Origin of the sequence: Brevibacillus sp. B_LB10_24 (assembly GCF_046036945.1) — a bacterium.
Classification (GTDB): Bacteria; Bacillota; Bacilli; order Brevibacillales; family Brevibacillaceae; genus Brevibacillus_C.
Genome location: NZ_JBJQOQ010000004.1, coordinates 1 through 56,895 on the forward strand (window position 1 = coordinate 1; position 56,895 = coordinate 56,895).

The window sequence follows — 56,895 nt, forward strand, 5'->3', positions numbered from 1 at the left end:
GAAACAAGAAGCCCCCGCCTCTTCAGGCGGTGGGAGCATTCACTCAAAGTCCTTGGAGCATTGAATCGTCCCTAGAATCGTATCGACAAGGGCGGAGAGTTGGTACGACATGGTCACGGCTCCGGGATCGATATGGCCCACGCCCTTGTTTGCCTGATAACAGGCACGGCCGCGAACCGCCTCCATCTCTCTGGTGCTCTGGGCTCCGGCGATGGCGGCCTGCTTGACCGCCTGAAGCGTCTCTGTCTCATCCAGCCCTTTTTCCATGCATGCTTGATACGCTTCAACGGCGGGATAGAGGGCATCGATCATTGTTTTATACCCGGGTTTTGCTTTGCCCCGTTCCATCATCGAATGAACCATCGCATCCAGCGACTGGAAAAGCTCTTGTGAATTGATGTCCTGTTTCCCTTCGATCTTTTTGGCGGCGGCCAGGTAGGCACCTCCGTAAAGGATGCCAGAGCTGCCTCCGATCGTCGACATCATCAGCATGCCAATCCGCTTGAAGCAGTCGCTTATCGGCAGTTGTTCCAGCTCTTCCGCCGATGAAACCAGTTTTTCAAAGCCTTTGCTAATGTTGGTCCAATGATCTCCGTCTCCTGTGGCGGCATCCAGTTTTGTGATGTAGTCGCCATGTTCGTCTATCATTTTTGCGGCATTTTTTAAATATTGCATGTAATCTTTCGAACTGATGCGAAAGCCCATAGAATCTCTCCTCCTCATATTTTTAGCGCCGGCGTATCGCATGGATAGTCAAGCAATTCTTTCAATTCATCGTCAAGCTTCAGCAATGTAACAGAGCTTCCAGCCATTTCAAAGGACGTCATGTAATTTCCGACAAATGATTTGTATATAGAAATGTTTTTGTCCTGTAATTGTTTCTCAACTTCGTTGTAGAGGATGTACAACTCCATCAGCGGTGTGCCGCCAAGCCCATTGACCATGACGGCCACTTCACTGCCGGTGTAATCCAGATCGTTGAGAATGTCATCCGTGAGCCGTTTCGCCAGTTCGGCCGCCGAAAGCATCTTAACCCTATGGACGCCGGGCTCGCCATGGATTCCCATCCCGATCTCCATCTCGTCGTCTGCAAGGGTCCGCTCCGTCCTTTCGACTCCAGGCAGGGTACAATGGGTCATCGCCATCCCCATCGAACGAACATTCTGAATGGCCTTTTCAGCCACAGCTTTCACTTCTGACAAGGAGGCTCCCTGATCCGCTTTAGCTCCGGCCACTTTGTTGACGAAGACGGTTCCGGCGATTCCGCGTCTGCCTGTTGAGAAGGTGCTGTCCGGTACGGCCACGTCATCCTTTACCACCACCAGCTCCACTTTAATTCCTTCCATCTCCGCCAACTCCCCGGCCATTTGAAAATTCATATTGTCCCCGGAGTAATTCATAATGACCATCAGTACACCGTTTCCAGAGTCTGCTTGCTGGATTGCCTCCAGGATCCGGTCGGGGCTTGGGGATGCAAATACATTCCCCGTCACGGATGCGTCCAGCATGCCTTTCCCCACGTAGCCCGCATGCGCAGGTTCATGACCCGCACCGCCCCCGGAGATGACCCCCACTTTGGCCGACTTATGTTTTCTGAAGATCACTTCGAATCCCTCGGAATAGGATACATTCGGATTTGCCTTTGCCAGGCCAATCAACATATCCGTCACAACGTGATGCGGGTTATTGATGATTTTTTTCATCGCTTTTATCGTTCCTTTCTTTCTGCAGGGATGAACGAAACTATCGCTTAAAAGTATACTCGATAAACTAATTTTTCATGTTAACAAAAATGTCAGACGACTCTCTGAAAAAACTGATACTAAGAACCATTGTTGATTTAATAGAGCAACCGTAAAATTCAAATAAGTAAGCGTTTACGAAACTGGCAGAGAAAATTTACCAATCAACAAAAATTGAATGAGTTGGTAAATGGGATGCTGAAAAGGAGGACGGAAAAAGTATGGAAAGTGTACTGCAGAAAAGTTCAACGCGAGCTTCTCTTCAGAAAATGGGAGGGTTTTTGAGTTCCATGGTCATGCCCAACATAGGGGCTTTTATCGCCTGGGGGCTGCTGGCCGCCTTGTTTATCCCTACTGGCTGGGTTCCCAATGAATATCTGAATCAAATGGTAGGCCCGACTATCAAATACCTGCTGCCATTATTAATTGGTTATACCGGCGGATATAACGTGTACGGGAGGCGCGGCGGCGTGATCGGGGCTGTCGCTACGATGGGCGTTGTGATCGGTGCCGATATCACTATGCTGATTGGCGGCATGGTGATGGGGCCGCTGGCGGCGATCATCTTGAAGAAAGTCGACCTGTTGTTTAAAGGCAAGGTAAAACCCGGATTGGAAATGCTGGTAGACAATTTCTCCTTGGGAATTGTCGGCGCTGTGATTATGATCCTGGGATTTATGGCGATCGAACCCGTTTTTTCGGTCATTCTCAGCTTCATCTCCACCGGAGTAGAGTGGGTGACGGCAAGAAACCTGATTCCTCTAACGAGTATTCTCGTCCAACCGGCACAGGTCCTGTTTTTAAATAATGCGGTCAACCACGGGATTATGATTCCTTTGGGCCTGGAGCAGGCAGCCGCAGCGGGGAAGTCGATTCTGTTTTTGGTTGAGGGAAACAGCGGTCCGTGGGTTGGTTTGCTGCTGGCATTCTGCTTCTTTGGCAAAGGGGTCGCAAAAAAGGCTGCGCCCGCCGCTTCCGGGATTTTATTCTTGGGCGGAATCGGCGAGGTCGCTTTCCCTTATGCCCTGATGAAACCCGTTACCATCCTGGGACCGATCATCGGCAATGGAATCGCACTCCTGATCATGCAATTGTTAAACGGGGGTACGGTGGCAGCAGTCTCGCCGGGAAGCTTTCTCGCACTATTGATGATGACGCCAAAAGGGACCTTCCTCGTAAACATCACAGCGTATTTCGCCGCTGTAGCCGCTTCCTTCCTAGTTGTTTCCTTCTTGTTGAAGTTGGACAAGTCGGAAGAAAATGAAGAGTTGGCCGCGACAGTAACAAATGTAGACATGAGCAGGTTTGCGGGTGACAAGACGGCAGAACATGCAAAAGCAGCCGCCCCTGCAGCCATTTCGGCGGGAAAATCGATCCACAAAGTCATCATCGCTTGCGATGCCGGGATGGGCTCCAGTGCGATGGGAGTATCCATTCTAAAAACAAAAGCAAGAAAGGCCATGCTCGATATTGAAATCAGCAACGTCTCCGTAGACCATATCCCGGACGATGCGGATTTGATTATCACCAATGCCATCCTGGAAGAGCGCGCACGGGCAAAGGCGCCGAACAGCAAGGTTCCCATTCTCACCATCAAGAACTTTCTGGACAGCAATGAGTATGAAAAGATTATCCACATTCTAAAAAACACGTAAACGAGCAGGTGAGCAAATGTTTATTTCCTCCCGCACACGTTCCATCATCTATTTGCTGAAAAGGACAAATGGCACCATTTCGGTTAAGGATCTTGCCAACAAGCTGAATTTGACAGAAAGGACGATCTATAGAGAACTAACCGACTTGACGAAGGTTCTGGAGCACTATCAGATTCGATTGGAAACAGTTCCTGGAAAAGGGATGCGATTGTGCGGTGAAAAAGAGGCAATCGATTCGCTCGATCTCTATTTGAACGAATACCAGGTCGATTGCGGGTTTAACAGCCCTAAGGTCCGGAAAGACATGGTGCTGATTCACCTGCTGCATCAAAACGATTATATTAAGGTTCAAGGATTGGCAAGCGATCTTAGGGTGTCGATCCAAACCATCAGAAATGATTTGCATCACATTGAGGAAATGGCGGCGAATCACAACGTCACCTTAAAAAAGAAAAAGAGCGAAGGGATTTTCCTTGAGGGAAATGCCATATTAAAAAGCCACTACCTGACGAGCATTATTTTAGAAAATGTAGAAGTAGATACGTTTTTTCATTGGCTTACACACGACAATCACAGCCGGCACGACTTTATTTTGCTTTTGGAGAAGTATCATTACAAAGGTGTTTTGAGGACGATTTACCATATGGCACGGGAAATCATCATGGCTGAAAAGATACAAATGACAGATACAAACTTGATGGAATTTGTATTTTTGCTTTCCCGGATGACTTTATCCCATGCTGCCGAGAAGGATTACGACGATTTTAACGTGTGTATTCACCACAATCCTTGCAACCATGAAGTAGCAGGGAAACTTGAAAGATCGCTGCAGCAGCTGTTTCAAATCGAGTTGAGTAATGGCGAAAGGATGTATCTGTATTGGCTGATCAGCATTACCTTTCGCAAAGAGTCTCAGCAAAGCGTGATCGATGCCTCGAAAATCACCTTTATGCAGAGAGTCAGACAGTTCATTGCAGATGTGGAAGCGGGTACAGGCATTGAATTTGGCAGCGACAGATCCTTGCTTGAGGGGTTGGCCGTTCACATCGACCGCTCCATCTCAAAGGTTCGCAACGGAATATTCGCCGCCAATCCGATGATCAACGAAATCGCAACGAATTACCAAAGTTTGTATCACGTCATCAAAACAAGCGTGAAGAAAACATTTTCTGAAGCTCATTTTCCCGATTCTGAGATTGGCTATTTGACCTTGCACTTTATCGTCTCGATGGAGAAGCATACGGCCAAGGCGCTGCATGTATTGGTCGTCTGTTCGAGCGGGATGGGTTCCTCAAAGATGCTGGCCAGCCGATTGGAGCGGGAGTTTCCTGAGATATTGATCAAGGATGTCATTCCGCTGATGAAACTGCACGAAGAAGATCTCGGCCAGTATGATCTCGTTGTTTCGACCATCCCGTTATATCTTCCTGAGCATCAATACATCATGGTGTCGCCGTTGTTGAATGTGAAAGAAGTTGAAATGTTAAGAGAGAGGATCGCAAACCTAAAAGAGGGGAAAAGCCGCGGGGTCAAGAGGGAGAAGCTGGCTGCTACCAAAAGGCACGAGGACGCGATTTTGACGCTGCAGCAAATCAATCTGGTCACCTATTGGGGAATCAAGCTCATCGAAAACTTTGAAGTCGTTCCGATTACAGGCGAAAAAAGGGTCATCGATGTCATTGACTACATTCAGGAGCATTTATTTCAGAAAAAGGTGCTTCGCTCATCAAACGATATTTCAGAGTTTATCGCATCGCGGCAGAAAAATGAGGTGTTAGTCCTTCCCGATTCCCGTTTGGCCTATTCCGAGTTTTATCTCAATCATTTGGATGAGCCGCTTTTGTCTGTGTATCGGCTTGTAGCGGACCATACCTACACGTTTGGTCCGGAAGAAGCTGCAGGCATCGTATCCATGATCGTCATGATCTACCCTGCCCACAGCAACGGGTTATTGATCGATTTTTTGAGCGAGATAACGATGATGGCAATTGAAGATGTTGAGATCGTCCATTCCTTTGAAATAGAAAATGAGCATGCACTGAAAAGGATCCTGGGCCAAAGAATCAAGCAATACCTGGTTCAGAAACTGTAAGAAAGAGGTTATTTTTGTGAAAAGTGTCTTTGATGAAAACAATATCCGACTCAATGCAGCATTTGCGAACAAGGAGGAAGCCATCGAAGCAGCGGGAAGGATCCTGGTGGATAACGGGTACGTTGCCGAAGAATATATATCCGACATGCTGAAAAGGGAAGAAATCGTCACGACTTACATGGGCAATCACGTTTCGATTCCTCATGGCGTCAGCGATTCGGAGAGCAGGATAATGCATTCGGGAATTTCTTTCATCCAAGTGCCGGAGGGGGTTCGCTTTGACGAAGAGAATATCGCCTATCTCATCATCGGGATCGCCGGCAAGCAAAATGAACATCTGGAGATTCTGAGCAACATCGCCATTGTCTGCTCGGAGCTGTCCAATATCGAAAAGCTGAAAAACGCTGCGACCAAACAGGAAATCATGGGGTTATTTACGGGGGTATTGCGATGAAAAAAGCGGTTCACTTTGGAGCGGGGAGTATCGGCAGAGGCTTTATCGGCGACTTGCTTCACGATTCCGGGTATGAAATCACGTTTATCGAGGTCTCTCCTGTGCTGCTTGAGCAAATCAATCAAACGCACAGCTATGATCTCTATCTGATCGACCGCAACTACGAGAAAAAGGTGATTGATAACGTCAGCGCTGTCTCTCCGGTCGTGGATGAAGAGAAGGCTATCCAGGCAATCGTGGAAGGGAGTATCCTGACGACATCGGTCTGGGCGGACAACCTGCAGCATATCGCCCCGACCATTGCGAAAGGACTGAAAAGGCGGCTACGGGCAAACGGACAGAAGATTAACGTATTGGCTTGTGAGAACGCTTTGTTTGCCACAGACATGCTGAAACATGATCTGTTGCACTGCGGCGTCGACATTGCGGAAGAAGAATTGGAGCGAATCGCTTGTTTTCCCAATACAGCCGTCGACCGCATGGTTTTTGATGTAACGGTCGACGGAAAAAGAGCGGTGGAAATCGGCAGTGAACACGAACTGGTTATCGAAAAAAACAAGCTGGCCGATCCCGCGGAAGAACCGATTCAGGGAGCGGTTTACACCGACAATCTGCAAAAGTTCCTTGAAAGGAAGCTGTACATCACCAATTGCAGCCATGCGATCGCCGCTTATTTAGGCTATCTGAAAGGCTATGCGTACTTACAGGAAGCATTGGCCGACGAAGACATCCATCGGCAGGTACTGGCGGCGATCGGTGAATCGGCAGAGATGCTTTCGCTAAAATACGGTTTTTCACGGGAAGAGCTGCAGGATTACATCCGCTTTGTTATCGGCCGTTTCATGACGCCGGGAGTCAAAGATCCGATAACCCGTGTTGCCCGGTCGCCTGTTCGCAAGCTGGATCCGAGCGATCGCCTGGCAGGCCCGGCGACCGCATGCGAAAAGTTGGGGGTGGAAAACAAGTACTTGTGCAGAGGAATCGCCGCCGCCCTTCTGTTTGAAAATCCAGAAGACAGACAAGCCGTAGAAATGCAAACATATATCGAAAACCGCGGGATTGAACAGGCTATTCAACATTATACGAAGATAGGTCCAGACGCAAAGAGCTACGCTCAGATTATTACCAGCTACAACGAGTTATCAAGCAGCAAACAAAAATAAGCCCAATATTTACGGAGGAGAGACGGCAGATGAAATTGCAATTGGCATTAGACGAAAAAACCTTAGTGGATTCACTGTTATTGGCAGAGAGGGTAAGAGAATCGATCGACATTATTGAAATTGGCACGCCATTGGTGATGCGTGAAGGGATGAGAGCAGTCCGCGAGTTTAAAAGATATTTTCCGGAAAAAGAAATCTTGGCGGATTTGAAAATTATGGACGGCGGATTCTTCGAAGCTGAATTGGCCTTTGAAGCGGGAGCAGATTACGCGACCGTACTGGGAGTGACAGACATTTTAACCGCTCGGGCAAGCATTGAAGCAGCCGAAAAATACGGCAAGCAAATGGTGGTGGATATGATCTGCGTACAAGATCTGCCGACAAAAATTCGCGAAATGGAAGAAATCAAGGCACACTATGTCGCGGTCCATACCGGCGCCGATCAACAAGCTGCGGGAAGACAGCCGATCGATGATTTAAAAGTGATGAGGGAGCACGTGACAACAGCCAAAATCTCTGTGGCAGGCGGAATCAACAGCAGCACAGTGGATCGGTACATCGCCTATCAGCCGGATGTGATCATCGTCGGAACGGGAATCACCCGGGCGAAAGATCCCGTGGCGGAGGCCAAAGCCATTAAAGCCGCCATCGTAAAAGGAGGCAAATAAGATGAGTCAATCCGCTCACTTGCTGGCGATCATCAAAGAACTGGAAGAGGATGCGAAACATATCGAGCAGGAACAGCTTGATAAGCTTACAGAGGCGATACTCCGTGCGAAACGAATTTTTGTAGCTGGTGCGGGCCGATCGGGATTTGTCGCCAGAGCCTTTTCCAATCGCTTGATGCACCTGGGTTTTACCGTCTATTTTGTGGGAGAGCCGACGACCCCATCGATTCAGCAAGACGACTTGTTGATCATCGGCTCCGGCTCGGGCGAAACCAAAAGTCTCGTAACCATGGCCCAGACAGCAAGCCGCATCGGGACGAAGATCGCAACCATAACGATTTTTCCGGAAAATACGATTGGGCGGCTGGCAAAAGTGATCGTGACAATTCCCGGGGTAACGGCTAAGTCAGATGCCCAATCGAACAAAAAGGAGTCTGTCCAGCCGTTAGGCTCGTCTTTTGAACAGCTCACCTGGCTGGTATATGACAGCATCATCATGGAACTGCAAAAAAAGACGGGACAAACCAATGAGCAAATGTTTGCAAGACATGCCAATTTAGAATAAGATCGGACTTAGATAGGGGTTCACCACTGGAGAAGAGAAGGGGTGAACCCTTTTCGCCAAGGAGGGAGAGAAAAAGATGATAAAAGCTGTTATTTTTGATTTTGACGGGCTTATCTTTGACACCGAAACCTTCGTTCTGCAAGCATTTGAAGAAATGTACGACGAGTATCAGGTAAATTTCCCTAAAGAGGCGTGGAATCAATCGATTGGAACTTCGCTCGCATTTGACCCGTACGAAGCATTGCTGCTCCGCCAGCCAACCGCCAGCAAGGAAGAATTGAAAGCAGAATATGAGAGAAGATATCAATCGATCCGAGAAGGCAAATTGCCGCGAGAAGGGGTAATAGAATACTTGCAAAGAGCGAAGCAATTAAACTTGAAAATTGCAATAGCATCAAGCTCCCCCAGAAGCTGGATCGATGAGCATGTCAGTATATTGGCGATTTCCCAGTATTTCGATTTTATTTGCACCGCAGACGATGTAGAGCAGATAAAACCCGATCCAGAGCTGTACCAGAAGGTGCTGCACTACTTTGATATACAGCCCCATGAAGCAATCGTATTCGAAGATTCTCCCAACGGCTCTTTAGCTGCCATCAGAGCTGGCATTCCTTGTGTCATAGTTCCCAATGAAACAACCAGGCTGCTTGTCTTTGATGAACGAATCACCCTGAGAATAAACTCCAAACGGGATATGACTTTAGATGAAGTGATCGAGAAAATATCCGCACTCCGGTAGACATCGAAACTTCTCACATCCAGGGGACTGCAGTTGCTTGCCGCATCGCATGCGGAACAGAATACAAGCTGCAGCTCCCCTGATGTACCTGCCGATCAAGCCCTAGCCGGCCTTGACGAGCAAATGCTTGATCTCCTGAAAGCTGACGAATTTTTTGTTGGCTTCATCCCAAAGGCGAAATCGAATCGCTTGCAGGCTGGAGATGATCGTAATCGTGGTTACGCTCTGAAAAGCGGGTATGTTGTCGTGAGCCTTTTGCAAATAGTAATTGGGTACTTTAGGACTTAAATGGTGCACGTGGTGAAAGCCGATATTCCCGGTCAACCATTGCAGGACTTTGGGCAGCTTGTAATAGGAGCTTCCATCTACGGCCGCTTTGACAAAATCCCAGTCCTGTTCTTTTTCGAAATAGCTGTCTTCAAACTGGTGCTGCACGTAAAAGAGCCATATGCCGGCAGCTCCCGAAAGGTAAAAAATAGGGACCTGAATCAACAGGAAGGCTTGCCATCCGATTGCCCAGCAGAGCAATCCCGACACGGCAGCAATGCCTATATTCGTAAGATAGGTGTTGAGACGTTCCGGCAGCTTGGCATCTTTCCTGTTAAAGCGATTCTCGATCAGCATATTGTAGAAGGGACCGAACACGAACATAATCAACGGGTTTCGGTACAGGCGGTAAGCCGTCCGCTTCCATACCGATGCAGACAGGTATTCTTCCACTGTGAGAATCCAGATATCCCCAATGCCGCGTTTGTTTAAATTGCTGCTGGTCGCGTGATGGATCGAATGGCTATGCCGCCATTTGTCGTAAGGGTGAAACGTCAAGATGCCTGTGATTGTGCCTAAAATCTCATTTGCCCGGCGATTTCTAAAGAAAGAATAGTGGCAACAATCGTGAAAGAGTATGAAAATCCGAATGACAAATCCGGCAGCGAGAATGGCTATACCCAGCGTCAGCCAATACGAGATCGCAAGGCTTTGATAGGCGAGATACCAAAGGAGAAAAAAGGGGATCATCGTGTTGCAGATCTGTCGAATACTTCTCCATGCATTTGATTGTTCGAACGCGGCGATGTGCTGTTTCAATTTGCGTGCTCTTTCGTTTTTCATATTTTCCCCTTTAATCAAGTATTTTCCTTTTCGGCGTGTACCGAACCGGCAAAGGCCGTTTTACCTGGACGCTTACTGTTCCTTGACAGTGATATTGCCTGAGGTTGTGCGAATTTTAACAACCTCCTGTGTTTTCCCTTTTGAATCCGGCGCCTTAATATTGCCAGACGAAGCACGCAGATCATAAAGACCGGCAAAACCTTTGGCTACCGTCATCGTCACGTTGCCGGAGCTTGCGTTTATGTCCGTGTTCGCCGCTGTTTTCTGCGTGATTTTGACGTTTCCTGAGGTGGCATTCACGATGGAATTGCCGGAAAGCTCGTCAACGGTGACAGAACCTGATTTCGAAGTAACTTGGAGAGATCCTGTGATTCCGCTTCCCTGGATATTTCCCGAAGTACATTCCATGGAAATATTCTGGGCCTCGATATCATGAAAGCGAATGTTTCCTGACGATGCTCCCATCTGAATATTTCGCCCTTTCACATCGCTGTAGCTCGCATTTCCTGATTGGAGACGGAAATGGACACTGTCCAGCATTTCTTGTTCTGGAAGAGCAACGGTCACATGCAATGTTCGTTCGGAATGATCAAACGAGGGGAATCCCCATTCATTCGTGTTTAAGTCCAGGCTTAGAGTATGGGCAGATATCTCTGCCGATTCGATCTTCTGTGCAACGTCCTTATGGGCTGTGCCATTTACGTGTACATATCCCGGCTGGTTGCTTTGGCTCTCTATAAATTCAACGTTCAAATTCGTTGAACCGCCTTGAACCTCCAATCTCTCCAATTCATTAGGCTCTATCTCCCACTGCTTATCTACGGAGACCGTTCCTTTTCCTGAGCTTGTATAAGCGAATTTGTAATACGCCATACCCAATAAACCTGCGATTACGAATCCGATTACGATCATTGTCATGGTTTTTACCATGCCGTTTTCTCCCTTCATCACGCGGCGTCTAGTATTTCCCTTTGGTGGAAGCGTGAAGCTGTGCCTTTTTAAAATGGTAGTAATACATACTGAGCGGCCACCACAGGATCAGGAAGATAGGGTAGATTGCCCAAATGGTACCCGGTGAAGAGACTAGATTGACTGTGATAAAAAAGAGAATCGTCAGGATACTGGCAGAGATCGATAATCCGAAATAGTTTCTTTTCTGTGCATAGTACAAAGCGAGTGGCCACCACAGGACTGCATAGGCCGGATAGATCGCCCACGGATACGGCGGAGAGATGTAAATGTTCAAGATGGAGTAGTAGACAATCGTGCAAAGACTGGCGATGCATGCAAAAGGCAGCGTTTTTGCTTTTTTCCCGGAAAGTACGGAAGCAGGCCACCAGACTAGCGGGAAAATCGCATAAAGAAACCAGGGATGGCCGGGTGAATACAGACAGTTGATCACAAAGAGAAACATGATAATCAAGAGACTGCATAAGACGGAATGGAGCTTGTGTTTTCTTTGCTTGATAAAAATCCAGCTCATCACCAAGAGCAACAGGGTAAAACCAGGGTAAAGAAACCAGATGAAATCCGGGCTCGTCAGGAAGTTCGCAACCACTAGAAAGATGATGCTCATCAGACAGCCAGCCAAGATAAACCCGATCGTATATTTATCCATCAGTACGCCCCCTTACCTAGTGCGCAGCCAATGAAAAAACATCGACAACGGCCACCATAGAACCCCGAAAGTGGGATAAACAAACCAAATGACGTCAGGAGTATAGTAGAAATTGATGAAGGCAACCAGGGCGATAATGAGTATACTCCCCCAGATGGAGAAACCGAGATTGATTTTCGCCATATCTTTTTTGATCGGCTGTCCAACACCCAGTTCTTTTTTGATCTCCTCGATGTCCCCGAATTCTACGATTGCTTTATTGACCGCATCTTCCTCCGCTTTGCCCTGCTGCATCAGATCGAATACTTTCTCTTCCAGGTTTTCGATGATCTCCTGTTTGATGACTTGTTTCTTTTCGCTTTCCGGAACATCCTTGAACAATGCGTCTACATGTTGTTTGATTCGCAATTTATAATCCCTCCATAAACAGATCGATGATTTCCTTGGTTTCCTGCCACTCTCGAACCGTTTCTTTCAGATAAGCCTTGCCTAACGTCGTTATTCGATAATATTTTCTTCTGCCCCCGTGGGAAATATCTCCGTAGTAGGAATCGATCAGCTCTCTGCTCTCTAATCGTTGAAATACAGCGTACAAGGTAGCTTCCTTGATGTGGAATCGGTCTTTTGTTCGCAGACTGATTTCTTTGGAGATTTCGTAACCGTACCGGTCTTTTTCCAGGATCAAGCGAAGAATGATTGGGTCCAAATGTCCACGGATAATATCGCTTCGAATGGTAATGAACCTCCTTGCATCATGTACTCTGTCTCATGGAGTAATCTTAACCTGAATTGCTCTATCTGTCAAAGTAATTTTTAAAAATGGGTTTTTTCATTGGAAAGCCGCAACTTAACTGGGGTTTTCAAGAATAGTTTGGATTGAATTATTCTATTTGATAGAGTAATTTTAAAGAAGATTACTCTTTGTGTCAAAGTAAATTGCCTTTGATTCTGTTCGATCACGGATTTATTCCTGAATGCAAGCCTGCAGTTTGGCAGAAGGTTATGGAATAAATTTGATTGACAATTTTTTTCCCTCGTGACAAAATAAACTCCGTTCATTAAACGTTCATTTAGGTGAGATGATACACGTTCATCTTTGCCTTGCAAGGGAGGGTGACAATTGACCCAGGATCAACCGATAGACCGCCGTCAAATGCTGAAGGATGCAGCGATTTATCTTGTCGGGAAGAATGGGTACGACCGGACGACCATCAAGGAAATCGCCAGGCATTGCGACGTCACTGTGGGGGTGATTTACCATTACTTCGAGAGTAAAAAAGATTTATTCTGCGAAGCTCTCAAGGACTACTGTTCCAGTTGGGAGGAGATTGTCCCGAACGTAAGACAGTTGCCGATCGAAGAAGGACTGGTGTTGATCGCGACCAGATTTATCGATAATTGGCGGAATAATCAAGCCTTTATAAAGATTTTTGCTACGGAAAGTTTTCAGAACGAGGACGCGCATGCTCTGTTTTCCGATTTGTTGGCAGACGCCAGGGAAAAGCTGAGCAGGTACTTTGAATGCAAAATAGCGGAAAAAGAGATTGCTCCTGCCGATAAGCAGATCATGATGAACATGTTTGTAAGTCACTTTTTTACTGCATTGCTCTTCAAAGAACGGTTGCACATTCCCATATTGCCGGAAGTTGACGACGGATTTATCAGGGCGAGCGTCCGAATGTTGTTATCAGGTTGGAGACAGGGGGATTTGGAGTGAAACAGGAAAATCGGGAGAAAACCTGGGGGAGACCAGCTTTGCTTCTCGTCGGCGTTTGTGCCGCGGTTTCGTTGGCGGGATGCTCAAGTCTGCCGGCCAGTTCTGCGCCAGGGGTGCAGTCGGTGGTGGTCGAAACGATCGGACACAACAGCTTAAAGAAGGCAAAAATGGCGGTAGGCCGAGTCATGGGCGATACAGAATCGGCTGTCATGACAAAAATTCAAGGGCGGGTCGTTCGCGTATCGAAGGACATAGGTCAGGAGGTAAAGGCGGGAGAACCGCTCATTTATTTGGATGACAAGGATTATCAGGTGGCGCTTGAGCAGGCGAATGCCGGTTTGCGCGGTGCCGAGGCAAGGCTGGCTGACGCACAGCGCGGGACCAGATCTCAGCAGCAGCAGCAATTGGATGAGAGGATTCGCGCGGCAAATGCTGCACTGGAGAATGCAAAACATACCTTGGAGCGAACCCAATCGCTTTTTGAATCGGGGGCCGTTTCCCAGTCCCAATTGGACGCTGATTCCCTGGCCTATACCCAAGCGCAAAGCACTTATCAACAGGTACTGCAGGAGAAGAGTCTGGCGAACGAGGGCGCTACCCGAGAGTCGATTGCCAACCTGCAGGCGGCCGTCGCCGAAGCGAGGGCAAGGGTGAACTCAGCGCAGCTTGCTGTTAGCAATACGGTTATCACAAGCCCTCTCTCCGGAAAAGTGGCTACAAAAAATATCCAAGACGGCGAGACTGCCTCTCCTGGAGTACCGCTGTTGACGATCGTCAGCGGCCAGCCAGTGGTGGAAGCCTCCATTCCGGAAGATCAGATCAACAGCTTGAAGGAAGGGCAAACCGTTACAGTTCGGATCGAGCAGGTATCTTCGCAGCCGTTCGAAGCGAAGGTTCTGGCCATATCGCCAATCGCCAATCCCGCAAGCAAGGAATACCCGGTGAAACTGAGCCTGCCTGGTGACCCCAATCAATGGAAATCAGGCATGTATGCAGAGGTCACCCTCCCCGAGCCGGAGGAATCGCCCATAACTGTCCCAAGAGATGCCATTGTCAAACGAGGGTCTGAGAGGCTGGTCATGGTCACGGACGGATCAAAGGCGTTCGCTCACGTGGTGATTACCGGCGCATCAGACGGAACCAGCGTGGAGATTTTAGACGGGGTAAAAGACGGGGAAAAACTGATCGTTGTCGGGCAAGATCAGCTAAATGACGGTGATCCGGTTCAAGTACTTTGGGAGAAGGAGAACGGCAAATGAAGAAAAAAATCGGCTTGCTCATCCTTGCCCTGCTCATCCTTGGCGGAGGCGCATTCGGCACCAGGCAATACCTCTACGCGATGAGCCACGTCACCACGGACGATGCCAAAATCGATGGCCGACTGGTCAAAGTGAGTCCGGAAATTGCCGGACGCGTCACCGAGGTTCGCATAAAAGAGGGGGATGCCGTAGAAGCAGGGGAGACATTGGCCCGGCTGGACGAGAAAAATGCGTCGCTGCAAAATCGGGATTCCGCTCTGGTGAAAGCCCCCGTCACCGGTGTAGTCATTAAGGAATTCGTCTCCGTAGGCGAAAACGTTTCTCCGGGACAGCGGGTATTTTTACTGGCCAATTTGGATGATTTGTACGTGTCAGCCCGGATCGAGGAGACGAAAATCGAGCGTATCCACGTAGGAGACCCGGTCTCGTTTACGATCGACGCTTTTTCCGGCAAGCAGCTTCAAGGGGTGGTAGAACAGATCGGGCTTGCGGCAGACAGCACCTTTTCGCTGCTTCCCACTTCCAACGCTTCCGGCAATTTTATTAAAGTGACGCAGCGCATTCCTGTAAAAATCAAAATCCTGGATTCGAATGGATTAAAGCTCTTGCCCGGCATGAACACAGTAGTGGATATCACGACAAGGGGATGACGCTATGAAGGCCAAGCGGCTGATATTCTCGCTCGTCGCTGTCTACTTGACGGGAAGTGTGCTGATTTCAGGATATTATTGGTACAATTATCAGTATTATGTAAAAACCAATGACGCTCGCGCCAAGGTAGATTTGTCGTTGGTGACAGCGCCGGTAACAGGCAAGGTCTATTCCCTCGATGTCCGCGAAAATCAGGAAGTGAAAGCAAATGAAATACTGGGATTCATGCAGGCTTTGAACTCCTCCGCTTCCTCTGAAACCCGCATTCCTCTGATCGCTCCAGCGAGCGGACGTGTCATGCGGATTGGGGCAGCAGAAGGAGAAATCGTCACGAACGGCCAAAATCTGGTTGCGATAGCCGATCTGCAAACGGCTTATGTAGAAGCGAGGCTGACGGAAACGGAAGCGACGCGGGTGCGTGTCGGTCAAACGGTAGACGTCCGCTTGGACACTGAGAGCGGCCATACCTATCCCGGGGTTGTCTCGCTGGTCGAGGGCGTTACGGAGAAAGCGGTCTGGCCGATTGTATCGCTCGTGCCAGCACGGCAGCAGCCACGGGAAGAGGAACTGGTACCGGTGCGAATCCAGGTCAAGGATGCCCGCTTGATCCCGGGGACGAATGCGTCGATCAAAATTAGAGTAAGGGGGGACTCCGATGCCCTCTTCTGAGGAAAGAAAAATTCCCGGGGTATTTACCACTACCTTAATTATCGTGTTGGGAACATTCATGGCGCTTTTGGATACCTCCATCTTAAACGTGGCACTGCCAAAATTAATGGTGTTGTTCAGCGTCGACACCAAGCAGATTGAATGGGTGTTGACCGCCTATATGCTGATATCGGGTGCGATTATCCCGATCACCACCTACTTTGGAGAAAGATTCGGCTACAGGACGATTTACGTGTGGTCGATGGCAAGTTTTACCCTGGGTTCGCTTTTGTGCGGTCTGGCCTGGAGCAACCCCAGCCTGGTCGCGTTTCGCGTCATCCAGGGGATTGGCGGAGGGTTGATCATGCCCGTCGGCATGGCGCTGATGTTCCGCTTTGTGCCAAAAGAGAAGATGGGGGCAGCGATGGGAATTTTCGGCCTTTCCATGGCGGTGGCTCCGTCGATCGGCCCTACCCTGGGCGGGTTGATCGTCGAGTCGTTCAGTTGGCGCTGGCTGTTTATGATCAATGTGCCCATCGGGATCATCAGCGTCCTGTTAAGCCATTTTGTACTGCCCGATACACCGCGGCGGAAGATGGGACGATTTGATGTTTGGGGGCTTTTGCTTGGGTCGGGCAGTGCGTTTTTATATCTGCTGGCTCTGGCGGAAGGGCAGAGCTGGGGATGGTCCTCCTACCCGATCGTGATGCTGTTTTTTACCGCGACATTTATGCTGATCCTGTTGATCGTGGTGGAGTTGAATCATCCGGAGCCGCTGTTGGATATGCGATTGTTTCGGAACAGGGATTTTACCTTCGGCGTCCTCATGAGCTGCGGCATGTTCATCGCGATGATCGTCGCTGTGGTAATCTTGCCGATCTACCTGCAGTCACTGCGCGGGTACTCCGCCATTCAAACCGGGTTGATCCTGATGCCGCAGGCGCTGGCGATGGGGTTTACCATGGCGATCTCTGGAAGGCTTTTCGACAAGATCGGTGCTCGCCCGTTAATTCTGACGGGAGTTCCGCTGATCCTGTTCAGCACCTATCAGCTTCATACGCTGTCCATCGATACGCCGGACAGCTTGATCAGCATGTATATGATCCTGCGGGGCTTAGGCATGGGGCTGACGTTTATGTCTGTCAACACCGCCGCGGTCAGCACGATACCTCCGATGAAGATGGGGGCGGCTTCGGCGATGAGCACGCTGGTTCGCAACGTAGCGGGTTCGATCGGCATCGCGCTCACTACCGTCTTGTTGGAGACCAGGCAGTTTCTTCACTTGCATCGCATGGCAGAGGATCTCGATATGTTTTCCCCCGGCTGGGCAACGATGCAGCAGTCGGCAACAGGAGTGCTGGCTGCGGCCGGAGATACCAGCGCATCATCCGCGATGACGCTCAGTATGATGAATTCGCAGGTATTGGCACAAGCGGCAGCCTGGTCGTTCGGCGACGTCTTTTTAATCTTTTCCGTCTTCATTCTGGCGGTGGGGCCGATGGGGCTGCTGTTTAAGAAAAAGGAGAAACGCGAAGGCGACCAACCTGTTTTTGCCGAATAAACACACGAAATAGCACCCGCTTTTGGCTTCGAGCAGAAGCGGGTGCTTTTATTTTTGTGGAATATCTTGCCAAATGCGGAGGTTTCGCTTACAATCGTGCCAAAACGGTTGCGGTAAAAGTCCGTAACGCCACGCACAAAATAGGAGGTAAGGTATGTCGTCCCCCTTCTTATCCTATACGATCAACGGGGAACCCTTTCACTTGTTCTCTGTCTCTCATCTAATCGCCTTGGCCGCAATGTTTGGCGCCGCGATCCTCCTGTATGTGTTCCGAGGAAAAATCCGGAAGAGATCGGTTGAACCATGGATCCGTTATCTGCTTGCGGGCGTACTGCTCTTCACGGAAGTCGCCTTTCAGCTATGGCACGTCCTGACAGGCAGTTGGTTATCGGCAGAGACGCTGCCCCTGCAGCTATGCAGCGTATCCTTGCTGCTATCTGTAGTGATGCTATGCACGAATAGCTATCGGCTTTATGAGATCACGTATTTTGCCGGGCTGGGCGGAGCCGGGCAGGCGATGATCACGCCTGAATTGTTTTACCCTTTTCCCCATTTTCGCTTTTTTCATTTTTTTGTTGCCCATGCCTGTATTATCCTGGCATGTCTTTACATGACATGGGTAATGCAGTACCGTCCAAGCGTCCGCTCTCTGTGGAAGACGATGGGCTTTCTCAACTTGCTGCTCGTCATCGCCTTAACCGTCAACCGCGTGACAGGAGGCAATTACTTGTTTGTCTCGCACAAGCCAAGCAACCCCAGCTTGCTCGACTTTCTCGGCCCGTATCCGTGGTACATCCTCTCGCTCGAAGCGGTCGCCATACTTTTGTTCCATGTTCTGTACTTGCCGTTTACTTTGCATAAATCAACGGAGTCTTCCGTTTCTTTACACGAAAACCGCTAGTGAGGCTAATGTGAAAATCATGGTTTTTTTGCTTGACATTACGTTGCAGAGCATTAAAATAAGTATAAATCCAATTAAACCGACCAACATAGTATGAATTGATTGGGAAGCTTTGCCGCGGTACGATTTAACTTTTGCGTATATGATTGAACATTCGTAAAACGGAGGAGAGAGTCATGAGTTTTCAATTCGATCACCTGGTTCATTTCGTAAATGATCCCAAGGAGGCTGTCCAGCTTTTCAGGCAGCAAGGAGTCCACGCCGTTGATGGCGGCGTCCATGAAAACAGGGGTACATACAACGGACTAAGCTATTTTGACTTAAGCTATATCGAATTTTTGGGCGCTTACGATAAGAAGTTGATCGAGGAGAGGCCCAATCTGGCGTACAGTTTAATTGAGACGGTTGTGAACGACGCTTATACGGAAGGATTCGCCCGGATTGCCATTCGGACAACGCAAATCGAGCAGGCTGCCGAGTACTTTGCCCGGCAGGGGCTGACAGTGAACGGGCCGGTTCCTCTCAGCCGCCGAAGACCGGATGGAAGTGTCGTGAGCTGGCGGTTGCTGTACATCGGCCATCCCGATCAGGAATTGCCGCTTCCCTTTATCATTCAATGGGATGAGAGCGATGAGGAGAGAAGAAGCGATCTGGCAGACAGAGGAGTCATCGCCCCGCATCCGGCTGGTGATCTTTCCTTATCCTTCGTCGCTTTTGCGGTAAAAGACGCGGAGAGCACGGCGGCCCATTGGGCGAAGTGGCTTGGGTTGAAACCGGGCGAAGCCTATGTGGATGAGTCTCTGCAGGCGAGGTGTCGATCGCTCTTGCTTCCTGGCGGAAACCTCGTGTTTGCAAGTCCCATCGGCAGTGGCGGAGCTGTATCCGACGTGCTTGCAGCACGCGGGGAACGGGCTTTTTTGGCGGGAATCGCAGGGAGCTCTGCCAAGGGAGATCAAAAGGTGCTGGGAGGCATCTATCGGTTCCTTGATTAGACAAGGGAAACATTTTTTTGCACATAATTCACACTATTTCGATATGAATAATGTATAATTAAGGAGTGGACAGTACATGAACAAATACACAGTCTTCGGACGTTGGACGGCGATTTGCCTGGCGCTAATGCTGGTGCTGGCGGGATGCGGCTCCGCGGGAAAACAGGCCGGCGGTTCGGCGGATACGAAAACGAGCGGTTCAACAGACCAGCAAACAGGCAGTGCAGACAAGAGCGGGAAGGTCATTCGGATCGGCTACCAGAAAGGGAATACGCTAAACATATTAAAAGAGAGCGGATTGCTGGAGAAAAGCCTGAAAGAACAGGGCTACCAGGTGGAATGGAAGGTATTTGCATCAGGGGGTCCGCTGCTTGAGGCACTGTTCTCCGGCAGTATCGACTACGGACATGCGGCGGATGGCCCAGGTATCTTCGCACAAGCAAGCAACAAGCCGCTGGTTTACGTCGGGGCGGACTTGCCCAACCCGGAAGGAGTAGGGGTCATGGTCCTCAAAGACTCCGGGTTGGGCAGCATCGCCGATCTGAAAGGCAAGAAAATCGCGGCGCTAAAAGGCGGCAATCACCACTATCTGGCGGTGCTGGCATTGGAAAAAGCGGGGTTGACCGCTGACGATGTCGAGTGGGTGTACGTGAAAGACGCCTCCCAAGGACGTGCGGTGTTTGAAACGAAGCAGGTAGACGCGCTCGCTTCCTGGGACCCGTTCTTTGCCGGAGTGGAAACCGACCTGCAGACGGTAAACCTGACGGAAGGCATTGACTATCAGTACCCCAACCGGACCTTTTACTTCGCCAATGTGAAGTTTGCCGAGGAACATCCGGAATTGGTGAAAGCCATTTTAGAAGCAACCCAAAAATCGGATGAATGGGCAAACGAAAATAAACCGGAAGTGATCAAGCTGCTCTCAGAGATGCTGGGCATCGATCAAAAGGTGATGACAAGAGCGATTGAACGCCGCCAGTACGGTGTGGAGAAAATCACTCCGGAAGTGATTCAAGCCCAACAGGTGCAGGCAGATGTCTTTTACCGCATCGGACTGATCCCGAAACAGGTGAATGTAGCGGAGATCATGCCGGTAGATGCGAAGTGGGCACCAGAATTGAACAAGTGACGGCAGGGGGAGAGGCGTAATGAAAACAAAAGTTGTGCAACAGGCATTGCCTTGGCTGCTTCCCCTTCTGCTCTTGGCAGGTTGGCAAGTCTGTTCTTCAATCGGACTCATTTCTACGCAGTTGTTTCCATCGCCGGCGACCGTACTGTTTTCGGCCTGGAATCTGATTCTGACGGGGGAGCTGGCGTATCATATTGAAGCGAGTCTAAGCCGGGCGTTTATTGGCGGGGTGATTGGCGGGGGCATCGGATTTATTCTGGGAATGCTGAACGGGTTGTCCAGAACGTCCTTTCGATTGACGGATACGACCGTTCAGATGATTCGCACCATTCCTCATCTCGCGCTCGTACCGCTCGTCATCATCTGGCTGGGCATTGATGAAGGCTCGAAGATTTTTCTGGTGGCCCTGGGTGTGATGTTTCCCGTTTACATCAATACCTTGCACGGCATTCGCACGGTGGATGCCGGCTATATCGAAATGGGGCGCATGTACGGGTTGAAGGGATATCAGTTGTTTAAGGAGATCCTGCTGCCGGGAGCGCTGCCATCGATCTTCGTGGGGATCCGCTATGCGCTGGGCGTCATGTGGCTGACGCTGATCATCGCGGAAACGATCGCCACAAATGAAGGGATCGGCTATTTGGCGACGAATGCGCGCGAATTCATGCAGACCGACATCATCATTATCAGCATCATTTTGTATGCCTTGCTTGGCAAACTGGCAGATTTGCTGGCGCATTGGGGAGAGCGCCGGGCACTCCGCTGGCATCCCAGCTATAACATTCAAAACTGAGGAGGAAGCAGGATGAGCGGCAGCGCACTGGAGAGCAGAAAAGAAGAAACGGGTAAATCCCGGGGGGTTCATATTCACGTAAACCATGTCGTCAAAACATTTGGCGAAAAAGAGGTATTGAAAGGCGTTGACTTGGCGATCGAGCCGGGGGAATTTGTCGCCATCGTAGGGAAGAGCGGGAGCGGGAAAAGTACGCTGCTGCGCCTGATCGCGGGACTGGATGAGCTAACCGGCGGACAATTGCTGTTTAACGGCGTGCCGGTAAAGGAATCACAGTCCAAGGCGACCATGATGTACCAAGATTCGCGGCTGCTGCCGTGGAAGAAGGTAATTGAAAATGTCGGCTTGGGTCTGAAGGGCAATTGGCGGGAAAAGGCAGAACAAGTATTGGAAGCGGTCGGCCTGCTGTCGTTTCAAAAAGAATGGCCCTCGACACTTTCAGGCGGGCAGAAGCAGCGCGTAGCACTCGCTCGAGCGCTGGTTCACGAGCCTTCACTGCTGCTGTTGGACGAACCGCTGAGCGCGCTGGACGCTTTAACGCGTCTGGAGATGCAAAATCTCATCGAAAAGATATGGCTCGACCTGGGCTTTACGGCTTTGCTTGTCACCCACGACGTCCGGGAGGCGGTGCGATTGGCAGACCGGATCATCTTAATCGAGAATGGACAGATTGCGCTGGACATTCCCAATCACGCGAAGCGGCCGCGGCAGTTCTCGGATATTTCGCTCGCCCTGCTGGAGAAAAACGTTGTGGAGCGGATCATTGGGGCTCCAGAGAGAGATTAGGACAAACCAAACGGGAGCCAAGGAGATCAATCCTTGGCTCCCGTTTGGTGTTTAGGTAAGTAAATTTCGAAAAGTTAATATTGACGAAATAGATTCATTTCTTGTAAACTTCTAGTTAATCATCTTGTATGGTACATGGTACATAAGTATGGTACATGGTACAAGATGGCAGAATCTGGATGGGGTGTTGTTATGGAGAAGTCGTTTCCTACGGAGTTGTCCATTGAGAGTATTCATACACAGGTGACCAACGCACTGCGGAAGTCGATTGTATCCGGGTATTTTCGTCCCGGGGAGAAGCTCTCGGAGACTTCGTTGGCGCAGTTGTTTGGCGTCAGCAGAACGCCGGTGCGCGAGGCGCTTAAGCAATTGCAACGGGAAGGGCTTGTCGAGGTCATCCCACGTGTCGGTACTTGTGTCACCAAACCTACGGAAAAAGAAATCAACGAGTTGTTTACAGTAAAGGAGGTGTTGGAGGGGTTGGCGGCCGCCTTATTGGCCCGACGCGGAGAAGTGCCGGAACTGGCCGAGCTGGCGGAAGCGACAAAAGATCTGGAAGACGCCGTGCAAAAGGAAAGTATCGATCTCTACGTGGACGCAAACGACCGTTTTCACAGCGCCATTATGAGGGGCTCCGACAATAAAAAGCTGCAGGATTTGTTTCAAATGTCCAGCAATCAGCTGCCGTACAGCCGGTACGTGTACCTGACGCTTTCACAGCCGCAGCGGCTGCAAAAATCCCTGGAGGAACACCGCCAGATTTTTCTGGCGATCAAATCCGGCGAGGATCAAAAGGCGGAGAGATTCATGCGGGAGCACGTCAGGGCAAGCGCCAGCAAGTTGCGGGAAGGGCTTGCCAAGAAGCTGATTGAGATGGGCTTTGCTGATAGAAGTGACAGGAATGTTCAAACATTTTTAAGAGAGCGATCGGAAAGGTGAGTGAATCAAAAATGAAGTTTGGATTGTTTGCCAACCTGGCGGGCCCTGGCCGTCACGAAGAATTCCATGAAGCGATCGACGAAGCAAGGGAGCAGGCGATCTTTTGCGATGCAGCCGGTTTTGATTCGATCTGGTACACGGAGCATCACTTCGGCCACGAAGGATACGAATTAATCCCCAACCCGATTTTGATGGGGGCGGATATCGCCGCGAGGACGAAACGGATTCGCATCGGACAGGCCGCCAACATCATCACGTTCTGGCACCCGCTGCGCCTCGCGGAAGACATCGCCCTCCTGGATCAGTTGAGTGGAGGACGGGTGGAAGTGGGCGTCGGACGCGGCCTCTACGGTCGTGAAGCGATGAACTTGAACCAGTTGGCCGACCCCAAGGATCAGGAGCAAAACAGAGCGCTGTTCGAAGAGACTTTTTCCATACTGAAGAAAGCGCTATCAGAACGGTTCTTCTCCCATCAGGGACGTTTCTACCAGTTCCCGGCTCCGGGCCTGAAGTGGAATCATCCGCTTAGTCCGCAAACGGAAGAGTACATGGATATGGAAAAAGGCGAGATCACCAAGATGTCGATCATGCCGCCGCCATACCAACGTCCGCTGCCGCCGCTCTGGCAGGTGATCGATACGCCCCGTTCGATCAAATGGGCCGCGCAGAATAGCGTAAAGGGAATTTTCTGGATGCCGACAGTCAAAGAACTGAAGGGGCGGTTCGAGCTGTACCGGCAAACCGCCGAAGAGGCCAGGGGTGTACCGGTTCAACTGGGTGAGGATCTTGCTCTTGTCCGCGACTGCTATATCGCCGAGACGATGGAAGAGGCCCGCCGTGACGCAGAGGAAGCCATCCTCCATACCTACCGCTGGATATGCCACTGGCGCGGTCTGGGCAATCTGCTCGATCCAGGCGAAGAGCTTCAACCGGGAACAGAGCTGAGCTTCGACTTCCTGCACCCGCGCAACCTCTTGGTCGGGACGCCGGACTACGTGGCAGAAAAGATTTTGGAATTGAAGGAAGAGTTGAATCTCCAAAACCTGTTGCTGTGGATGAATCACGGAAGCTTGCACCACAAAAAGATCATGCGCAGCCTGAAACTATTCTCCGAAGAAGTTATGCCGCGAATCAACAAATAATCGAACAAACGAATTGAGTACAGGGAGGATACGACATGTTGGACATTAGAAAGGTGTACACCGCTTACGAGGAACTGCGCAGCGAAGGAGGCCGCGAGGTGAATCCGCCGATTGCGATGGCAGCCGTGGCAGCGGTGATCACGAACCCCTGGGCAGGCAGAGGTTACGTGGAGAACCTGAAGCCGGAAATCGACGAGATCGCACCGAAACTGGGCGACCTGCTGGTTGAGTACCTGTATAAGCTGGTGGGTTCGGCAGACGAAGTCGAAGCATACGGAAAAGCAGCGAACGTCGGACTGAACGGGGAGTTGGAGCACGCCAACGCTCTGATCCATACATTGAAGTTCGGAAACAAGTTCCGGGATGCCGTCCAAGGGACAAGCATTCTGCCCTTTTCCAGCAGGCGTGCCGGAGCAGGGAGCATCGTAACGATCCCGATGGTTCACAAAACGGACGAATCCATGCGTTCCCACTACCTGACATTTGAATTCAACATTGGGGATGCGCCCCGTGAAGACGAAATGATTGTAGCCATCGGCGCTTCGACGGGAGGGCGACCGTTCCCGCGGATCGGCAACCGTCATCAGGATATGAAGGAAATGGGGCTTGTGTAGCATGCCGTTTGCCGGTGAAGGAAACAAGCTCACGTATTACGAGGAAGCAGGCAGCGGGTTTCCCCTTGTGCTGATTCACGGCGTCGGACTTGACCATACCATGTGGGGGCGGCAGGTGGACGAGCTGTCCCGGCACTACCGGGTGATCCGCTACGACATGCTGGGACACGGGCGATCGGCCAAGCCCGCAGGACCGTACTCACTGGCCCAGTTCGCAGATCAGCTGCAGATGTTGATCGACCGTCTGGACATCGCCAAAGCCCATGTTCTTGGCTTTTCGATGGGCGGACTCGTGGCTGAAGCCTTTGCGCTGAAGGAGCCGAACAAGCTGTCCGCGCTGGTCATCGCCAACTCGGTTGCCAAGCGGACGCCCGAGCAGCGAAAGGGAGTGCACTCCCGCGTGGAAGCAGTGAGGGTAAAAGGGCATACGGCCACGATCGACGCGGCCCTGGAACGCTGGTTTACACCGGCGTTTTGCAAAGATCACGCGGACGTAGTCGAAGCGGTCAGAAGACGCCTTGAGGAAAATGATCCGGCCGCATATCTGGCCGCGTACACGGTCTTTGCCAATGCAGATGAGGAACTGTTCGATGAACTGCCGCAGATCCCATGTCCGACTTTGATCGTCACCGGTGAAAAAGACAGCGGATCAACGCCGGATATGGCGAGGCTGCTGGGCGGGCAAATCAAGGATTCCCGCGTGGAAATCCTGACGGGCGCGAAACACATGATGCCTGTGGAACGGGCAGCCGAGTTTAACCGCATTCTGCTTTCGTTTTTGAAAAAACACGGATGACAAACAGGAGGCAGTATGGAAAACCAATTGAAACGATACCAAATGTACATCGGTGGTCAATGGGTAGACTCCGCTTCCGGTGAAACCTTTACCAGCTTCAATCCGGCTACCGGCGAGCCGTGGTGCACGGTTCCCAAAGGTACGGCAGAGGATGTGGACCGGGCTGTCCGGGCAGCCGGCAAAGCGTTTGAAGATTCTGCCTGGGCCAAGATGACCTACACCCAGCGCGGCAAGCTGCTGCGCCGCCTCGGCGATCTGATAGCCGAGCGGGCAGAGGAGCTGGCCGTGTACGAAACCTTGGACAACGGAAAACTCCTCCGCGAAATGCGCGGTCAGTTAAAGTACTTGCCGGAGTATTACCACTACTTTGCAGGATTGGCGGACAAGATTCACGGTGAAACGCTGCCCATTGACAAGCCGGACTTGTTCGTGTTCTCCACGCGGGAACCATTGGGCGTGGTCGCTGCGATCACGCCGTGGAACTCTCCGCTCTATTTGACGACGCTCAAACTGGCTCCGGCGCTTGCCGCCGGCAATACGATTGTGATCAAGCCTTCCGAGGTGACCTCCGCTTCCCTTTTGGAGCTGATGCGGCTGGTCGAGGAAGCCGGATTCCCGCCCGGTGTCGTCAACGTGGTGACCGGTTTTGGCGATCCGGTGGGAAGCGCGCTTACCTCTCATCCATGGGTGAATCGCATTGCCTTTACCGGTGGACCGGAGTCTGCCCGCCATGTGGTGCGGGGCTCTGCAGAGAATTTCGCCCGAGTCTCACTGGAGCTTGGCGGCAAGTCCCCTAACATCGTGTTCGAAGATGCCGATCCGTACAATGCCGCGATGGGGATCGTCGCCGGAATATTTGGGGCGGCGGGACAAAGCTGTGTCGCCGGTTCTCGGGCGTTTATCCACGCGGATGTGTACGACAAGGTGATGGAGCTGTTGGTTGGCAGAGCTTCGGGCATCAAGATCGGCGACCCCCTGGCCAGCGAAACGGAGATGGGGCCATTGGCCATTCCCGGGCAGCTGCAGCGCGTGGAAGAATATGTCCAGGCCGGATTGGATGAAGGCGCCAGGCTCGTGTTTGGCGGCAGACGCCCTGAAGGGCTGGGAAAAGGCTGGTACTATACCCCGACGATCTTTGAAGATGCAAGCAACCAAATGAAAATTGCCCAAGAAGAAATTTTTGGACCGGTCCTGACTGTTATCCCGTTTCGCAGTGAAGAAGAGGTGGTCAAGCTGGCCAATGAGAGCAAGTACGGGCTTGCGGCAGGGATATGGACCAGCCATGTAGGAAAAGCACATCGGGTAGCCAAAGCCATCCGGGCCGGCATCGTCTGGATCAACACATACCGCAGCATTTCGCCGATCGCGCCGATCGGAGGGGTGAAGTTCAGCGGTTACGGCAGGGAAGGCGGCTGGGAAGCCATCTACGAATACACACAAAGCAAGGTGGTTTGGGTCAATACCTCCACCGAACCGATGCCCGATCCGTTCATCATGAGATAGCAAAAATGTCTTACTAATCAGAAACAGGGGGGATTCTTATGGAAAAAAACAAAAAAATCGGCTTCTTGGCCAAGTTAGGGGCCGTTTCATTGGCGATGGCTTTGATCGCGGGATGCGGAAATTCCGGCAGTACCGGCAGTACCGGCAGTTCCTCTGCAGAGGGTGGAAAGACGTCCGCACAAAGCGGCGGGGGATCGGTTACCTTTGTCAGTTGGGGCGGGACGACCCAGGATGCCCAAATGAAGTACTGGGGCAAGCCTTTTGAAGAAAAGACGGGAATCAAGGTCGTGCAGGACGGTCCGACGGATTACGGCAAATTCAAGGCGATGGTTGAAAGCGGCGATGTCAAATGGGACGTCGTAGACGTGGAAGGCGACTTCGCGTATCAGGCAGCCAAGGACGGCCTGTTGGAACCGCTCGATTTCTCGGTGATTAACAAAGGCGACCTCGACCCCGACTTCGTGTTTGATTACGGCGTAGGGAGCTTTGCCTACTCGTTTGTAAACGCCTACAATACCAACAAAATCAAGGAAAAGCCGCAGGGGTGGAAGGATTTCTTCGATCAGACAGCATTCCCCGGCGATCGTACGGTCTACAAGTGGCCGACCGTCGGCGTGCTTGAAATGGCGCTGCTCGCAGACGGCGTTGAACCGTCCAAGCTGTATCCGCTCGATCTCGACCGAGCGTTCCGCAAGCTGGATGAGCTGAAGCCGTCCATCAAGTGGTGGCAAACGGGGGCGCAGTCCCAACAGCTGATGGCCAATGGCGAGGCAAGCATGGGTTATGTATGGAACGGTCGGATGTATTCGCTGATAAACGACGGGGCACCTGTCGAGATCGATTGGACGCAAAACATTCGGACTGGTGATTACCTGGTTGTTCCCAAAGGAGCCAAAAACAAGGAAGCAGCCATGAAGTTTATCGCCCAAGCAGTTAGTGTCGAAGCACAGGCGGGATTTGCCAATGAAACATCCTACGAACCGATTAACGTGAAATCGATGGGTCTGATCGACAGCAAGCTCTTCCCGTACCTGCCCTCTCAGCACAAAGAGACGCAAGTGCTCCTGGACGTGGCTTACTGGGCGGAAAACAAAGACAAAGTGATCCAACAGTGGAACGCCTGGCTGTTGAAGTGAACAAACCATCGTGGGAACATCGTCGGCGGCGCTCGTCATACGGATGGCAGCGCCAGGCCGCCCTCAGCAGAAAGTGTCTCGGTACCTAAGACCTGAGGAGGACTGCAATGAGTATGCAAACAGTAAGCAGGAAGCGGATTCGCCTGGGAGCAACGCGTTCAAACAAGGTGCTGCTCATCATTCCGGCTGTCGGATTGCTTGCCTTATTCTTTATCTATCCGATTGTCACCATCCTGTTGCGAAGTTTTAGCGACCCGAAGTGGGGTCTGCAGAATTACGCCGCATTCTTTCGTGAATCGGCGTACCTCGGCGCACTGGCCAACACGTTTAAAATTGCCGTTACCGTCACAGTCATCACGCTGGTGCTGGGTTATCTGGTCGCCTACGCGATGACGACGGTAGGGCCGAAAATGAAAAAGTTCATCCTTATCGCCGTGTTAATACCGTTTTGGACCAGTTTGCTGGTGCGAACCTACGCCTGGATGGTTCTGCTGCAGAGCGAAGGCATCATCAATCGTTCCCTCCTGTATCTCGGCATTATCCACGAGCCGCTGCAATTGATTCACAATTTTACGGGCGTCATTATCGGAATGGTATACACCATGCTGCCGTTTATGATTTTGCCGATCTATGCGACGATGACCAGCATTGATCAGGGCTTGATGCGAGCGGGAGCGAATTTGGGAGCGCCGCCGGCTGTCGTGTTCACGCGGATTTTCATGCCGCTGACGCTTCCCGGAGTAGGAGCCGGCTCGATCATGGTCTTTGTCATGACGATCGGTTATTACATTACACCGGCACTGCTTGGCGGTTCCAAGGATACCATGATCGGTCAGTTCATTGCAGAGCAAATCCAATCTCTCCTGAACTGGGGCATGGGCGCAACCGCGGCCGTGGTACTGGTCACAGCGACGATGATTTTCTTTGTCTTCTATCTAAAAATCACCAGTTTGGAGAGGAGAGCTTCATGAAAAAGGGAGAAATCGCGTTGACCACGATCCAAGCAAATGCCAATGAGCGTCCCCGGACTCGCCGCTCCGTGAGTCGGGTAAAAGCGGGCCGCATCTTGCTCTACTTCGCTGTCGGTCTCATCGTGCTGTTTCTGCTGCTGCCGATCGTCATCATTCCCTTGCTGTCCTTCGGCTCCTCGCCGTGGCTTCAGTTCCCGCCTCCGTCGTGGACGCTCAAATGGTATGGGGAACTGTTCAACTCTCCGGACTGGTGGGGACCGATTATGAACAGTGTGAAGGTTGGCATTTCCGTCGTCGTCCTTTCACAGCTGATCGGCGTTCCCGTCAGTTACGCATTGGTGAGAGGAAAATTTCCGGGAAGGGACTTTTTAAACGGTCTATTGCTGATGCCGATGATCATGCCCTACATCATCTATGCGATTGCGGTATACAGCTTGTTTCTCAAGCTTGGAATGAACGGAACGCTGATTGGACTGATCATTACTCATACCGTCCTGGCCCTGCCCTACGTCGTGATCAATGTCTCCAATGCATTTCGGGCGATGAGTCCGGCTGTGGAATACGCGGCGGCCAGCTGCGGTGCGGGGCCGTGGCAGACGTTTCGCTATGTGGTGCTGCCGCTCATTCGGCCCGGGGTGACTTCGGGTGCCGTATTCGCGTTTGCGATCTCATGGGATGAAGTGATAACGTCGATGTTCGTGACAGACCCGCAAACGATAACGCTCCCCGTCAAGATCTGGACGACCCTGCGGCTGGATCTGTCACCTGTAATCGCCGCACTCTCTACCATTATGATCGCACTCTCTACCATCATGCTGGTAGTCACAACGTCCAAGGGCTCCGCAGACGTGTTCGGCAGTCCTTCCGGCAAACGGGAGTAGAAAGGAGAAGCGCATGATGACAAGACAACAAACGGAAGAAAATTACTTGCATATCGCAAATCTTCGCAAGGAGTATAAAGACTTCCTGGCAGTGGACGACGTTTCACTGAAGATAAACCGAGGGGAATTCATGACGCTGCTGGGTTCCAGCGGGTCGGGCAAATCGACGACATTGCTGGCGATTGCCGGATTTTTGGAGCCGACGTCAGGCGATATCTTGCAATCCGGGCAAACCATTCTCGACAAACCGCCCCATCAGCGGAATATCGGGATGGTGTTCCAACAGTATTCGCTGTTTCCGCACATGTCCATCGCCGACAACATCGCATTTCCCCTGAAGATGCGCAAGCTGGAGAAAAGCGAAATCCAGCGCAGGGTCAGCGACATGCTGAAGCTGATCGAGCTGGACGGGTTCGGACAGCGCAGGCCGCAGGAGTTGTCCGGCGGTCAACAGCAGCGGGTGGCTCTGGCGCGGGCACTGGTGTTTCAGCCCAATATCCTGTTGATGGACGAGCCGCTTGCCGCACTGGACAAGAAGCTGCGGGAAACGATGCAGCTGGAGATACGGCGCCTGCACAGCCAACTGGGATTGACGATCATTTACGTCACCCACGATCAGGAGGAGGCGCTGAAGATGAGCGATCGGATCGCCATCTTCAACAAAGGACGGATCGAACAATTGGGCACGCCGCTCGATCTGTACGATCATCCCCGCACTCGTTTCGTCGCGGAATTCCTCGGCGATTCCAACTTGTTTCCGGGCAGGGTGGCGGATCGGTCCGACCAGCAGACAGTGGTCACGGATGCGAGCGGCCAGACTTTGCTCGCATCGGCGAAACGAGACTGTACAAAAGGTGACGAGGTAGTCCTGATGGTCCGGCCGGAAAAGGTAGATATTGAGACGAACAGAGACAAGCTGACCTCCCCCAACTTCGTGGAGGCAAAAGTCATAGAGACCGTTTTCCTCGGCGACAATTACAAGTACAAGCTGACATCGCCGGCCAACCAAACCATTACGGTAAAAAAGCAGATCCACATGGTCGGAGAGCGGATGCTGTCCGTTGGCGACCAGGTATACGTCACCTGGGATCCGGAAAACGCAATTGTTTTGGCCTCCTAGCTGGACAACCTGCAACGGCCGAAGGAACAGCATCAAACAAATCGAGGTGAAAACAGATGAAGTTGTTGGGAATTTCCGGTACAATCGCCGGTTCCAAAACGGGGATTGTGGTACAAAAAGTATTGGAAGAGGTAAGGGCCAACTTCCCTGAGGCAGAGGTGGAGTACCTGGACCTAAAGCAGTACGACGTGCAGTTTTGCGACGGCCGCGACCCGTCCAAGTACGAGGGAGATACAAAGCGGGTCATTGACATTGTATCCTCGGCTGATTTTTACCTGATCGGCACCCCGGTCTTCCAGGGATCGCTCAGTGGAGCGCTGAAAAACTTGTTCGACTTGGTGCCGGTCTCCGCATTCCGCCACAAGGTGATGGGATTCATCGCGACAGGAGGCACCTATCAGCACTACCTGGTGATTGAAAACCAACTGAAGCCGATTGCGGGATACTTCCGCGCCTTCGTCGCACCGGGATCCGTGTACGCCCACAACGATCACTTCCAGAACAATCAGATTGTCGATGAGGATGTACTGGAGCGGATTCGGGGACTGGCCCGCGAATTGGTGATGATGCAAAAAGGATTGAAGCAGGGCTAGTCGAAAGATCTGGATGCTGGGTATGGAGGGTTGTGCATGAAAACCGTGGAGATCCGTCGCAATATACTTGGCACGATCAAGGGAACCGTCACCAGGGGACGACAGGTTGCCAGGAAACTGGGATTTCCCACAGCCAATCTCCAGGTGGAAGCGATCGAGGGCGAGTTTCGGCTGGGGGTGTACGGAGTCACGGCCCGGTATCAAGGCAATCAATACGAAGGGGTCATGAACGCCGGCATCCGTCCCACCTTCACAGAGCTGCAGCCCGTTGTGCACTATGAAGTACACTTGTTGAACTTTGACCAATCGATTTACGGTGCCAGGCTGGAAGTGGATGTTTGCTTCTTTGTGCGCGATGAGATGAAATTTCCCCGCGTAGACCAGTTGACGCGGCAAATCGCAAAAGATGTGCAAAACGTACAGAAGCGCTTTGAACTGCTGAACTCGGCAGAGGTCGAAGTGCATTTGACGGATTTTGCCTTTGGCAAACTGTGTGAAGATGTCTACGGCATCAACCGGGGCGTCTACAACACGATTGAGACATCGCTTTACGCCAGAGGGTTGACGCATATCATGAAGCGGAGGAAGGCCGTCCTCTCATTTCTCGAATACCTGACATTCCAGAAGGGCGTAAAAAGGACGTCGCAGATCAAATTTGGGAATGGCGGGTTGACAGCCAATTTACAGGAGTTTTGCCAGTCCCATCTAGGAGAATGGTAGACCATGGGATAAAGCATTCGCTGGAGGAGGGAGGAAGATGGCGTACTATGCGGCCGTCCTGCACATGCTTGACCCGGTAAAAAATCAGGAGGTCCGCTCCCGGCACATCGAGTATCTGGAGCAGCTGCAGCGAGCGGGGAAAGTATGGGGAAGAGGACCGTTTGCCGACGGTTCGGGCGGTTTGGTAGTGTATATTGCCGACAGTTGGGAAGAAGCGCAGCAGTTGGCAAAAAGCGATCCGCATGTGCGGGAAGGATCCCGGCGGCTTGAGCTGCGTGAGTGGCAGGCGATTTTTTAATAGGAAAGCTCCTTGTCTCAGAAGGGATAAGGAGCTTTTGCTATTTTTAGCAGACGTGTCATTTTAGACTTTTTTTAGAATTGGTTTAGAGGCAGTTTAGGGCTGCGGGCTACGATGAATAACAGAAAGCTTTCCGGCAGGTGAAGGCTTTCCGATTCAATCCATAACGTGTAACGGAGGGATTCACGATGAAAAAGAAGTGGTTGGCGATGGGGACTGGCATCGGGGTCGGGGCCGTCATGCTGCTGGCCAGCGGCTTTACCGCGGCTGCGGGAAGCTCGGGGTATGACGTCTACAAAGCCGCCTTGAAAAACAACCTGGCCGTATCCAGCATCACCGGCAATCTGCATGTCACCGTCACTGACAACGACGCGGAATTGCTGCAGGTCCAATCCAACGTCAAGGCGGATTTTAACCGGCATGACGCGAGTGCAGCCATCCAGGCGGACAGCAGCGCTGGCGGCACGAAGGCTGTACATGTCTACCGGCAGGAAGACAAGACGATTGTCAAACCATCAGACAGCGACGTGTACCGGGTGATGGAGCCGGCAGGGGGAAAATGGCAAAACCATAGCGGAAAACCGGCGCTGACAGGCGATGCGGAAAACGTAATCGACGCCTTGGTCGGACATCTGCGGGACCAAGTCACCTTGGAAGACGGCGCGAACGGCGGCAAACTCGTCTCCCTTCATCTGAGCGGTGAACAAGTGCCGGTTGCTGTCAACGCATTAGGCTCCTTCATCATCAAAAAAGCGTCCAGCATGGAACACGGCAACGGCCAGTGGGACGGCGAGCACGGTCAAAACCCAGCTCCGTCCATCGATTTAAAGCCGAACCTTCCGAAGCTGACAGATGAGATCAGCGTGCAGGAGATTGACCTCGACGCCGCCATCAATCGAGACAATTACATCGAGCATGAGACGGCGAAGATTGTGATCGTCGGTAAAGATGAAGCCGGGAAAAAACATGAAGTCGCCGTTAACCTGGCCGTCGACTTGACCGATCTGAACCGGACTGTTCCAGACCATGTCGACTTAAGCGGCAAGGAAGTCGAAACCGTTCCGGTCGACTCGATGAGGCATCGCAGCTGGCACTAACCTATCACGGGCGGATAGTATTCGGAGATGCTGCTGTCCGCCCGGCCATATCACAGGGGAGGGAGCGGTGAGATGGAAGCCGTACTGCAAGTGCGAGAGCTGACGAAACAGTATAAAAACGGCCGGGGCGTTAAGCAGGTCAGCTTCGACGTCCGCAGAGGGGAGATTTTTGGTTTATTCGGTCCGAACGGGGCGGGAAAGACGACCGTACTGAAGATTATCACAGGACTGTGCGCTGCGGATGAAGGAAGTGTCACACTGTTTGGCTGCAGGATCGACGAGCATTTCGAAAAAGCGATGAAACGCGTAGGCTGCATCATCGAAACAGCAGAAGCCTACGAATATCTGAGTGCCTGCGACAATCTAAAGCTGGCGGCCCGATTTTACCCGGAGCTGCCAAAAACCAGGATCGAGGAAGCGCTGGAATGGGTAGGGTTACGTCCGTACCGGCATGAGAAGGTGGGCAGGTATTCACTCGGCATGAAGCAGAGGCTGGCGCTGGCCAGGGCCCTGTTGATCGAACCGGAGCTGGTCATTTTAGATGAACCGACCAACGGCCTGGACATAGAGGGGATGGTCGACGTGCGAAATCTAATCCTTCGCCTATCCCGGGAACAGGGCACGACATTTCTCATCTCCAGCCACATGATCCATGAAATGGAACAGATCTGCACTCGGATCGGCATCCTGTACGAAGGTAAACTGATCCGACAGGGAGAGGTCCCAAAGGTATTGGACGGACAGCCGACGCTGGAGCAGGCTTACATGTCGGCCATTCAAACCGCCAAGGAGACGGGTGCTCATGCATAGCTTATACGCAAACGTGCTGAACGAGACGCATAAACTATTTCGCCAAAAAAGGACGAAGCTGGCACTGCTGCTGACCGTGCTGGCGCCGGTGTTGTCGGCCGTACTGCTTGACAGCTTTCACAGCAATACGGGGATTTTCTTCGGCCGGGATTTTACGCTGCTGATGCTCGGATTATTTTCAACCGTGTTTTTGCCGCTGTTCTTGTTTATGACAGCAGCCGATTCATTCGCCGGTGAAGTGGCCGCGCGTACGCTGAAGAACGTCCTGGTGCAGCCGATTGCCAGATCTAAAATATTCGCATCGAAAGTGATCGCGATCACGGTATTTACGGCTGCCCTGCTCGCTATCGTCTGGCTGGTTTCCTTACTGGCAGGCCTCGTTTTTGTCGGCGGGATTACTTGGCGCGGATTGGCGGACAGCTTGACGGCTTATCCGGCTGCCTTTGTCTCCATGACAGCGGTCGGAATGGCGGCGGTATTCGTCGCGCAGTGGTTCCGCAGCGGCGTCGGCGCGTTTGCTCTATGTGTGTTCCTTTATATCGCGGCAAAGCTGCTGCCTTTTATTTTCCCGCAAATGGCGGCGTGGTCTATCTTCTCTTACACGGATTGGCACATGCTGTGGATCGGGAACGCTGCATCGTTTGGCAGGCTGTTCAATGCCTTCGTATTCCTGCTGTCAAGTTGTATAATTACCTATACGGCAGGCTGGTACCTGTTCGAGAAAAAGCAAATCTAACGAAACGGGAGATAGGTCTATGTCCATCAGGACGAAATTGCTGCTTTCCTACATCGGCATGATTTTGATTCCATTGGTGTTGTTCGGAATGTCCGTTTTGCTCTTGATCGCTGTTTTTTTCCAGGACATCCAGGGTGCAGCCGGGGTTTCCCCGGGCGAAGAGGGGAGGAAGTGGACTCCCGCTTTGATTCGGGATACGTTTGCCAAGCGGGACGATCTGTTATACGGATTCAAATTCGTCGCGCAGTACGATCCTGGCCGGCTGACAGATCGCGACTTTTTAAGCGGCATAGACGACCAGCTGATGAGTATGAAGGCAGGGATGATTGTTGTGAGGCAGGACGGGATCTTGTACGTATCCCCGTTATTGGACGACACCGCCGACTTGCTCGGCAAACTGCGCCATGTAGAGACGGGCCCCGGCCGCTTCGGTTCGCACCTGACGGGCAACGGCCGGTTTTTTGCCGTCGAGAAGCAGGAATTCACTTTTCCGGACCATACTCCCGGTACGCTGTACATGTTGTGGGACACAAGTGAGATGGCCCAGTTTTTTCGCAGGTTCTTCCCCTTGGTGATCCTCTCATTGCTGATCGTGCTGGGGCTGACCAATGGACTGATGACGTTCTTGGTTTCCCGCAGCATCATTAAGCCCCTGTTCGTGCTGAAACGCGCGGCAGAGCAGATCAAGGACGGCAATCTCGATCACGAGGTGAAGCTGAAGCGAACAGATGAGATCGGCGAGCTGAGTCAGGCCTTTGAAGAGATGAGGTGCCGGCTGCGGGACTCGATTCGCCTGCAATTGCAGTATGAGGAAAATCGCAAAGAGCTGTTGTCGAACATCTCGCACGACCTGAAAACGCCGATTACCGCAATCAAAGGATGTGTCGAGGGCATGAGCGACGGTGTAGCTAATACGCCGGAAAAGCGGGAGAAATACATCGAGATGATTGCGAAAAAGGCGGAGGAGATGGACCGCCAAATCGATGAGCTGTTCTTATTTTCCAAGCTCGACTTAAAGAGCCTGCCGTTTCACTTTGAGCGGCTGGACATTACGGCTTATCTTCGCGACTGCGCCTGGGAGCTGCGCCACGATCCGCAAAAGCAGGGCGTTGCAATCTCGTTTGAGTACGGTGGCAATCGACCGGTATACGTCATCGCCGACCGCGAGAAGCTTGATCGGGTCATCAGCAACATCATCGAGAACAGCATGAAATACATGAAGAAAGAAGAAAAAGAAATTCACATTGCATTGTTCCCGAAGGAGACGGAAGTGATCGTCAGTATTCGGGACAACGGACCGGGTATCGAAAGCGCGGCGCTGCCGTACATTTTTGACCGGTTTTATCGGGCGGAACAATCGCGAAACAAGAGCACGGGCGGCAGCGGGCTCGGCCTGGCGATCGTAAAGCAAATCGTCGAGGAACACGGCGGCAGAGTCTGGGCGGAAAGCGCGGCAGGAAAAGGAACAGTGATTTCTTTTACTCTGCCGAAACAAACTGGTCAAGCGGGGAATGGACATGAAACGGATCCTGATCATTGAGGACGATAACGTCATAGCGGAAGTGGAGAAGGATTACCTGGAAGCGAGCGGCTTTCAGACGGATGTCGCCCACAGCGGTGACGTCGGCCTGCAGATGGCATTAAACGGCTGTTACGATCTGATCATCCTCGACCTGATGCTTCCGCAGACGGACGGATTTGAAATTTGCCGCCAGGTTCGCAAGGCGAGCAACGTACCGATCCTGATGGTGTCCGCCAAGAAGGAAGATGTAGACAAAATTCGCGGGCTGGGACTGGGCGCCGATGATTACGTGATCAAACCGTTCAGCCTGGGTGAACTGGTGGCCCGGGTCAAGGCGCATCTCGCCCGTTACGAACGATTGGTCGGCAGCGGAGAAACGAAAAAAGAAGAGATTCGCATCAGGGGGATTCGCATTGATGTGCCGGCCAGACGAGTATTCGTCAATGAAACCGAAGTGACGTTCACGTCCAAGGAGTACGACCTGCTGCTTTTTTTGGTGAAGCATCCAGGCAGAGTATTCACGAAGGATGAGCTTTTCGAGCGGATTTGGGGCCTGGATTCGCTTGGCGACATCGCTACGGTCACCGTCCATATCAGCAAGCTGCGCGAGAAAATCGAGCTGAATCCGTCCAAGCCGCAATACATCGAAACCATCTGGGGCGTAGGCTACCGGTTTAACATGTAGTCTTAGCGTACATGGCCGCCGGGCATTTTTTCGGAAACGGGGCGGAAAGGAAGATGGATTTTGTATAGGGTCACGATGAAGCAGAGAAGATTCCTGTTGTTTTTGCATCTGTTTTTTTCCTCGATCATGCTTGGCGGCGCCGTCCTGTTTGTAGTCATGAGCATTCGAGCAGCCGTTACGGATGATGAGCAGGTGCTGAAGGCATGCTATACCGTTATGCATATTTTGGCCACGACGAGCGTCAGGGCCTCTACGATCGGGGCCACGGTTACCGGGATCCTTCTGTCCGTGTTGACTCATTGGGGGTTGTTCCGGTTTTATTGGATCATCGCCAAGGAGGTATTGACGCTCGTTACAATTGGCATCGGGATCGTCGGCATGTACTTTTGGACGCTGGGGGCCTTTTCGGTGACGGCGGCGGAAGGGATGGCTGCTTTGCACAGCCCGGTCTTTATCGCAAACATCCAGCAGCTTTATGCCGGGATTGCGCTGCAAGTGGCATCCCTGGTCGCGATCTTCCTGCTGTCGGTCTTCAAACCGTGGGGACAACGGAAGCAAAAAATCGTTCACAATACGTACATGACATAGAAAAAGGATGGGACTACTTTCCCATCCTTTTGCGCTTATAGACGTTGATTAATATTTTTTCAGTACAATGACCGCGTTGTGGCCGCCGAACCCGAAAGAGTTGGACAGACCAATTTGCAGCTCTGCTTCTCTGGCGCGGTTGGGGACGTAGTCGAGATCGCACTCCGGGTCGGGATGCTCCAGGTTGATCGTAGGCGGAATCACGCCATCCTGCAGCGTCTTGGTCAGGGCTACGGCCTCCACTCCGCCTGCTGCCCCCAGCATATGGCCAAACATCGATTTGTTGGCGCTGACCGGGAGCCGGTAAGCGTAATCGCCAAACAGCTTTTTAATCGCCATGGTCTCCGAGCGGTCCCCGATCGGGGTACTGGTCGCATGGGCGTTGATGTAATCGACGTCTTCCGGTGAAATTCCGGCGTCGTCGAGGGCTGCTTTCATCGCCCGGTATGCCCCCAGACCTTCCGGATCGGTCGCAACCATGTGGTAGGCGTCGGAGGAAGCACCGTAGCCGATGACTTCCGCGTAGATGCGGGCTCCCCGCTGCAGTGCGTGTTCCAGCGATTCCAGAACGAGCACACCGGCGCCTTCAGCCGCCACGAAGCCGTCGCGCTGGGCATCGAACGGGCGGCTGGCGCGCTCCGGCTCGTCATTGCGAGTAGAGAGTGCTGTCGCGTTGCCAAACCCGGCGATTGCCAAGTCCGTCACTGTCGCTTCCGTGCCTCCGGCGACGACGATATCAGCGCCGCCGCGCTGGATCAGCTTGAATGCCTCGCCAATCGCGTTATTGCCGGTAGCGCAGGCCGTGACAGGGGCCAATGTCGGTCCCTTAATGCCAAACAGAATGCTTACCTGGGCGGCCGCCATGTTGGGGATCATGACCGGAACCATCGTGGGACTTACACGGCCGGGGCCGCGGGAGAGCAAAGTACGGTAGTTCTCCAATAATGTTTGGATCCCGCCGATCCCGGAGCCGATGTAGACTCCTGCCCGCTCTGCATTTTTTTCATCTATCTGCAGGGCGGCATCTTCGAGGGCCTGCTTGGCCGCAGCGACGGCAAATTGGCAAAACCGGTCCATCCTGCGGGCCTCGCGGCGGTCGATGTAAGCTTCCGGCTGAAAGTCCCGGACCACCCCGGCAAATTTGGTTTTATAGTCAGTGGTATCGAAGGTGTCAATCGCAGTAATTCCCGATTTTCCGGCAACGAGGTTTTCCCAGAAGCTATCCACGTCATTCCCGATCGGGGTGATTACTCCGAGTCCAGTTATTACGACACGTGACATCTGTTTCCCCTCCATGATCAAAATATACATTATCATGTCACAGAGATTATCATATTACAAGTTGTTGTCTATCATAGTATAATTAATAACAGAATAGGTCTGTGTCCAAGATTGAGGTGAACGGGATTGAACAACGATGTACGTCTTTTGGCACTGTCCGAGTTTTTAAAAACACACCGGGCAAAATTGAAACCGAACGAAGTGGGGCTGCCGGCAGGCGGGAGAAGGCGCACGCCCGGGCTTCGCAGGGAAGAGGTAGCCCAGCTCTCCGGCGTCAGCACAACCTGGTACACATGGCTTGAACAGGGACGGGATATCAGCGTGTCTCCGCAGGTTTTGGACCAGATCGCGCATACACTGCAGTTGAATGAGGATGAGCGGAAATACCTGTTCATGCTTGCGCACGGCCAAACGGCGTCCTCGGCTGCAGCGGAAAGCCCACCGGTGATGAGCGCCGCTACCAATTTGATTCTCAGCGAGTTCCGGCATTTTCCGACGATGGTCTCGGACCGGCGCTGCAATATCGTCGGTTGGAATGAAGCGGCGGCACGGGTGTTCATGGATTTTTCGCTGGTGCCGACGGATGAGCGAAACATTATCTGGATCCTGTTTACCAGGAAGGAATTTAAAGCGCTGGCCGTTAACTGGAGCGATTTTGTCCGCGGCTTTCTGGCGATTTTCCGTTCCTATTACGGGCAGTATGTGGGCGATCCCTGGTATAATGAATTTATTGTGAAGATGGGCAAAGCAAATCCCGAGTTTCGAAATTTCTGGAATCACAACGATGTCAGCTCGGCGCCGGAGGTATTCATCGAGTTTCGGCATGCCAAGGCGGGAAAAATGCTGTTTGACCTGACGTCGCTGCTGATTCAGGGACACAACGATTTACGTTTAAGCGTGTACACGCCCTCTGCCGGTTCGGATACCGAAGAAAAAATGAGGCAGTTGATGCGCAAGCACGATTAGAGGAGGCTGGATGTGTGGAGCAGAGAGTTGTCGGCCAGACGAAGTCGGTAGGGTTTCAAGTCGGCGTAAGAAGGACACTGCCTGTATCGCAGGAGAGGGCCTGGGAACTGGTCACCTCGGCTCAGGGGTTGCAGCTATGGCTCGGAGAAGCCACTGACATCAGCCTTCGTCCAGGACAAAGATACGAAACCAAAACTGGCGAGAGCGGCGAAATCCGGATCGTAAAACCGCTGCAGCAGCTTCGCCTTACCTGGCAGAAGCCAGATTGGCAGAGAGCGTCAACGGTACAGGTAAGGATTCTCCCAAAAGCAGGTGGGAAGACAACGATTAGTTTTCATCAAGAACATCTTGTGGACAAGCATGTACGGGAAGAGATGAAGGCACGTTGGGAGGCTGTGCTGGAGGAGATGGGCAAGAGGGTTATATAATCATGAGGCAACAACCACCCGGTATCTCTGTTTTATGGAGATAGGGTGGTTTTTTCGTCCTGATGTAACATATACAGACTTGATCCGTTGTAACCAGTGAAGGGGGAAGAAATGGAGAAAGAGACGTTCTCTGAACTGTTTCACAAATATCATTTTCCCCTCTACAAATATCTGCTGGGAATGTGCAGGTCGAGGGAGACGGCAGTAGGACGAAGCGTTGTCGGAAGTATCCTGCTGCTTTTCCTGCTGTACATTGCTTATATGATTTCTGTACAGATTTTGTACACGACGAGGTTCCGCATGACCTGCTTGGCAAACCAGATCGCGGCACGCCTGATCATAACGATGGGCTCTGGAATCAATTGAAACAAATCGGCGACGGGTATGTAGCACAGATGGCGTTTTCGAAGCCGGAGGGAAGCAGTGGAATTCTGATTTGAATACCTCTGCACGACTACAAGAAGCTGTCGGTCAAATGATGAAAGATATCGTATGGATGCAGGAAAACGGCAGCTACACCGAAAAGGAAATTGATGCCTTAAGAGTCCAATACCTGCAAACAATCCGCTCAAGGTGTACGGTGCAGTCGTCACCTGCCCGAATTGGAGAAGCTTCAACAAGAGAATGATTTTCACGACTTCCAGTTGGGGGATATAGAGGTATGGAACTGGGAGCGGGACAGAACAAGCGATGCCAAGTGAACATTGCCTTCTTAGGGAATTGAAATGTGCTACGATTATGTTACAATGAGTATAAATGTCTTCCCTATAGTTAAGACATCAGAAAACAGCGTATACTAGAAAAACCGGAGCGCAGCAACGCTCCGGCCTTGTACAATAGTCGTTCCCCATGGGGGGCGGCTCTTAAAAGGTCATGGAAGCAGATCACTAGCTGGGTAAGCTCAAGGGTGATCTACTTCTTTTTATGGAAGGACAGTATAGCTACAATCAATAGCCCGAATGTGAGCATTAAAATCTTATCAAGACTTTTTTTAAAAGACCTCTATATTATTAACTAGCGAATCTATAACTACATGTATTGATAGATCCGAGTGTAGCTTTGTAAATTATCAAGACCTAAATTATAAAAATCCTTAAAAATAAAGAAGAGCATATATGAGTCATGTATAAATATGTGCCCTTCTTTTATTCCATTAAAGCGCCCGATTGCGGTATAGTCAGATTGGGATAAAATAGACTTTATGTTTATTCAATTAAAAATTTGTTTGTAAGGGTTTATTTTATATACTCTCATAAATTTCTATAAGTGAACCGGCAGGATCCCTAAAATGAGCTACCTTGATTCCCCAATCCTTTTGACTAGTCGGTTTAGTAATAAACTCCACTTTACTTTTTAATTTTTGATATGTTTCCTCCACGCTTTTTACTTTAAAGATTAAAGCTGTTCTATCAGCCTTTGCAATATCTTTAGAATACTTTTCGCCAATAGCTTGAGCCATCTGTTTACGGTCAAAAACGCCTAAAGTAGCACCATTAAATTTGAATTCAGCATAATTAGAGTTTTCATCTCCCCAAATGACCTCAAATTCTAATACATCGCTATAAAACAGAAAACATTCTTTGTAATTGTCTACAAGTAACCGAATGTGAGTAAATTCCATTAAAAATACCTCCTCTTGTGGTCTACTTTTATTCATACCAAGCCTTTATTGGTCTATTTTTAGGAAAACCAACTTTGTCACGATAAGCCTTTCGATCTTCTGTAAAATCAAACCACTGTTTACTACTATCAAGATTGTTAGAAAAGTTGATTACACAACGAATTTGGTCTTCAACACAACTGTCAATCCACACACCTGATTTTTTTTCTAATTCATCAAAAAGTTCACCAGCATCCTTCGCCTTGATTTCTGATAACGAAAAAATGTTCAACTTAAAAACAAGCCTCTCAGCTAATTTAGGACCAATTGAAGGGACACTTTGAAAATCTGCTAACCCTTTCAATATTTTGGCTCTTTCAACAGAAACATCTAACATCTGAACTATTTGCTCTTTACTAAAAGTATGTATTTCACTTATTTTTACCTTAGCCTTTCTAAGTTTAGATTTCTCGCAGTCCGTTAAAGGCAATTTAGTACCCGAACTCAAAAATAACACCTCTTTTCACCAAAAGATTTATTCAATTAAATGGCCCGTTTGCGGAACTGTCGCAATCCTGCTCGTTAACTTAATTGTATCAAACTTTTTTGTGAATCATCAGACTCTATTCCAAATAATCAATCCTTATTTCAAAGTTCCACACGCTTTTTGTTTTATAAACACCTTATTATAATGAAACAGCGCTATTTAGATTTTGTCATAAATATTATTGAGATATTTTTGAAGCTGCGATTTTAGCTCTTCGTTTTCCTTTTTTAATTGCTCATTCTTGTTTTTCAAAGAAGCAATAATAACATCTTTTGATGAGTCAGTGGTTCTTCTTTTCAATTGTTCGGTTGATTTAAGCCCAGTTTGTTGATTTCGTAGATGTTCAATCCTATCCCTTAATTCAGGATGATTATATAAAAATCTCTTCGAAACGCCAGATTTGTTAGAGATATTATTGAAATTTATCATTTCTTGCCCTTTTATCAAATCCTTAATAACCTGCTCAACTTTCTGATAAGCTTCTTCAGATTTTTTTCTTGCATACCTTGAAATTCCTTCAGTATTAGGATTATTATTCATTGGTTCATCCCTTCCTTGTTAAGCGCATCTTCTCTCTTCTCCTTTGATATACCGTAAATCCCTTCACCATTCTTTAATCCGTCAATAATTTGTTTATATCGTTTTAATTTTCCCGAAATAAGTTCTATTTGTCACTTATACGATCTTGTGATAAAAATGAATTATAAGAATGTCTGGAATTACTATGACCGCCACTAGGAGTTTTCCTTAACCTCGCAATAAATCCTTCGATGTCTTCTCTTGATAAATTTCGAAGATTAGCCCATTCAGGATGAACATCATTTATAAACGAAAAGAATAGACTAAATGTTCTGGTATAAGAAGTTGCAGTTCGTCCTGCCATGTTTTGATAAAGAAGCACGCGTTCTTTTATATACTTTTTTGCAAGTTCTCTATGTTGAATAGGGATATAAGTGAAATTAATAATCGTATTTGACGAAACTTGGTCAAATTGTATGTTTAAATTTTTAAAACTCCATATATCCTTACTAACCTCATCACGTTCATCATAAAATGATAAAAAGTAATCATAGAGCTATAAAAACACTCTTACAAAATCGGAATTCATGCTTCTTCCTTTTTTAATAATAGGCTTTCCTCGTTTAATTAAATGCTTTTTATAGTTGCGCAACATTACTTCTTTATCAATATCCGTTATAGACACTAATGTAGGATACTGCTGCTCAAAGAATAGGCCCAGACTATTAATGACATAACCTCTCCAAGCAGTCTCCGGAGAAATTGAATACTCAGTTAACCTTTTGAAAAAGTAATATTTTATTTCATTTCTCAGCACCGGTTGTTTTATGACTTCAAATTTCATATAGACCTGATTCCGTTTCCATATGCCTTTTAACACCGGGCATAATCTTACATCCCATTTATCCGATCCCAATAACCAACCAGTTCTTCATCAATCTTTCTAAAGAACATGGCTTTAGGATGATCCTCAATATTCTTTTGATCCATGTAATGTTTCTCTCCCCGACAATTTTTTTTTTTTGGGCTTGCTCATAGCTTTCCCGAAGGGCTTTATCAGAAGGATGCATGTAAATTTGCATGGTTGTCTGAACATGTGCATGCCCCAGCAGCTTTTGTATCATGATAATATCAACGCCATTTTCATGAAGTTCGTTCGCAAAAGTATGTCTGAACATATGTGGGGTAAAATATATACCCGTCTTTTTTCTTAAACGCTTAACCAAACTATACATACCTTGTGTCGAAAAAGGCTTTCCTTTATTAATGCCTGCTAAATTGTAAAATAAAAAATTAGTATCAATGTCCTTCATGTGATATTCAAGTATGTAATCCTGTAAAAGATTGATTGTTTCTTTAGAAACGTAGACTTTTCTGCCTTCACCAGCTCTAGTTTTCGATTTTCTTACTCGAATGGAACAGTCATTTATGCTAATATCCTCAAGCCAAAGATTAACTGCCTCTCCAATTCTTAGTCCACCTTCATAAAGTAACCTTAGTATGAGTTGGTCCCGTATATTGACACATGCTTGATAAAGGGCTGATATCTCAGTATGCTGAAGAATTTTTTCGGGTTGTTTTGTTTCCTTTAATTTCATAATACTTGTTTTAATTAATTGAGATGTGATGAAGAAAAGGCTTAAAATCCCTATATTTAGCTGGAATTGTTTTTATAATATTCCTTTCGGAAGTACCTATAAATCCCTCACTTCGTTCTAAAAATTCGTAGAATCCTAATACACAAGTCAATATTATATTTATTGTTTTCTCACTTCTATTGCTTGACTTAGCTTCAATTGGAATAATGTTCAACGATTGAAAAGGCGTACGTAACCATCCTATAAAAGCAGATAAGGTTTGAAGGTGGATTTGTTGATAATCAATCCTTTCTTCTTCTAAAAACTCAAAAATACAACTTCAAATGATAGGCGTATGACTTTAATGTATTCTCTGCTCTCCCTATATTCGAAAGGTATTTGAGGTATTTCACTACAGGAATAATTGGATCGCCCTGCCCATTCAGGACCATGTATTTCCTTCCATCTGGTTGCTCAATCTCTATTACCTTCAATCTTTTCCCCCCTTTCGTAAAATACTTTAAGGACTATAAAAAAACAAATCCATATATTAAGTATTTAACCATAAAATAATGAGTAGAGAGATAACGTTGAAAACGTTAACTACTACTCATTATTTTAGTCTATATAAAAGGTGAATGCTTCGAATACTGTCATGGCGCCACCCCCTTTCATCGGGGATGAGCCGACCACCCTTGAGGAGCCGTTTCAATTGTACAACCCATATTATACCAGAGGCACTCTCGATTGAGGGTGTTTTTTTATGCAGTAATTTTCTTTTTGAAAATCAAGCAGCCCCCTTGTCCAGGGGCCGAATGGTATAGAAGAAAAGGGGGAAGTCCCCCCTCTGGCTTTATTGTTGTTTACCTCACACGCTTCTCCCTCAGTGCCACATGGCACGCAAAATCGTGTATCAGGGTGGCGGCCAACAGGGAAGTGATGTTGGCCGGGTCGTAGGAGGGCAGCACCTCTACCAAATCAAACCCGATGTAGTTGAGACCGGTAAGCGAGCGAATGATTTCCAGGCTTTCACCGCTTGTGAATCCGCCCGCTTCGGGCGTGCCGGTTCCGGGGGCGTAAGCCGGATCGACGAAATCGATGTCAAAGGTCAAGAAGCAAGGGGTATCTCCAAGCTTATCCTTGATCTGGCTGACGACATCGGTAATCCCCCGTTGGCGCAACTCTTGGGAGGTAATCACGTTGTAGCCCAACTCGTAACTAGCCTCAATGTCTCCCGGGTGGTTCAACGTGCCGCGGATGCCAATCTGGAACACTTTGTCGGCTTGCAGCAGATTTTCTTCATAGGCTCGGATAAACGGTGAACCGTGCCAGTATTTTTCATCGTAGTAGGTATCCCAGGTATCGGTATGGGAATCAAACTGAACCATCGCCACCGGGCCGTATACCTTGGCGGCCGCCCGCAGGCTGGCCAGCGTGACGGAGTGGTCGCCGCCGAGACCAATCGGGATGATCCCCTGTTTCATCAGACCCAGTACGGCTTCTTCGATTCGCTCGTAGCTGCGGTGAATGTTGTGAGGGATCACCGACACATCCCCGATATCGATGGCATTGGTCTCCTCGAACGGATACACCTTGTGTACGGGATGGTAGGGAAACAGCGTCATCGAAGCTTGGCGGATCGCCTGCGGCGCAAAGCGGGCTCCGACCCGGAACGAAGCAGCGGTATCATACGGCATCCCGACGATCGCCAGCTTCGGATTCTCACTGGAAGCGGGCAGCCGCATAAAGGAGCCGGTCGTGCAAAATTCTGGCTGTACATCTGGACTGAGCGGGTATTTCATGGCAAGTTCCTCCTCTAGATTGTTGTCTTGTTATGGAGTTAAGGAGTACCTGCCAGGCTAAAGTATCATTGAAAGCAGAACGGCTATGAGGAATAGTTTCCATTGCATTGCCAACAACCTCACAAAATAATTATTGGTCAGCCTTTTTCAAATTGCAAAAATAATGCCAACGTTGAAATGCATGTATTAAAGCAGTTAAACGGTTAGAGAGCATGCAAAATTGAATAGATTATTCATTTTTGCATAAGATACATCGATTTTTTCGGCTATTCAGCCGCCCTGTCGACATGGTATTATTCTTGCAAATTTCGAATAACCGGCAAACGCTCAAACCGTCGGGGGGATGAACAAGGGGTTGAAAGCGCTTACGAATGCTGCCCATCACTTTGAAGCTATAAGGAGGAATTCGTTTGGAACTGCGGACTGCAGAACTGAAGAGATCGTTGAAGCTGTGGCATATTGTCGTCATCGGGCTCGGCTACATGGCACCGATGGCTGTTTTCGATACGTTCGGGATCGTATCAGAGGTAACGGACGGCCATGTTCCGGCAGCATACATCATGACGTTAGCCGCCTTGCTCTTTACCGCGTCCAGCTACGGGAAGATGGTCAAGGTATTTCCCCGGGCCGGTTCGGCTTATACCTATGCGTCGAGAACGATCAACCCCTACATTGGATTTATGGTCGGGTGGTCTTCCTTGCTGGACTATTTGTTTCTGCCGATGATCAACGCGCTTCTCACCAAAATCTATCTCTCGGCGGCTTTCCCGGAAGTGCCGGGCTGGGTGTTGATCGTCAGTTTTGTCATCTTCATTACCCTGTTAAACCTCTGCAATGTAAGCATCAGCACCTCGGTTAATGCTTTGCTCGTCTTTTTTCAATTCGCCGTTGTAGCCATTTTTGTTTTGCTTGCGATACGAGGGCTGTCCGGTAGCGGGGGAACTGGCCATGCTTTCCCGGTAGAGCCGTTTTATTCTTCTGAAATGTCATTCTCCGGGCTTTTAATGGGGGCTTCGATCTTGTGTTTCTCCTTTTTAGGGTTTGATGCCGTCACAACTCTGACCGAAGAGACCGTTCGTCCGGAAAAGACAATCGGCAGAGGCGTGTTTCTCATTACGCTGTTGGGCGGCGCCTTGTTTATCACCGCTTCGTACTTTTCCCAGGTTCACTTTCCCGATGTTTCCGTGTTTGAAGATCCCGAAGGAGCGTCTCCGGAAATATCGCTTGCCATCGGAGGCAAGCTGTTCCAGTCGGTCTTTCTCGCCGCGGCGCTTACCTCGACGCTGGCCTCCGGAATTACCTCGCAAATCAGCGCTTCCCGGCTGTTGTACGCCATGGGGCGGGACAACATTTTACCCGGAAAGTGGTTCGGGTACGTTCACCCGCGGACCAATACACCTGTTTTCAACGTCGTGTTGATCGGGCTGGTTTCGCTTGCTGCTTTATTTTTAGACTTGCTTACCGCTACTTCTTTCATCAATTTTGGCGCCCTGGCCGCTTTTACATTTGTGAACATTTCGGTCATCGCCTACTACATCTTCCGCAAGAAACTGCGCTCGCCTGGAGCTATTGTCCGCTACCTGCTCGTGCCGCTGATTGGCAGCAGTTTCGTACTCTTCCTGTGGTTTCATCTGGAACCGGCATCGGTGATGGTGGGGTTGATCTGGAATGCGGCCGGCTTGCTCTATCTTCTCTATTTGACGAAGTTCTTTTTCAGGAAACCGCCACAGTTCGAATTTCGGGATACGGTGTGAAAGTACGCAAACAACATGTATAAGTTCGTCTCTTACCCAAAATCGCATAAATTATGCATTTTTGCATAAAATCAATCTGCTTCTTCCAAGTAAAATACAGGCGTGACCGGGAAACAGCCGGTTGGCACGGTATATGCTTACTGACAATCAATGAAGGATAACGGAAAAGGAAGTGATAGGGATGATCAAGCTTCAGATGTATGTGAACGGCCAATGGGTCGACGCCAAAAGCGGAAAAACCAGGGAAGTCGTCAACCCTGCCAACGGAGAGGTTATCGCACTTGCGGCCGAAGGCGATGTTGAAGACGCCCGCGATGCCATTGCAGCGGCAAGAGCCGCGTTTGAAAGCGGCGTCTGGTCTGAGATTCCAGCGGCGCAGCGTGCAGCATGCCTGTTTGCCATCGCCGACAAGCTGGAGCAAAACGCGGAGGAGATCGCCCGGCTGGAGACGCTGGACAACGGCAAGCCTCTTCGCGAAACAGCGGCAGATGTGGCAGATGCGGCGGCGTGTTTCCGCTACTATGCCGGCATGGTGACAAAACCGGACGGACAGACGTACCACGTCGCCGATCCGATGCAGGCAATGGTCGTCCGGGAACCGGTTGGCGTCTGCGGATTGATCGTTCCGTGGAATTATCCTTTGCTGATGGCTGTCTGGAAGATAGCCCCCGCCCTTGCCGCCGGCAATACGATCGTGTTTAAACCGTCGGAAATAACGCCAGTCACAGCAGGCAAATTGTTTGAAATCATCGAGGAAGCGGGAGTTCCCAAAGGCGTTGCCAATATGGTGATGGGCGCCGGTCCGACGGTTGGCAACGAGCTGGCGGAAAGCCACGACGTCGACATGATTTCGTTTACCGGGGGAACGGTTACGGGACGCAGCATCATGAAAGCGGCTGCGGGCAATATCAAGAAGATTTCGCTTGAGCTCGGCGGCAAATCCCCTAACATCGTCTTCGCCGATGCCGACTTTGAGACGGCAGTCGACTATGCCTTGTTCGCCATCTTCGCCAACCAGGGGCAGGTCTGCTCCGCCGGATCGAGGCTGCTGCTCGAAGAGAGCATCCACGACCGCTTTATCGAGCGGCTGGTGGAGCGGGCAGGGAAGATCCGAGTAGGCCCCGGCCAAGAACCGTCGACAGAGATGGGACCGCTCGTCAGCGAAGCGCATATGGAAAAGGTGCTTCGCTACATCGAGCTCGGCAAGCAGGAGGGGGCGCGGCTGGTTTGCGGCGGCAATCGAATCACGGCAAACGGTTTGGAGCAGGGATACTTTGTCGAGCCGACGATCTTTGTCGACACCACCCCGGAAATGCGGGTCGTGCAGGAAGAGATCTTCGGACCGGTGCTGGTCGTACAGAAATTCAAGGACGAGGCAGAGGCGATCAGGCTGGCCAACGATACTGCTTACGGCCTGGCAGGAGGGGTCTTTACCAATGACGGAGCCAAGGCGCTGCGGGTGATCAAGAAGCTCCGCGCCGGCATCACCTGGATCAACACCTACCATCCGACGTACAACGAAGCTCCGTGGGGCGGCTACAAGCAGAGCGGAATCGGCCGCAACCTGGGCACCTTCGGATTTGACGAATTTACCGAAGTAAAACAAATCAACATCAACCTGCAGGTGGAACCAATCGGCTGGTTCGAAGGGTAATCATTCAATCGTGCAGAGAAAACAGGAGGCTTTTATGAGTACAAACAGCAGCGTACAGCATAAACAGGAAACGTTAATCGACAGATTGTCAGAAGTATATGAATACACCAACAAGGTGCTGGGATTGATTGCAAAAGAAGAGATTAGCAAAGACGAGGCAGAGTGGGTGACCAGGCAGACGGTAGACAACTTCCGCGACCACGTCAACCCCGGCTTTCTCGCATACCGCAAATCGGTGACCAAGGATGGACAGTTCGCCGCCGTGGAATGGAAGGATTCAGGAGCCAACTGCTTCGTTGATGTGAACGGCAAAGAGTACATCGACTGTCTTGGCGGATTTGGCATTTACAACGTCGGCCACCGTCATCCGAAGGTCGTGCAGGCGGTCATCAACCAGTTGAACCGGCAAGCGCTGCACAGTCAGGATCTGCTGGACCCGCTCCGGGCGATGCTGGCGAAAATTCTCGCCGACATCACGCCTGGTGACTTGAAGTATTCCTACTTTGGCAACAGCGGCACCGAGACGATCGAGGCGGCGATCAAGCTGGCCAAAATGTACAGTGACCGCACCACCTTCATTGCGACGACGAAAGCGTTCCACGGCAAGAGCCTGGGATCGCTGTCGGGTACGGCCAAAGGCGTCTTCCGCAAGCCGTTTTTGCCGATGATTCCCGGGTTCCGGCACGTCCACTTTGGCGACATCGACATGATGAGAAAGACCTTTGAAGCGTGCGCGCTGACCGGGGAAGACGTCGCAGCGGTCATTCTCGAGCCGATCCAGGGAGAGGGCGGGGTAAACCTTCCGCCGGACGGCTATCTGAAACAGGTGCGCGAGCTTTGCGACCAGTTCGGCGCCCTGTTGATCTTTGACGAAGTGCAAACCGGGATGGGACGCACAGGCAAGATGTTTGCGGCCGAGCATTACGGCGTCGTGCCCGACATCATGTGCCTGGCCAAGGCTTTTGGCGGCGGCATCATGCCGGCCGGGGCTGTGGTCGCGACAGAGGAAGTGTTCAAAAGCTTCTTCCCCAATCCCTTCATGCATACGACGACGTTTGGCGGCAATCCGCTGGCATGTGCCGCAGCGATTGCGACCATTAACGTCCTGATCGAGGAGAATCTTCCGGCGAGAGCGGCCGAGCTGGGCGATTACATGCTGCAAGGGCTGCGCAGCGCGGCGGCCGATCATGCCGACAAGGTCATGGAAGTCCGCGGACTGGGACTGCTGATCGGCATCGAATTCCAGACGGATGAGATCGGGTACGAGGTATCCAAGGGCTTGTTCGATAAGGGCGTGCTTGTCGCCGGTACCCTGATCAATGCCAAGACGATCCGCATCGAGCCGCCGCTTACCATCACTTATCAGGAAGCGGACAAAGTAATCGCCGCCTTCAAACAGGTTCTGGATGCGATGCGCTCCTAAACAAATCTACGAACGAAAGAGGCTGGGTGACAGCCTCTTCTTTAGTAGTATAAAATTGTAGAAATAGTCAAGCATCTAGGGAGGCCTTTATGGTTTCAAAGTGGTTTGTCAGGGAAGCGTATACCGTCACGATGGAGTCTACGGGCAACGATGTGTGGAAAATCATGTCGGAGTACAATGAGCCGTACGTGTTTATCACCGAGGGCGAACATGGAAGGGTTGTCGCTTTTATCCGCAATACCGACATGATGCCGTCGATCAGCGACAAGGAATGGATGAGCCGGCCGGCAGGCCAGCTTCCCTTTCGCACCAATCTGATGTTCATTCAGCGGGAAGCCGACATGCTGGACTTCATCAAGGTACTGGGCGAAGAAGTGGTCGTCATCTTGAATCGCGACGGGCAGCTGGCGGGATATCTGCAGCGGGAAGACATTCTCTCCTACCTTTTGACCAATCAGTCGAGCCATACGGACTGGATTCGTTCGCTGCTCAACTCCATCCCGATGGGGATCATCGTCGCGGATACTCATGGGCGAATAGAAAACTTCAGTTCGGAGGTCTTGCGGATGATCCGCCTCTCCCCCGAAGAATTGCGGCGGCAGCGGATCGGCGACATCTTCGATCAGGAGATTTTCGAAAAGGTAATCAGCCACGGCGAGGTGATCTTGAATCACATTATCGTGAATGAACGAATCGGCGTGCTGGCAGACTTTGGGCCGATCCGCAACAAACACGGCAGCGTGACGGGAGCAATCATCGTTTTGCAGGATTTGCCCTATATCGAAAACATGGCGATGGAGCTGGAGTACGTCAAAAACCTGAACAAAGACCTGCAAGCCATCCTGTCTTCCATTTACGACGAAATCCTGGTCGTGGACGGGAACGGAGTCCTGCTCCGCTACAGCGGCAATCTGATCAAGGACTTCTGGGAGATCGAGAAGGAGCAGTTGATCGGCATCAATCTGATGGAGCTTGAGCATGAAGGGACGTTTTTTGCCGCGATTGTCAAAATGGTCCTGGAACGGAAGCGAAAGATATCGGTCACCCAGGAGAGCCGCTCGGGGAAAAATGTGCTGGCCGTAGGCAATCCGGTGTTTGACGAAAAAGGCAAGCTGGAGCGGATCGTCATCGCCCTGCGCGACATTACGGAGACCGTGCTGTTAAAGGAAGAACTGCGGCACGCCAAGAAAATGTCGGAGCGGTATAAAAAGGAACTGGAAAACCTGCGCGACCAGAAGAATTACGTGCAGACCCGCCAGGTGATCTACGGCAGCGGAAAAATCGAAAAAGTGATGAAGTACATTCAAAAGGTGGCCAACGTCGCATCCACTGTCTTGCTTACCGGCGAGTCCGGGGTAGGAAAAGAGGTGTTCGCCCGGGCGATTCATGAGATCGGAGCGAGGCACAACAAGCCGTTTATCAAGGTAAACTGCGGGGCGATACCGGAAACGCTGCTGGAGAGCGAACTGTTCGGATACGAGAAGGGAGCTTTTACCGGGGCCAATGCCAACGGAAAGATCGGGTACTTTCAAATGGCAAATAAAGGAATCCTCTTCCTGGACGAGATCGCCGAGATGCCCTTGAGCTTGCAGGTAAAGCTGCTGCGGGTGCTGCAGGAGCGGGAAATCATTCCGGTGGGCGGCACCAAAGTGGAGGAAGTGGACGTACAGATTATCGCCGCAACCAATAAAAACCTGGAGAAAATGGTTGAACAGGGAAGCTTTCGCGAGGATCTCTACTACCGGCTAAACGTGATCCCGATTCACATCCCGCCGCTGCGGGAGCGTCCGGAAGACATTCCGCTCCTCAGCTTGTACTTTCTGCAAAAGTTCAATGAAAAGTACGACAGAAAAAATCAGTTGTCACAAGATGCGCTGGACGTGTTGGAATCGTATTCTTGGCCAGGCAATGTCCGCGAGCTGCAAAACATCATCGAACGTCTGTCGGTCACCTCGGATGAAGACCTGATCGACTCGTACCAGATCACGCCGCTGCTCAAAAAAGGCAAGAAAACGCATGTGCCGCGCCATATGCAAAAGATCGTTTCGTTAAAAGAAGCCACGAAAGCATTGGAGGAACAGTTGATCACTATGGCGATGGAAGAGTATAAAACGACGTCGCTGGCGGCAAAAGCGCTGGGCGTCAGCCAATCCACCATCAGCAGAAAATACCAGGCGATTCAATGGAAGCGGGATCGAGGTGATGAGACTGGTGATTCACTTTGATGTCATCGCCCCGTTTGACGGAACAGTGGCCCGCATCCTGTTCGAGCAGGGAGACAAGGTAGAGCAGGGAGAGGCGATGTTTTCGCTCCATGTCAAAGGAGTCACTCATGAGATTCTCTCCCCGGTAACAGGATATGCCCACAGTCTGGAGGTATCGCCCGGCGATACGGTCATCTCCGGCATGATCCTCGTTCGCGTCGCCGAGATCAGCGGGTAGTGCTAGTGCTTCGCCCCATCCACAACAAACACGTGATGAGGACGAAAGCACAGAGCGCCAGCAGCGGAATGGTTATGAAACCGAGCCAGTTGATGTAATCCTGGTTGCAAGGTACGCCTTGCGTGCAGGGCAGTACCTTGGCCAGGGCGGGAATTTTTTGCTCGGCATAGTGGTAGAGTGAAATGCACCCGCCGATGATGTTCAGCGGCAGCAGATACGAAATGAGGTTCCGGTCATTTCGGTAGCTTGCCATGCCGAGCAGCAGTGCCTGAGGATACATGAAAATGCGCTGAAACCAGCAGAGCTTGCAGGGAACGAAGCCGAGCACATCACTGAAGTACAGACTACCGCCGACAGCGACGAGCGATACCACCCAGGCCAAGTACAGGCAGTATTTTTTGCAGAAAGCGGAGAAACCTGTGTATGCCATCGTTAGGATCCGCCCTTCACGGCCTGGTCGATCGCCGTTTTCAGCGCATTGTAGTCAAAGACGTTCTCAAACTTTTGACCGTTGATGAACAGAGTCGGCGTGCTTGTAACGCCGATTTTTTTGGCGTATGCGCTGTGCTCGTCCACCTCGTCCGCATGCGTTTTTTCCTGGATTTCCTGCTGCAGCTTGTCGTAGTCGATCGGCAGGTTTTCCTTGCGGGCCAGTTCTACCAGGAATTCCGGCTTGACCCACCCCGTATTCTCTTCCCCTTGGTTTTGATAGACGGCATCGAGATATTTCCAGAAAGCTTCGTTGTTTTGATGGAAGACCGATTGGGCCGCGAATGCCGCCGTGTAGGAGTCGGGGCCGATGAACGCATCGTTCATAAAGTAGAAAGAGACGAGTCCCTTGTCGATGTAATCTTGCATCAACTGCGGCTTGATCTGCTGGTTGAACAGCTGGCAGGCCGGACACTGGTAATCGCCAAACTCGACGATTTTTACCGGAGCGTCCGCTTTTCCGAGCACCGGCAGCTTCTCGTAGGCAAACGGGACGGGATCAGAGCTGGGTTGGGTGATGACGATGACAGCGATGATCGCTGCGATGCAAGCGCAGGTAATCCAGACGAGCCGCTTCATGTTTTTTTGCTGCTGTTCTTTCGGCATGCTGCGCGGGTTTTTTGAAGCTGCCTTTTTCACGGTATGGGCCAATGGAACTTCCTCCTTTTTTGGGCACTGCATCATGCAGTGTGAACGGTTATGCAGGCTGCGACAGGACGACGAAAAACACCGTCCACAACAGCAAAAGCACGTAGATTGACACCATGGTAGGCGCCGGGGGCAGTTGTAACGGGAACTCCGCCTCAGGGTCGAGGATGCGCTTGATCCGGTAATTGATCGACGCTTCTGTAAAGGAGACGTGGGCAAACGGCTGCTGTGCCGGATTGCCCTGCTTCAACAGCTTGACTAATGCGCTCCCCAGGTGAACGGCAGTCCCCATGCGAACGATGGCATCGCTATCCGCGAGCACCTCTCTGATGATCTTATATTTTTGCTGCAGCCATTTTAAGATAGGGATATAGCACAAGACAGACGCGAACAGAGACAGCAAAAAGGTTTTGAAAGGGTCTCCGTGCCTTTGATGGTACAGCTCGTGATAGATCACAGCTTCCAGTTCCTCTCGCTCCAGGGCGTGAAACAGTCCGGTTGAGAGAATGATCCTGGGATGGAACAAGCCCATCGTAAAGGCGAGCGGAGCCGGGTGGGATACCACCAGAAAATCGCGGTTATTGCTGCCGTATTTTTGATTAATCTCGTCTGTAAGCGCGGGATGGCGGCAGGTTTGCAGCTTGGTGTACATCTTCTTTGTCGCCAGCATCTGCTCTGCTGTTTTCCAGACGGCTGACAAAAGTGTATAAAAAACGAATGCATCGAGAACGTAGCCAAGCGAAGAGAGGCCAAGCAGGTGCATCCCGTTTTGGCATACTTGAATCAGGTTGAAGGCGATCTCCTGACCCAGCAGAATATGCAGGGCGTACATGCCCATTTGCAGGAGAATCGTACCGGCTATTAGCACACACGATATAAAAATCAGCCTCGATCGACTTTTCCACATGTGTCATGTTTCCTTTTTTAATTCTTTTATTTTTTCCTCAAGCTTTTCCAAAAGCTCCTGATCCACTTCTTCCAGGGCGTCCAGCATATGGCTGACCGCAAGCGAGCCGAATTCCTCCAGCAGTTCATTGGTCAATTCTTTGGACTGCGCTTCCAAAAACTGTTCTCTGGTCAGGACAGGCCGGTACAAGGAGGCTCTTCCTTCCGAGCGTTTATGCAGAATTCCCTTTTCCGCCAATCGGTTGATGACCGTCATCACGGTGTTAAAGTTGGTCGTTTTTTCTTCTGCCAACTTTTGCTGAACATCTTTAATGGTCATTTCCGAGCCGTTCCACAAGATGTTCATGATCTTGGCTTCAAGCGGCCCGAAAAAGCGATTCAATCCGGTCTCGTGGAACTTGAAATTTTGAATTTTCATCGGGCAAGCACCTCACACTACGCATTGTAGTGTTTTGCTGACAGCTC

At 50.7% G+C, this 56,895-nt stretch carries 61 protein-coding genes; 43 read left to right on the forward strand and 18 right to left on the reverse strand.

What is annotated here, in order from left to right:
• Positions 1–39 precede the first annotated feature (39 nt).
• Both dhaL and dhaK read right to left on the reverse strand, forming a co-directional pair.
• Positions 40–705, reverse strand: coding sequence for a dihydroxyacetone kinase subunit DhaL (gene dhaL / locus ACI7RC_RS05675; RefSeq protein WP_408107264.1), 666 nt, complete (start codon positions 703–705; stop codon positions 40–42).
• A 14-nt stretch (positions 706–719) separates the two neighbouring features.
• The gene (dhaK, locus tag ACI7RC_RS05680; RefSeq protein WP_408107265.1) at positions 720–1,703 is read right to left on the reverse strand and encodes a dihydroxyacetone kinase subunit DhaK; all 984 of its coding nucleotides are present in this window, start codon (positions 1,701–1,703) and stop codon (positions 720–722) included.
• A gap of 260 nt (positions 1,704–1,963) precedes the next feature.
• Here dhaK and ACI7RC_RS05685 point away from each other — a divergent pair, with 260 nt between their 5' ends.
• The 7 genes from ACI7RC_RS05685 (at position 1,964) to ACI7RC_RS05715 (ending at position 9,078) form a co-directional block, all read left to right on the forward strand.
• Positions 1,964–3,397, forward strand: a complete 1,434-nt coding sequence (locus ACI7RC_RS05685) for a PTS transporter subunit EIIC (RefSeq protein ID WP_408107266.1) — start codon at positions 1,964–1,966, stop codon at positions 3,395–3,397.
• Between the two features lie 16 nt (positions 3,398–3,413).
• Positions 3,414–5,489 (forward strand): BglG family transcription antiterminator, encoded by a 2,076-nt coding sequence (locus ACI7RC_RS05690; protein ID WP_408107267.1) that lies wholly within the window; start codon positions 3,414–3,416, stop codon positions 5,487–5,489.
• Between the two features lie 16 nt (positions 5,490–5,505).
• The gene (locus ACI7RC_RS05695; protein ID WP_408107268.1) at positions 5,506–5,943 is read left to right on the forward strand and encodes a PTS mannitol transporter subunit IIA; all 438 of its coding nucleotides are present in this window, start codon (positions 5,506–5,508) and stop codon (positions 5,941–5,943) included.
• A complete protein-coding gene (locus ACI7RC_RS05700; RefSeq protein WP_408107269.1) occupies positions 5,940–7,106 on the forward strand; it encodes a mannitol-1-phosphate 5-dehydrogenase in 1,167 nt (388 codons plus the stop codon). The genes ACI7RC_RS05695 and ACI7RC_RS05700 overlap by 4 nt, the downstream gene beginning before the upstream one ends.
• A 29-nt stretch (positions 7,107–7,135) precedes the next feature.
• The gene (gene hxlA / locus ACI7RC_RS05705) at positions 7,136–7,774 is read left to right on the forward strand and encodes a 3-hexulose-6-phosphate synthase (RefSeq protein ID WP_408107270.1); all 639 of its coding nucleotides are present in this window, start codon (positions 7,136–7,138) and stop codon (positions 7,772–7,774) included.
• A 1-nt stretch (position 7,775) separates the two neighbouring features.
• Entirely contained in the window at positions 7,776–8,339 is a 564-nt protein-coding gene (hxlB, locus tag ACI7RC_RS05710; RefSeq protein WP_408107271.1) for a 6-phospho-3-hexuloisomerase, read from the forward strand.
• A 76-nt stretch (positions 8,340–8,415) separates the two neighbouring features.
• Entirely contained in the window at positions 8,416–9,078 is a 663-nt protein-coding gene (locus tag ACI7RC_RS05715) for an HAD family hydrolase (protein ID WP_408107272.1), read from the forward strand.
• A gap of 102 nt (positions 9,079–9,180) precedes the next feature.
• On the opposite strand, the gene desA is transcribed toward ACI7RC_RS05715, so the two are convergent.
• From desA to ACI7RC_RS05740, 5 genes are all read right to left on the reverse strand, one after another.
• Positions 9,181–10,188, reverse strand: coding sequence for a Delta(5) desaturase DesA (gene desA, locus ACI7RC_RS05720; protein ID WP_408107273.1), 1,008 nt, complete (start codon positions 10,186–10,188; stop codon positions 9,181–9,183).
• 72 nt (positions 10,189–10,260) lie between these two features.
• Positions 10,261–11,118 carry a DUF4097 family beta strand repeat-containing protein gene (locus ACI7RC_RS05725; RefSeq protein WP_408107274.1) on the reverse strand — a complete coding sequence of 286 codons (858 nt, stop codon included), beginning with the start codon at positions 11,116–11,118 and terminating at the stop codon, positions 10,261–10,263.
• Positions 11,119–11,146: 28 nt separating this feature from the next.
• The gene (locus ACI7RC_RS05730; protein ID WP_408107275.1) at positions 11,147–11,806 is read right to left on the reverse strand and encodes a hypothetical protein; all 660 of its coding nucleotides are present in this window, start codon (positions 11,804–11,806) and stop codon (positions 11,147–11,149) included.
• A gap of 12 nt (positions 11,807–11,818) precedes the next feature.
• Positions 11,819–12,214, reverse strand: coding sequence for a permease prefix domain 1-containing protein (locus ACI7RC_RS05735; protein ID WP_408107276.1), 396 nt, complete (start codon positions 12,212–12,214; stop codon positions 11,819–11,821).
• A gap of 1 nt (position 12,215) precedes the next feature.
• Positions 12,216–12,512, reverse strand: a complete 297-nt coding sequence (locus ACI7RC_RS05740; RefSeq protein WP_408107277.1) for a PadR family transcriptional regulator — start codon at positions 12,510–12,512, stop codon at positions 12,216–12,218.
• A gap of 414 nt (positions 12,513–12,926) precedes the next feature.
• On the opposite strand from ACI7RC_RS05740, the gene ACI7RC_RS05745 reads away from it, so the two are divergent.
• The 28 genes from ACI7RC_RS05745 to ACI7RC_RS05880 all read left to right on the forward strand — a co-directional run bounded on the left by ACI7RC_RS05745 (position 12,927) and on the right by ACI7RC_RS05880 (position 38,394).
• On the forward strand, positions 12,927–13,523 hold the full coding sequence (locus tag ACI7RC_RS05745) for a TetR/AcrR family transcriptional regulator (RefSeq protein ID WP_408107278.1): 597 nt from the start codon (positions 12,927–12,929) through the stop codon (positions 13,521–13,523).
• Positions 13,520–14,782: an efflux RND transporter periplasmic adaptor subunit gene (locus tag ACI7RC_RS05750; protein WP_408107279.1), complete on the forward strand. Its 1,263-nt coding sequence runs from the start codon at positions 13,520–13,522 to the stop codon at positions 14,780–14,782. Before ACI7RC_RS05745 ends, ACI7RC_RS05750 begins: the two co-directional genes overlap by 4 nt.
• A complete protein-coding gene (locus ACI7RC_RS05755; RefSeq protein ID WP_408107280.1) occupies positions 14,779–15,432 on the forward strand; it encodes an HlyD family secretion protein in 654 nt (217 codons plus the stop codon). Before ACI7RC_RS05750 ends, ACI7RC_RS05755 begins: the two co-directional genes overlap by 4 nt.
• Before the next feature lie 4 nt (positions 15,433–15,436).
• Positions 15,437–16,102, forward strand: coding sequence for an efflux RND transporter periplasmic adaptor subunit (locus ACI7RC_RS05760; protein WP_408107281.1), 666 nt, complete (start codon positions 15,437–15,439; stop codon positions 16,100–16,102).
• Complete coding sequence (locus tag ACI7RC_RS05765; RefSeq protein WP_408107282.1) at positions 16,089–17,642, forward strand: DHA2 family efflux MFS transporter permease subunit; 1,554 nt, start codon at positions 16,089–16,091, stop codon at positions 17,640–17,642. The genes ACI7RC_RS05760 and ACI7RC_RS05765 overlap by 14 nt, the downstream gene beginning before the upstream one ends.
• Positions 17,643–17,796: 154 nt before the next feature.
• Positions 17,797–18,543, forward strand: coding sequence for a YwaF family protein (locus ACI7RC_RS05770; RefSeq protein WP_408107283.1), 747 nt, complete (start codon positions 17,797–17,799; stop codon positions 18,541–18,543).
• 176 nt (positions 18,544–18,719) lie between these two features.
• Positions 18,720–19,535 (forward strand): VOC family protein, encoded by an 816-nt coding sequence (locus ACI7RC_RS05775; protein WP_408107284.1) that lies wholly within the window; start codon positions 18,720–18,722, stop codon positions 19,533–19,535.
• Positions 19,536–19,611: 76 nt separating this feature from the next.
• Positions 19,612–20,664, forward strand: coding sequence for a sulfonate ABC transporter substrate-binding protein (locus ACI7RC_RS05780; RefSeq protein ID WP_408107285.1), 1,053 nt, complete (start codon positions 19,612–19,614; stop codon positions 20,662–20,664).
• 19 nt (positions 20,665–20,683) lie between these two features.
• Positions 20,684–21,457, forward strand: coding sequence for an aliphatic sulfonate ABC transporter permease SsuC (gene ssuC, locus ACI7RC_RS05785; RefSeq protein ID WP_408107286.1), 774 nt, complete (start codon positions 20,684–20,686; stop codon positions 21,455–21,457).
• A gap of 12 nt (positions 21,458–21,469) precedes the next feature.
• A complete protein-coding gene (locus ACI7RC_RS05790) occupies positions 21,470–22,243 on the forward strand; it encodes an ATP-binding cassette domain-containing protein (RefSeq protein ID WP_408107287.1) in 774 nt (257 codons plus the stop codon).
• A gap of 192 nt (positions 22,244–22,435) precedes the next feature.
• Positions 22,436–23,182, forward strand: coding sequence for a GntR family transcriptional regulator (locus ACI7RC_RS05795; RefSeq protein ID WP_408107288.1), 747 nt, complete (start codon positions 22,436–22,438; stop codon positions 23,180–23,182).
• On the forward strand, positions 23,179–24,324 hold the full coding sequence (locus ACI7RC_RS05800) for an LLM class flavin-dependent oxidoreductase (protein WP_408107289.1): 1,146 nt from the start codon (positions 23,179–23,181) through the stop codon (positions 24,322–24,324). Before ACI7RC_RS05795 ends, ACI7RC_RS05800 begins: the two co-directional genes overlap by 4 nt.
• A 35-nt stretch (positions 24,325–24,359) precedes the next feature.
• Positions 24,360–24,938, forward strand: coding sequence for an amino acid synthesis family protein (locus ACI7RC_RS05805; RefSeq protein ID WP_408107290.1), 579 nt, complete (start codon positions 24,360–24,362; stop codon positions 24,936–24,938).
• A 1-nt stretch (position 24,939) separates the two neighbouring features.
• Positions 24,940–25,734 carry an alpha/beta fold hydrolase gene (locus ACI7RC_RS05810; RefSeq protein ID WP_408107291.1) on the forward strand — a complete coding sequence of 265 codons (795 nt, stop codon included), beginning with the start codon at positions 24,940–24,942 and terminating at the stop codon, positions 25,732–25,734.
• Positions 25,735–25,749: 15 nt separating this feature from the next.
• Positions 25,750–27,237 carry an aldehyde dehydrogenase gene (locus ACI7RC_RS05815; RefSeq protein WP_408107292.1) on the forward strand — a complete coding sequence of 496 codons (1,488 nt, stop codon included), beginning with the start codon at positions 25,750–25,752 and terminating at the stop codon, positions 27,235–27,237.
• A gap of 38 nt (positions 27,238–27,275) precedes the next feature.
• Positions 27,276–28,373, forward strand: coding sequence for an ABC transporter substrate-binding protein (locus ACI7RC_RS05820; protein WP_408107293.1), 1,098 nt, complete (start codon positions 27,276–27,278; stop codon positions 28,371–28,373).
• A gap of 107 nt (positions 28,374–28,480) precedes the next feature.
• Positions 28,481–29,344 (forward strand): ABC transporter permease, encoded by an 864-nt coding sequence (locus ACI7RC_RS05825; protein ID WP_408107294.1) that lies wholly within the window; start codon positions 28,481–28,483, stop codon positions 29,342–29,344.
• On the forward strand, positions 29,341–30,225 hold the full coding sequence (locus ACI7RC_RS05830) for an ABC transporter permease (protein ID WP_408107295.1): 885 nt from the start codon (positions 29,341–29,343) through the stop codon (positions 30,223–30,225). Before ACI7RC_RS05825 ends, ACI7RC_RS05830 begins: the two co-directional genes overlap by 4 nt.
• Positions 30,226–30,241: 16 nt before the next feature.
• Entirely contained in the window at positions 30,242–31,345 is a 1,104-nt protein-coding gene (locus ACI7RC_RS05835) for an ABC transporter ATP-binding protein (protein WP_408107296.1), read from the forward strand.
• Between the two features lie 56 nt (positions 31,346–31,401).
• Complete coding sequence (locus tag ACI7RC_RS05840; protein ID WP_408107297.1) at positions 31,402–31,938, forward strand: NADPH-dependent FMN reductase; 537 nt, start codon at positions 31,402–31,404, stop codon at positions 31,936–31,938.
• A gap of 36 nt (positions 31,939–31,974) precedes the next feature.
• Complete coding sequence (locus ACI7RC_RS05845; RefSeq protein WP_408107298.1) at positions 31,975–32,658, forward strand: riboflavin kinase; 684 nt, start codon at positions 31,975–31,977, stop codon at positions 32,656–32,658.
• Positions 32,659–32,695: 37 nt separating this feature from the next.
• Complete coding sequence (locus ACI7RC_RS05850; protein WP_408107299.1) at positions 32,696–32,956, forward strand: YciI family protein; 261 nt, start codon at positions 32,696–32,698, stop codon at positions 32,954–32,956.
• Positions 32,957–33,144: 188 nt separating this feature from the next.
• Positions 33,145–34,053 carry a hypothetical protein gene (locus ACI7RC_RS05855; protein WP_408107300.1) on the forward strand — a complete coding sequence of 303 codons (909 nt, stop codon included), beginning with the start codon at positions 33,145–33,147 and terminating at the stop codon, positions 34,051–34,053.
• A 72-nt stretch (positions 34,054–34,125) separates the two neighbouring features.
• Positions 34,126–34,863 carry an ABC transporter ATP-binding protein gene (locus ACI7RC_RS05860; protein WP_408107301.1) on the forward strand — a complete coding sequence of 246 codons (738 nt, stop codon included), beginning with the start codon at positions 34,126–34,128 and terminating at the stop codon, positions 34,861–34,863.
• Positions 34,856–35,599: an ABC transporter permease gene (locus ACI7RC_RS05865; protein WP_408107302.1), complete on the forward strand. Its 744-nt coding sequence runs from the start codon at positions 34,856–34,858 to the stop codon at positions 35,597–35,599. The genes ACI7RC_RS05860 and ACI7RC_RS05865 overlap by 8 nt, the downstream gene beginning before the upstream one ends.
• 19 nt (positions 35,600–35,618) lie before the next feature.
• Positions 35,619–37,139 carry a sensor histidine kinase gene (locus ACI7RC_RS05870; protein ID WP_408107303.1) on the forward strand — a complete coding sequence of 507 codons (1,521 nt, stop codon included), beginning with the start codon at positions 35,619–35,621 and terminating at the stop codon, positions 37,137–37,139.
• Complete coding sequence (locus ACI7RC_RS05875; protein WP_408107304.1) at positions 37,117–37,806, forward strand: response regulator transcription factor; 690 nt, start codon at positions 37,117–37,119, stop codon at positions 37,804–37,806. The genes ACI7RC_RS05870 and ACI7RC_RS05875 overlap by 23 nt, the downstream gene beginning before the upstream one ends.
• A 75-nt stretch (positions 37,807–37,881) precedes the next feature.
• Positions 37,882–38,394, forward strand: coding sequence for a flagellar basal body-associated FliL family protein (locus ACI7RC_RS05880; RefSeq protein WP_408107305.1), 513 nt, complete (start codon positions 37,882–37,884; stop codon positions 38,392–38,394).
• 48 nt (positions 38,395–38,442) lie between these two features.
• Here ACI7RC_RS05880 and fabF read toward each other — a convergent pair whose 3' ends face one another.
• A complete protein-coding gene (fabF, locus tag ACI7RC_RS05885) occupies positions 38,443–39,675 on the reverse strand; it encodes a beta-ketoacyl-ACP synthase II (protein ID WP_408107306.1) in 1,233 nt (410 codons plus the stop codon).
• A gap of 126 nt (positions 39,676–39,801) precedes the next feature.
• On the opposite strand from fabF, the gene ACI7RC_RS05890 reads away from it, so the two are divergent.
• The 3 genes from ACI7RC_RS05890 to ACI7RC_RS05900 all read left to right on the forward strand — a co-directional run bounded on the left by ACI7RC_RS05890 (position 39,802) and on the right by ACI7RC_RS05900 (position 41,435).
• On the forward strand, positions 39,802–40,641 hold the full coding sequence (locus ACI7RC_RS05890) for a helix-turn-helix transcriptional regulator (protein WP_408107307.1): 840 nt from the start codon (positions 39,802–39,804) through the stop codon (positions 40,639–40,641).
• A 14-nt stretch (positions 40,642–40,655) separates the two neighbouring features.
• Positions 40,656–41,069, forward strand: coding sequence for an SRPBCC family protein (locus ACI7RC_RS05895; RefSeq protein ID WP_408107308.1), 414 nt, complete (start codon positions 40,656–40,658; stop codon positions 41,067–41,069).
• 111 nt (positions 41,070–41,180) lie between these two features.
• A complete protein-coding gene (locus ACI7RC_RS05900) occupies positions 41,181–41,435 on the forward strand; it encodes a hypothetical protein (protein WP_408107309.1) in 255 nt (84 codons plus the stop codon).
• Positions 41,436–42,309: 874 nt separating this feature from the next.
• On the opposite strand, the gene ACI7RC_RS05905 is transcribed toward ACI7RC_RS05900, so the two are convergent.
• From ACI7RC_RS05905 to speB, 6 genes are all read right to left on the reverse strand, one after another.
• Complete coding sequence (locus ACI7RC_RS05905) at positions 42,310–42,690, reverse strand: VOC family protein (protein WP_408107310.1); 381 nt, start codon at positions 42,688–42,690, stop codon at positions 42,310–42,312.
• A 28-nt stretch (positions 42,691–42,718) separates the two neighbouring features.
• Complete coding sequence (locus ACI7RC_RS05910; protein ID WP_408107311.1) at positions 42,719–43,186, reverse strand: helix-hairpin-helix domain-containing protein; 468 nt, start codon at positions 43,184–43,186, stop codon at positions 42,719–42,721.
• A gap of 189 nt (positions 43,187–43,375) precedes the next feature.
• A complete protein-coding gene (locus ACI7RC_RS05915) occupies positions 43,376–43,756 on the reverse strand; it encodes a DUF6262 family protein (RefSeq protein WP_408107312.1) in 381 nt (126 codons plus the stop codon).
• Positions 43,757–44,291: 535 nt separating this feature from the next.
• Positions 44,292–44,579: a hypothetical protein gene (locus tag ACI7RC_RS05920; RefSeq protein WP_408107313.1), complete on the reverse strand. Its 288-nt coding sequence runs from the start codon at positions 44,577–44,579 to the stop codon at positions 44,292–44,294.
• Between the two features lie 58 nt (positions 44,580–44,637).
• Positions 44,638–45,333: a tyrosine-type recombinase/integrase gene (locus ACI7RC_RS05925; protein WP_408107314.1), complete on the reverse strand. Its 696-nt coding sequence runs from the start codon at positions 45,331–45,333 to the stop codon at positions 44,638–44,640.
• Between the two features lie 842 nt (positions 45,334–46,175).
• Complete coding sequence (speB, locus tag ACI7RC_RS05930; RefSeq protein ID WP_408107315.1) at positions 46,176–47,114, reverse strand: agmatinase; 939 nt, start codon at positions 47,112–47,114, stop codon at positions 46,176–46,178.
• 416 nt (positions 47,115–47,530) lie between these two features.
• On the opposite strand from speB, the gene ACI7RC_RS05935 reads away from it, so the two are divergent.
• From ACI7RC_RS05935 to ACI7RC_RS05955, 5 genes are all read left to right on the forward strand, one after another.
• Complete coding sequence (locus tag ACI7RC_RS05935; RefSeq protein WP_408107454.1) at positions 47,531–48,868, forward strand: APC family permease; 1,338 nt, start codon at positions 47,531–47,533, stop codon at positions 48,866–48,868.
• A 181-nt stretch (positions 48,869–49,049) separates the two neighbouring features.
• Positions 49,050–50,522, forward strand: a complete 1,473-nt coding sequence (locus tag ACI7RC_RS05940; RefSeq protein WP_408107316.1) for an aldehyde dehydrogenase family protein — start codon at positions 49,050–49,052, stop codon at positions 50,520–50,522.
• 34 nt (positions 50,523–50,556) lie between these two features.
• Complete coding sequence (locus tag ACI7RC_RS05945) at positions 50,557–51,945, forward strand: putrescine aminotransferase (RefSeq protein WP_408107317.1); 1,389 nt, start codon at positions 50,557–50,559, stop codon at positions 51,943–51,945.
• Positions 51,946–52,034: 89 nt separating this feature from the next.
• The gene (locus ACI7RC_RS05950) at positions 52,035–54,170 is read left to right on the forward strand and encodes a sigma 54-interacting transcriptional regulator (RefSeq protein ID WP_408107318.1); all 2,136 of its coding nucleotides are present in this window, start codon (positions 52,035–52,037) and stop codon (positions 54,168–54,170) included.
• Positions 54,157–54,387, forward strand: a complete 231-nt coding sequence (locus tag ACI7RC_RS05955; RefSeq protein WP_408107319.1) for a biotin/lipoyl-containing protein — start codon at positions 54,157–54,159, stop codon at positions 54,385–54,387. The genes ACI7RC_RS05950 and ACI7RC_RS05955 overlap by 14 nt, the downstream gene beginning before the upstream one ends.
• Here the strand turns inward: ACI7RC_RS05955 and ACI7RC_RS05960 are convergent.
• The 4 genes from ACI7RC_RS05960 to ACI7RC_RS05975 are packed head-to-tail and all read right to left on the reverse strand — an operon-like array spanning position 54,377 to position 56,848.
• Positions 54,377–54,817, reverse strand: coding sequence for a disulfide oxidoreductase (locus ACI7RC_RS05960; protein ID WP_408107320.1), 441 nt, complete (start codon positions 54,815–54,817; stop codon positions 54,377–54,379). The two genes, ACI7RC_RS05955 and ACI7RC_RS05960, sit on opposite strands and share 11 nt — an antisense overlap.
• A gap of 2 nt (positions 54,818–54,819) precedes the next feature.
• Positions 54,820–55,527 (reverse strand): DsbA family protein, encoded by a 708-nt coding sequence (locus ACI7RC_RS05965; RefSeq protein ID WP_408107321.1) that lies wholly within the window; start codon positions 55,525–55,527, stop codon positions 54,820–54,822.
• A gap of 46 nt (positions 55,528–55,573) precedes the next feature.
• Entirely contained in the window at positions 55,574–56,431 is an 858-nt protein-coding gene (locus ACI7RC_RS05970; protein ID WP_408107322.1) for a M56 family metallopeptidase, read from the reverse strand.
• A gap of 3 nt (positions 56,432–56,434) precedes the next feature.
• Positions 56,435–56,848 (reverse strand): BlaI/MecI/CopY family transcriptional regulator, encoded by a 414-nt coding sequence (locus ACI7RC_RS05975; RefSeq protein WP_408107323.1) that lies wholly within the window; start codon positions 56,846–56,848, stop codon positions 56,435–56,437.
• Positions 56,849–56,895: the final 47 nt, after the last annotated feature.

Bases quoted from the DNA above. Each gene is read 5' to 3' on its own strand.
- dhaL (WP_408107264.1), bottom strand. From the start codon at position 705: ATGGGCTTTCGCATCAGTTCGAAAGATTACATGCAATATTTAAAAAAT.
- dhaK (WP_408107265.1), bottom strand. From the start codon at position 1,703: ATGAAAAAAATCATCAATAACCCGCATCACGTTGTGACGGATATGTTG.
- ACI7RC_RS05685 (WP_408107266.1), top strand. From the start codon at position 1,964: ATGGAAAGTGTACTGCAGAAAAGTTCAACGCGAGCTTCTCTTCAGAAA.
- ACI7RC_RS05690 (WP_408107267.1), top strand. From the start codon at position 3,414: ATGTTTATTTCCTCCCGCACACGTTCCATCATCTATTTGCTGAAAAGG.
- ACI7RC_RS05700 (WP_408107269.1), top strand. From the start codon at position 5,940: ATGAAAAAAGCGGTTCACTTTGGAGCGGGGAGTATCGGCAGAGGCTTT.
- hxlA (WP_408107270.1), top strand. From the start codon at position 7,136: ATGAAATTGCAATTGGCATTAGACGAAAAAACCTTAGTGGATTCACTG.
- hxlB (WP_408107271.1), top strand. From the start codon at position 7,776: ATGAGTCAATCCGCTCACTTGCTGGCGATCATCAAAGAACTGGAAGAG.
- ACI7RC_RS05715 (WP_408107272.1), top strand. From the start codon at position 8,416: ATGATAAAAGCTGTTATTTTTGATTTTGACGGGCTTATCTTTGACACC.
- desA (WP_408107273.1), bottom strand. From the start codon at position 10,188: ATGAAAAACGAAAGAGCACGCAAATTGAAACAGCACATCGCCGCGTTC.
- ACI7RC_RS05725 (WP_408107274.1), bottom strand. From the start codon at position 11,118: ATGGTAAAAACCATGACAATGATCGTAATCGGATTCGTAATCGCAGGT.
- ACI7RC_RS05730 (WP_408107275.1), bottom strand. From the start codon at position 11,806: ATGGATAAATATACGATCGGGTTTATCTTGGCTGGCTGTCTGATGAGC.
- ACI7RC_RS05755 (WP_408107280.1), top strand. From the start codon at position 14,779: ATGAAGAAAAAAATCGGCTTGCTCATCCTTGCCCTGCTCATCCTTGGC.
- ACI7RC_RS05760 (WP_408107281.1), top strand. From the start codon at position 15,437: ATGAAGGCCAAGCGGCTGATATTCTCGCTCGTCGCTGTCTACTTGACG.
- ACI7RC_RS05765 (WP_408107282.1), top strand. From the start codon at position 16,089: ATGCCCTCTTCTGAGGAAAGAAAAATTCCCGGGGTATTTACCACTACC.
- ACI7RC_RS05770 (WP_408107283.1), top strand. From the start codon at position 17,797: ATGTCGTCCCCCTTCTTATCCTATACGATCAACGGGGAACCCTTTCAC.
- ACI7RC_RS05775 (WP_408107284.1), top strand. From the start codon at position 18,720: ATGAGTTTTCAATTCGATCACCTGGTTCATTTCGTAAATGATCCCAAG.
- ACI7RC_RS05780 (WP_408107285.1), top strand. From the start codon at position 19,612: ATGAACAAATACACAGTCTTCGGACGTTGGACGGCGATTTGCCTGGCG.
- ssuC (WP_408107286.1), top strand. From the start codon at position 20,684: ATGAAAACAAAAGTTGTGCAACAGGCATTGCCTTGGCTGCTTCCCCTT.
- ACI7RC_RS05790 (WP_408107287.1), top strand. From the start codon at position 21,470: ATGAGCGGCAGCGCACTGGAGAGCAGAAAAGAAGAAACGGGTAAATCC.
- ACI7RC_RS05795 (WP_408107288.1), top strand. From the start codon at position 22,436: ATGGAGAAGTCGTTTCCTACGGAGTTGTCCATTGAGAGTATTCATACA.
- ACI7RC_RS05805 (WP_408107290.1), top strand. From the start codon at position 24,360: ATGTTGGACATTAGAAAGGTGTACACCGCTTACGAGGAACTGCGCAGC.
- ACI7RC_RS05810 (WP_408107291.1), top strand. From the start codon at position 24,940: ATGCCGTTTGCCGGTGAAGGAAACAAGCTCACGTATTACGAGGAAGCA.
- ACI7RC_RS05815 (WP_408107292.1), top strand. From the start codon at position 25,750: ATGGAAAACCAATTGAAACGATACCAAATGTACATCGGTGGTCAATGG.
- ACI7RC_RS05820 (WP_408107293.1), top strand. From the start codon at position 27,276: ATGGAAAAAAACAAAAAAATCGGCTTCTTGGCCAAGTTAGGGGCCGTT.
- ACI7RC_RS05825 (WP_408107294.1), top strand. From the start codon at position 28,481: ATGAGTATGCAAACAGTAAGCAGGAAGCGGATTCGCCTGGGAGCAACG.
- ACI7RC_RS05830 (WP_408107295.1), top strand. From the start codon at position 29,341: ATGAAAAAGGGAGAAATCGCGTTGACCACGATCCAAGCAAATGCCAAT.
- ACI7RC_RS05835 (WP_408107296.1), top strand. From the start codon at position 30,242: ATGACAAGACAACAAACGGAAGAAAATTACTTGCATATCGCAAATCTT.
- ACI7RC_RS05840 (WP_408107297.1), top strand. From the start codon at position 31,402: ATGAAGTTGTTGGGAATTTCCGGTACAATCGCCGGTTCCAAAACGGGG.
- ACI7RC_RS05845 (WP_408107298.1), top strand. From the start codon at position 31,975: ATGAAAACCGTGGAGATCCGTCGCAATATACTTGGCACGATCAAGGGA.
- ACI7RC_RS05850 (WP_408107299.1), top strand. From the start codon at position 32,696: ATGGCGTACTATGCGGCCGTCCTGCACATGCTTGACCCGGTAAAAAAT.
- ACI7RC_RS05855 (WP_408107300.1), top strand. From the start codon at position 33,145: ATGAAAAAGAAGTGGTTGGCGATGGGGACTGGCATCGGGGTCGGGGCC.
- ACI7RC_RS05860 (WP_408107301.1), top strand. From the start codon at position 34,126: ATGGAAGCCGTACTGCAAGTGCGAGAGCTGACGAAACAGTATAAAAAC.
- ACI7RC_RS05865 (WP_408107302.1), top strand. From the start codon at position 34,856: ATGCATAGCTTATACGCAAACGTGCTGAACGAGACGCATAAACTATTT.
- ACI7RC_RS05870 (WP_408107303.1), top strand. From the start codon at position 35,619: ATGTCCATCAGGACGAAATTGCTGCTTTCCTACATCGGCATGATTTTG.
- ACI7RC_RS05875 (WP_408107304.1), top strand. From the start codon at position 37,117: ATGAAACGGATCCTGATCATTGAGGACGATAACGTCATAGCGGAAGTG.
- ACI7RC_RS05880 (WP_408107305.1), top strand. From the start codon at position 37,882: ATGAAGCAGAGAAGATTCCTGTTGTTTTTGCATCTGTTTTTTTCCTCG.
- fabF (WP_408107306.1), bottom strand. From the start codon at position 39,675: ATGTCACGTGTCGTAATAACTGGACTCGGAGTAATCACCCCGATCGGG.
- ACI7RC_RS05900 (WP_408107309.1), top strand. From the start codon at position 41,181: ATGGAGAAAGAGACGTTCTCTGAACTGTTTCACAAATATCATTTTCCC.
- ACI7RC_RS05905 (WP_408107310.1), bottom strand. From the start codon at position 42,690: ATGGAATTTACTCACATTCGGTTACTTGTAGACAATTACAAAGAATGT.
- ACI7RC_RS05915 (WP_408107312.1), bottom strand. From the start codon at position 43,756: ATGAATAATAATCCTAATACTGAAGGAATTTCAAGGTATGCAAGAAAA.
- ACI7RC_RS05920 (WP_408107313.1), bottom strand. From the start codon at position 44,579: ATGAAATTTGAAGTCATAAAACAACCGGTGCTGAGAAATGAAATAAAA.
- ACI7RC_RS05925 (WP_408107314.1), bottom strand. From the start codon at position 45,333: ATGAAATTAAAGGAAACAAAACAACCCGAAAAAATTCTTCAGCATACT.
- speB (WP_408107315.1), bottom strand. From the start codon at position 47,114: ATGAAATACCCGCTCAGTCCAGATGTACAGCCAGAATTTTGCACGACC.
- ACI7RC_RS05940 (WP_408107316.1), top strand. From the start codon at position 49,050: ATGATCAAGCTTCAGATGTATGTGAACGGCCAATGGGTCGACGCCAAA.
- ACI7RC_RS05945 (WP_408107317.1), top strand. From the start codon at position 50,557: ATGAGTACAAACAGCAGCGTACAGCATAAACAGGAAACGTTAATCGAC.
- ACI7RC_RS05950 (WP_408107318.1), top strand. From the start codon at position 52,035: ATGGTTTCAAAGTGGTTTGTCAGGGAAGCGTATACCGTCACGATGGAG.
- ACI7RC_RS05960 (WP_408107320.1), bottom strand. From the start codon at position 54,817: ATGGCATACACAGGTTTCTCCGCTTTCTGCAAAAAATACTGCCTGTAC.
- ACI7RC_RS05970 (WP_408107322.1), bottom strand. From the start codon at position 56,431: ATGTGGAAAAGTCGATCGAGGCTGATTTTTATATCGTGTGTGCTAATA.
- ACI7RC_RS05975 (WP_408107323.1), bottom strand. From the start codon at position 56,848: ATGAAAATTCAAAATTTCAAGTTCCACGAGACCGGATTGAATCGCTTT.